Below are 57,671 nucleotides of genomic sequence, written 5' to 3' on the forward strand. Positions count from 1 at the left end.
GGGTTGGCCGAGGCGACGCTGGGCGCCGGAGCCGGCTACGACCAGGTGCTCTTCATCCCCATCGGCACCGGGATCGCCGCGGCGCACATCGTCGGCGGCAAGGTGCTGGCGGGCGGCCACTGGGGTGCGGGCGAGATCGGGCACATCATCGTCCGGCCGGGCGGCCCGGTCTGCGGCTGCGGTCAGCGGGGCTGCCTCGAAGCCATCGCGTCCGCCTCGGCAGTCGGGCGGCGGTACTCCGAACGCGTCGGTGTGACAGCGTCGGCTCGCGAGGTCGCGTCGCAAGCGGCCGCCGGGGATCCCGTCGCGGCCGAGGTGTGGGCCGAGACGGTGGACGCGCTGGCGGACGCGCTGCTCACCGCGCAAGCCCTGTACGACCCGTCGCAGGTCATCATCGGCGGCGGCCTGGCCGAGGCCGGCGAGCAGCTACTCACCCCGCTCCGGCAGGCGTTGCGCGACCGGATCGCGTTCTTCACCGAGCCCGAGATCGTCCGGGCGCGGCTCGGCGACGAGGCGGGCTGCCTCGGCGCGGCTCTGCTCGCGCTGACCGTCGCCGAGTTCGACCACCCCACCGACCCCGCGGTGCTGACCCCTCTGGAGGCCGAGCTGTGACCCGGTTGAGCGGCAAGATCGTCACCCCGTCCGGCATCGTCACCGGCTCGCTGAGCGTCGAGGACGGCCGCATCGCCGCGATCACGCCCGGCAAGGCGGACACCGAGCAGTGGATCGTCCCGGGTTTCGTGGACATCCACACGCACGGCGGAGGTGGGCACACCTTCACCACCGGTGACGCCGACGCCGCCCGCGAGGTGGCCGCCTTCCACCGTGGGCACGGCACCACCACGGTGCTCGCCAGCCTGGTCAGCAGCCCGTTCGAACTGATGCGGGACGCGACGGTCGCGTACCGGCCGCTGGTCGAGGAGGGCGTCCTCGGCGGCATCCACTTCGAAGGGCCGTACCTGGCCGAGCTGCGGTGCGGGGCGCAGAATCCGGCGTACCTGCGGGATCCGTCGACCGCCGAGATCGCCGAGCTGATCAAGCTGGGCGAGGGCGCGGTCCGGATGATGACGATCGCGCCCGAGCGCGCCGGCGCCCTCGACGCCATCGGACTGCTGGTCGCCGAGGGCGTCGTGGCCGCGATCGGGCACACCGACGCCTCCTACGAGCAGGCGCTCGCCGGGATCTCCGCCGGAGCCACCGTCGCCACGCACCTGTTCAACGGCATGCGGCCCATCCACCACCGCGAACCCGGACCGATCCTGGCCCTGCTCGGCGCGGCGCAGATCGCGGTGGAACTCGTCGCCGACGGCTTCCACCTGCACGACGGGACGCTCGCCTTCGCCGCTCGTTCGGCCGGTCCGGATCGGACCCTGCTGGTCACCGACGCGATGGCCGCGGCGGGCATGCCCGACGGCGAGTACGAACTCGGCGGCCAGGCGGTCGTCGTGGCCGGTCGGCTGGCGCGCCTCGCGCGCGACGGGTCCATCGCCGGTTCCACGCTCACCATGGACGCGGCCTTCCGCCAGGCTGTGGGCGCCGGTCTCACGATCTCCGATGTGGTACGCGCGACGAGCACGACCCCGGCGGCCGTCCTCGGCCTGGACGGCGACCGCGGTTCGCTGGAAGTCGGCAAACGCGCCGACGTCGTCACGCTCTCCCCGTCCTTCGAGGTGACCTCGGTCGTGACCGCATGAGTGTCGTCTCTACCGAGGAGTTGGTGATCGCATGAGCGTCGTCTCTACTGCGGAGTTGGTGGCCGGGGCAGCGGCGAACGGCACCGGGGTGGCCGCGTTCAACGTGATCACTCTGGAGCACGCCGAGGCGATCGTCGCCGGCGCTGAGGCCGCGGGCCGGCCGGTGATCCTCCAGATCAGCGAGAACGCCGTGAAGTTCCACCACGGCAGGCTCGGCCCGATCGCCGCCGCGACGCTCGCGGTCGCCCGGGACGCGACGGTGCCGTGTGCGCTGCATCTCGATCACGTGGAGTCGGTCGAGCTGCTCAAACAGGCCCCGCAGCACGGTTTCAGCAGCGTGATGTTCGACGCGTCGACCATGGCGTACGCCGACAACGTCGCCGCGACACGCTCGGCCGCCGAGTTCGGCCACGCGCACGGGCTCTGGGTGGAGTCGGAGCTGGGCAAGGTCGGTGGCAAGAACGGCGAGGCGCCGCTGTCGGCACATGCGCCGGGAGCGCGGACGTCACCGGCCGACGCGACCGACTACGTGGCGCAGACGGGTGTGGACGGTCTCGCCGTCGCCGTCGGCTCCTCGCACGCGATGACCAGCCGCGACGCGGTCCTCGACCACGACCTGATCGCGGCCCTGCGGACGGCGGTGGAGGTGCCGCTCGTCCTGCACGGGTCGTCCGGCGTCGGCGACGACGAGCTACGCCGGGCGGTCGCGGGCGGCCTGGCGAAGGTCAACATCGGGACGGCGCTGAACATCGCGTTCACCGGTGCGGTCCGGCCGATCCTCGACGGCGACGCCAAACTGGTGGACCCGCGGAAGTACCTCAAGCCCGCCCGGGCCGCGATGGCCGATACCGTCGCCGCCTTCCTCACCCTCCTGGGCTAGTCACCGCGCCGTTTCGTTTCGCGCTGGATCAGGGATCCGGGTCGAATCTTCGCTCAAGATTCGACGTGGATCCCTGATCTGGTGGGAACGGACAGGCCGACTCGCGTCCAGGGGATGCGGGCGTACAGGCGGGCGAGGAAGAGACCCAGGAAGACGCCCGCGATGTCGTCGGTGAACCAGTGGTACGACAGGAAGACCGTCGTCCCGAAGACGATGGTCGGCGGCGCGATCAGCAGGAAACGGCGTACGCCGGTGGGCACCGCGCGGCCGAGCACGATCGCCAGCAGCGTCAGGATCGCCGGCCACCAGACGAACGTGTTCACGAGGTGCCCGGACGGATACGACCGGGAATAGTCGGCGGCGTCGTTGAAGAACTGGACGGCGATGTCCGGCGGAAACTGCGTCGAACTGGGCGCGTCCCGTTCGGACCAGATCTTCAGCGGACCCGCCCCGAGCCCGGCGAGCAGGTACGCCGCCGCCCCCGGCAACACCACCTGCACTTTCCACGTACGCACGAGGGCGGCGAGCGTGAGCCCACCCGTGAGCACCCAGGTGAGCACCCAGCCCTGGCCGAAGTGGTTCAGCGCGATGGCGACGCGTCGCGCCCCGGACGGGTCGTGATCCATGCACCAGGCCCGGATCGCCAGGTCGAGATCGTCGGTGACCCCGGCGGCGGCCAGCCAGGTGGTGACGGCCAGCCCTGCCAGCAGCAGGCCGTCCCACCACCAGGAACGCCACCGGGGGGAGATCATCCGCCCAAACTACAGCAGCCGCCCGATCGCCTGATAGATCTCGTCGATGCGTACGCCCGAGTTGGGGCAGCCGCCGAAGTGGTGCAACGCGATCACCTTGTTCGTGACCCGGGAGATCACCGGTGATCCGGACGAGCCGCCCTCGGTGTCGCAGTAGTACGACGCGTCGGTGTCGGTGTCATACCCGTCGTACGCCGGATCGACGATCTGACAGTTGCCCTGGCGGTCGGAGTCGCTCGACGCGGCGATCGCGGTCGGCTCGCCGGCCGGGTTCTGCGGGATGTAGACCTGCTCACCCTTGTTCGGCGCGCGGACGTCGAACTGGAGATAGCCGTACTGCTGGACCGAGGCGAAGTCGTCCACGGTGAACAGCGTGTAGTCCAGGCGCTTGTCGGTGGACAGGACGTGTGCGGCCCAGACCTTGGTCGGCTTGAACACCTCGTACCCGCCGCAGCGGGCGCAGGAGTAGTTGAACCACACCTCGGTGTCGGCCGCCTCGGCGTCGGTGGTGAAGCAGTGGTGGTTGGTGATCATCCGGTTGTCGGGGCCGACCCGCCAAGCGGTGCACAGCTCGGTGCCCTTGATCAGCAGCCGGGCGACCGCCTTCGAGCGCTGGTACATGACCGGATCGGTGGTCTTGTAGCAGACCGCGTCGGTCTTGTCGTCGCCGCCGCAGACGCTCTCCTCCCGCCCGGTGCGGGCGAGTTCGCGCTTGCGGTCGTCGTCGGCCTTCTTGGCCGCGCGCTCGGTGGCGGTCATGCCCCGGGCCACCTTGTCGACCGTCACGCCGAGCTGCGCGAGGCTGCCACGGAGCCCGAGGACGTCATCGGCCAGGTGCAGGCGGACGACCGCGGTGTCACCGGTGATCGACATCGCCCACTTGCCGCCCGACCCGTCGACAAGATCGTTGACGGTGTCGGTCACGCCTTCCAGCAGCTTTCCGTCGTATCGCTGGATCTCCCCGCCGTCCGGCCGGGAGACCGTCAGATAGTCGCCGGGCAGCAACGCCAACCGGGTGAAGTGGACCTTCACATAGTCGGCCCCGGGATAGCGGAAGGTCGCGTCTTTACGCGTACCCACGTAGCCGAGAGTGGTCCGCGCGGCCTCGACCTTGCCGGTCTCCTCCGCCCCGGTGGACCAGATCTGCTGCTGGGGCTGGTCGTCCGGGCGCAGCACGTGCGCGGCGGTCGCGGTGCCCGCCGCCAGCACGGCCGCGAGGCCCAGAGCGAGAGCCAGGGTACGTCGCATTCATCGCCTCCTGAGGGTGGCCGGCTTCACGGGATGTGCAACGAGCCACGATCTACTCGCGACGCGTGCGCTGATCCAGGAGGATGGTCGAGTGCGGATCACCTCGGCCCTAGTCGACCCGGCCCTGCTCGAGCTGCCCTGGCCCACGCCGCTCGAGGACTGGCCGTCGGACCACCTCGTGGCGCTGCCCCAGGGCATCTCCCGGCATGTCGTGCGTTTCGTGCGCCTCGACGGCACCGTGTACGCGGCCAAGGAGACGCGCGAGCGCATCGCGGAACGGGAGTACGACCTGCTCCGGGCGCTCGAACGGCTGGGCGCCCCGGCGGTGGAGGCGGTCGCCATCGTGGCCGACCGGGTGGCGGCCGACGGTGAGCACCTGGAGCCGGTGCTGGTGACCCGGCATCTCCAGTTCTCCCTGCCGTACCGGGCCGTCTTCTCGCACACGCTGCGCCCGGAGACGATGAACCGGCTGCTCGACGCGCTGGCAGCCCTGCTCGTCCGGCTGCACCTGCTCGGCTTCTTCTGGGGCGACTGCTCGCTGTCGAACACGCTGTTCCGCCGGGACGCCGGGGCGTTCGCGGCGTACCTGGTCGACGCGGAGACCGGCGCGCTGCACCTGCGGCTGTCCAACGGCCAGCGGGACGAGGACCTGGAGATCGCCCGGACGAACATCTTCGGAGAGTCGCTGGACCTTCAGGCGGCCGGGCTGCTGCACGAGGCGATCGACCCCGAGCAGGTCTCCGACGAGGTCGTCCGGCGCTACGAGACGCTGTGGCACGAGCTGACCCACGAGGAGAAGGTCGAGAAGGACACCCGGCGCAACATGGAGCGCCGCATCCGCCGGCTCAACGAGATGGGCTTCGACGTCGAGGAGGTCTCGATGTCGGTGGTCGACAGCCAGGTGCACATCCGGCCGAAGGTGGTCGACGCCGGCCACCACACCCGCCGCCTGCTGCGCCTGACCGGCCTGGACGCCGAGGAGAACCAGGCGCGCCGGCTGCTCAACGACCTCGACGCGTACCGGGCCGAGTCGGATCTCGCCGACGAGTCGCAGGCGGCCCACCGCTGGCTCACCGAGGTCTTCGAGCCGGTGGTCCGGGCGGTGCCCGCCGCGCTGCGGCGCAAGCTGGAGCCGCCGGAGTTGTTCGTCCAGATCATCGAGCACCGCTTCCACCTGTCGGAGAAGGCGGGCCGCGACGTCGGCCTGGCCCCGGCGGTCCAGTCATTCCTCAACGACGTCCTCGTGCACCGCCCCGACGAGCAGGCGATCCTCGGCTACGACGCCGGCGAGGACGACGAGCCCGTCGAGGAGACCGTTTCGCCGGAGTTGTAGGCCGGACTCGTCGGAGTCGCCAGCCCGGTCCGGCCGACCCCGGCCGGGCGACACGATGGGTGACAGATGTCACAGCCTCCCCGGATTCCATAGTCCCGATCGGTAGCCTGGCCTGCGCGTTCATCCCCGGGGCGGGCCCCCTCCCGCGCTGACAGGACGCAGTGGACCGACCCCCGGGGGTTCCCCCCACCGACGATGGCGAGGAACCCTCGTGACGCGACGACGCAAGCTCTGGCTCGCCGCCGCCCTAGGTGCCGTGCTCAGCACCATCCTCATCGTCGCCCCCGCCCCCGCGTCGACCGGCAAGAGCGATCCGGCCGCGGGCGCCGCCGTCACCGCGTTGATGCGTACCGGGCGGGCCGCGGTGCCCGACGGATTCGCCGCGGTCATGGGCTACACCCCGATCACCGCCACGCTGGCCGACGGGGAAGTACGCACGACCAACCCGAACGGCTCCTGCTCGGTTCCCGGCCAGGGCCGCCCGTTCGCGTTCGACATCGCCTGCAAGGCCCATGACTTCGGCTACGACCTGCTCCGGTACGCCGAACGCCGGGGTGAGCCGCTCGGCGTGGACGCGCGTACGGCGATCGACGCCCGGCTGGTCGCCGACCTGCGTACGCAGTGCGAGCAGACCACCGCCGGCTCCGAGTACGCTGCCTGCCAGGCCACCGTCGACGTGTTCGCCGCCGGAGTCGGGTTCAACTCCTGGCGGCAGATGTCCGGGCCGCCCGTCGACACCGCCGGCCTCGTGCGTACGGCCGGATTGGTGCTGCTGGGGCTGCTGCTGATCACCTTCCCCGCGCGTCGCCGCGTCCGTCGCCTCTGGCGGCGTACCCGCAGGCTCTTGATCTATCAGCGAGCCACCGCGACGGCGTGACCGATCGGGTCGTCCGGCGCCGCCGCGAGCCGTAGCAGCCGACTCAGCCCGGCTCGGGTCGCGATCACGGTGAGCCGGTCGAGCGGTTCCAGCCGGCGTTCCGTGGCCGGTGACCAGATCGGCCGGGGTTCGCCCAGCGCGCTGAGGGCGATCACGCGGGCCTCGCCGGCTGAGCCGATCTCGCCGATGGCCCGGCCGTCGAGCCGGGACCCGGGGGCGATCGGCAGCTCGGCGACGAGCAGGACCCGGCGGCCGATCGGGATGGTGGCGAGCACCTCCCGTTCGAGCAGCGAGGCCGCGAACGCCGGGGCCGCCAGCGCGGACACGCTGCGGGAGGTGCCGATGCTGAAGGTCCGTTGCAGGCGCTCGGCGAAGTCGGTGTCGAACAGGCGCACCACGACCTTGAGGCCGGGCCGCAGGGTGCGGCCGCCGAGCGCCGCCTCCAGATTGACCACGTCGTCGGTGGAGACGATGACCAGCGCGGAGCAGGTCGTGATCGAGGCGGTCCGGAGCGTCTCCTCCCGGCTGGCGTCCCCGATGATCAGTGGAATCTCCAGCTCGCGGGCCAGCGCCACGCCCCGCGCGTCGGGGTTCTTGTCGATGGCGACGACCGGTACGCCCAAGTCGTGCAGTGATCGGATGACCCGCGTGCCTACGTTGCCCAGCCCGACCACGACGACGTGGTTCTCCCGGCGGGTCAGCAGCCGCCCGGAGGACACCGCCAGCCGGGTGTTGACCAGGCCCTCGACCACCGTCGCGGTGAGCAGCGGGACGAGGGCCATCCCGGCGACCGTGACGACGAGCTGACTGATCTGGACCGCGATGTCCTCGCTGGCGTCGGCGCCGGAGAACGCCGTGAGCAGCGTTTGATAGATCCCGACCCAGACGCCCTCGCCGCTGCTGATCACCAGGCTCACCCCACCGGCCAGCAGTACGCCGAAGGTCACCGCCAACGCGATCCGCAGCGACCGGCTGACCGACTGCCGCAGGTTCCGCACGAGCGGGCCGAGACTCCACGGCCGGGCCTTGCGCAGCGGCGTACCCCGGGCGTGGCCGTTGGTCTGCCGTTCCCCGTGGGCCACCGCAAGCACCACGTCGGTAGGGCCCGGGCGGTCGACGACGGGCAGTACGTCGGGTGCCCCGTCCGGGCCGGTCTGCGACAGATCGCAGATCACGTCGCTCGGGGCGACGTCCGCCCGGGACGCGGCGTAGAGCGTACGGCCGGAGAGCCGGAAGTAGGTCGGCGCACCGTCGCCGAGCGCCGCCTGGACGAACGCCGGGGCGGCGATGGCGGAGTCGGAGATGATCGCGCAATCCCGGAACAGCTGCCGTACGCGCAGCCCGAGGCTCAGGTTGAACATCCGGATCACGATCCGCAGGCGGCTGTTGATCTCCTCGGCTCGCATCGCGGCGTGGATGTTGCCGACGTCGTCCTGCTCGGTCAGCGCCAAGCCGGCCGCGGTACGGATCCCGGCGCTGACGAAGGCCCGGTCGTCCAACCGCTCCGCGGTCACCACGCGTACGCCCGCGAGGTCGGAGAAGTCGCGGCCGGAGCGCTTCTGCGCCGGCGTCATCATCACCGTGACCTGCGCGCCGTAGCGCTGACTCAGCTCCTCCACGAGCCGATAGGTCAATGCGTTCGCGCCGCACACGACGAAGGTGTCGCCGTCACCGGCACGCCCGGACGGCCGCAACGCGGCCAGCATCTTCGGTACGCCCCGGCTGAACGGGGGCAGGGAGGCTGAGGGGGCCACGCCCGCATCGTAGGGGTTCGCAGCATCCCCCTTCATCGGGTGTTACGTGCCTGTGCAGAACGATTTGCCCGAGTTGGTCGTTGAATTCGTCGGACGACTGCACACGGACGTGCTTCGGTGCACCGGTCAGCAACGAATGGATGGACATGAACAAGTGGCTCTTCCGCGCCGTCGGCACCGTCGGCGTCGCGAGCGGTATCTGGTTGCTCGGCGGCGCCGCTGCGCACGCCCATGAGGCCACGGCAGCGCCCGTGACCGACCCCCAGGCCCTGCGCGGACTCCTGAACAACATCTTCTCGCCGACCAACGGCCTGTCAGATCTCGGAGTCTCCGTGGATCTGCCCGGCAACGGCGTCGACGCCGGCCTGGACGCGAGGGCTCCGCTGCAGCTGCGGACGAACGACGGCCGCGCGGGTGTCACCGCGCACCTTCCGCAGCGGCAGGACGTCTTCCTCGGCGGCCGCCTGCCCAGCCTGGCCGACTCGGTTCCGGCCGTGGCGATGCTCCCCGAGCGCACGGAGGGGCTGCCAGGGCTGTCGAACCTGACCGACGGCCTCACCGGTAGCGGGGGTGCCGGGGGCATCCTCGGCGGGCTCACCGGTTCCAGCGGCCCGCTGAACGTCGTCGACGGGCTCACCCGTGGCGGCCTCACCAGCGGCCTGACCGGTGGCGACGCCGCCGGCGGCGGCAACCTGCTCGGCGGGCTCACCGGCGGCGGTGACTCCGGCGGCATCCTCGGCGGGCTCACCGGCGGCAACCTGCTCGGCGGCCTCACCGGCGGGCTGACCGGCGGCGACGCAGTGGCTCAGCCGGCTCAGCCGGCCCGGCAGGCTCCGGCCGTCGACCCGAACCAGTTCGACGCCGGGCAGTTCGACCCGTCGCAATTCGACCCGAACCAGTTCGACCCGGCGCAGTTCGACCCGGCCGCGCTGGGCGACGACGACCCCGCCGTGCAGACCTCGACCGGCACCCAGGCCGACCTCGACCCGGCGATCGCCGACCAGCTCACCCAGGCCGGCCAGAACCTCGTCCCGATGATGATCGCGCAGGCCGCGAGCAACCTCGGACCGGACGGCGCGCAGGCGCCGAGCCCGTTCGACCTGGACTGGGACCTCGGCGACGACTCGGCGGTCGGCGACGACGCCCTGCTCGGCGACGACCTGAGCGGGCTCGACCCGTCGATGTTCTTCGCCGACAACCCGAACGTCGACGTCAAGATGGTCGCGCCGGAGAGCATCCCGGTCGTGGACGGTCTGCCGCTGGTCGGCCCGATCCTCAGCGACTCGGGGCTTGGCAAGATCATCGTCGTCGGCAACCTGGCCCAGAAGCTGCCCGTCGTCGGCACCGTGCTCAACGGGCAGGGCCTGCCCAGCATCGACAACGTCCCGGTGGTCAACCAGCTCATGAGCCGGGGGCTGCTCAGCGACGGCCGCTCCGCCGGCCTGCCGGTCGTCGGCAGCCTCCCGATGGTGGGCGACCTGCTCGGCGGTGGCACGGGCGGCGTACTCGGCGGGCTCACCGGTGGCGACTCCGGCGGCATCCTGGGTGGGCTCACGGGCGGCCTGGGCGGCGTCACCGGCGGTGACGCGCTGGGCTCTCTGGGGGGCAACCCGCTCGGCGGCGTCACCGGCGGTCTCCTCGGTGGTACGCAGGCAGAGCCGCTGAGCGCCCTCCCGGCGCCCGGCATGACCACGGCCCGGCCGGCGTCGGCCCCGACGGCGGTCACCCGCGTCGCGGCTCCGCAGGCCCACGCGGCGCGCCACGCCGAGACCGACCGCCCGGTCGCCGGTGAGGACGCGGAGTTCCCGTCGCGCGGCGAGTCGGGCCTGCCCGTCGTCAGCTCGCTGCCGGGCCTCTCGCTCGGGCGTACGCTGTCGCAGCTGCCGGTCGTGAGCGACCTGCCCATCGTCGGCTCGCTGCCGGTCGCCTCGGGCATTCTGCGCAGCCTGCCGCTGGTCGGCACGGTGGCGAGCCTGCTGCCGCTCGACTGATCACTGCCAGAAAAGAACGGCCCCGACGCGAGCGCCGGGGCCGTTCTGTGTGCTCTGCGTCAGATGCGCTGCTCGGTGGCGGCGTTGAAGACGTGGTGCTGGCCGACGCGCGGCTTGACGTAGACCGTCTCGCCCATGTCCGGCATGCTGCGCCGGTCGGTCTTCACGACGAAGCGCTCGAGACCGCCGTTGATCTGGGCGTGGCCGTAGACGTTCGCCTCGGCGCCCAGGTCCTCGACCAGCTCGACCTCGACGGGCATGCCGCCGTCGCCGGCGCCGACGAGGTCGCAGTCCTCGGGGCGGAAGCCCACGATGACCTGACCGTCGCCGCCCTCGGCGCGGGCCGCCTCGACCTGCTCGCGGGTCAGCGGCAGCACCAGCGACGCGAAGACCGCGCCCGCGTCGGTGAGCTGGACCTTCTTGATGTTCATCGCCGGCGAGCCGATGAAGCCCGCGACGAAGACGTTGGACGGCCGGTCGTAGAGCTCACGGGGGCTCGCGACCTGCTGCAGCACGCCGTCGAGCATGACCGCGACCCGGTGGCCCATGGTCATGGCCTCGATCTGGTCGTGCGTGACGTAGACCGTGGTGATGCCGAGTTCCTTCTGGAGACCGGCGATCTGCGAACGGGTCTGCACCCGGAGCTTGGCGTCAAGGTTCGACAGCGGCTCGTCCATGAGGAAGACCTGCGGCTCCCGGACGATGGCACGGCCCATCGCGACACGCTGACGCTGACCACCGGAGAGCGCCTTCGGCTTCCGGCTGAGGTAGTCCTCCAGCTGCAGCATCTGCGCGGCCTTCTTGACCCGGACGTCGATCTCCGACTTCGGGGTCTTGCGCAGCTTGAGCGCGAACGCCATGTTCTCGTACACCGTCATGTGCGGGTACAGCGCGTAGTTCTGGAAGACCATCGCGATGTCGCGGGCCTTGGGCGGGAGGTTGGTGACCTCGCGGTCGTCGATGTAGATCGCGCCGGAGTCGACGTCTTCCAGACCGGCCAGCATCCGGAGGCTGGTGGACTTGCCACAGCCGGACGGGCCGACGAGGACGAGGAACTCGCCGTCCTGGATCTCGAGCTCGAGCGAGTCGACGGCGGGCTTCTGGCTGCCCGGGTAGATCCGGGACGCCTTACGGTAAGAGACCGTAGCCATAAGGGGTGCTTCCTTCCACCGGCAGGAACGTGCCGGACGATCCGAGTAAAAGGTCCGGGCACACGAACACCCGGTCTGGCAGCCAAGGTAACCGCATTCGAGCCGCCTGCCAAGTCCTCGATCATCTGCTGGACACCAGGTGGCCGAGGGATCGACAGCCCCCAGGGCGGACCGTGCCCGATTCGCGGTGGACCGGGCGGTTACGCTCACGCCGGACCGGGCGGTTACTCAGGGTGGACCGGCCGGGTACGATGTCCGGCATCGCCGCCTTGGCGCAATTGGTAGCGCACCCGACTTGTAATCGGAAGGTTGGGGGTTCAAGTCCCCCAGGCGGCTCTCCCATCTTCCCTCTCCGCACGAGATCCGACAAATCCCTCTTGCCGGAAATTTCGGCGTGCCACGCTGAGGTCATGGCGACCATGCGCGCGCTCTGGAAGGGGTCGATCTCGCTCGGCCTGGTCGGCGTACCCGTGAAGCTCTACACCGCGACCGAGGAGAAGAATCTCCGCTTTCACCAGGTCCACGCGGCCGACGGCGGCCGGATCCAGATGAAGCGGGTCTGCTCGGCCGACGGCGAGGAGGTCCCGTACGCCGAGATCGGCAAGGGCATCGAGGTCGACGGCGAGATGGTCGTCCTGACCGACCACGATCTCGACGAGGTACCGGTGGCGACGGCCAAAACGGTCAACGTCCTCGAATTCGTGCCGTCCGAGCAGGTCGACCCCATCCTGTTCGACAAGGCGTACTACCTGGCCCCGGACGGTGCGGCCGCGCTCAAGCCATACCTGCTGATCAAGGAGGCGCTCGGCCGGGCCGATCGGGTCGGGATCGCCAAGATCGCCCTGCGTCAGAAGGAACATCTGGCGGCCATCCGCGTACGCGACGACGTGCTCGTGCTGAGCATGATGCTCTGGCCCGACGAGGTACGCGAGCCCGACTTCGACTTCGCCGGCAAGGACGCCAAGATCCGGCCGCAGGAGCGGCAGATGGCCCTGGCGCTGGTCGAGTCCATGGCGGGTGACTTCGATCCCGCCGAGCACACCGACGAGTACCGCGAGGCGGTTCAGGAGCTGGTAGAGGCCAAGCTGAACGGCGAGACCATCGCGGTGCCGGCCGAGAAGCCGACGAAGTCCACCGACCTGCTCTCCGTCCTGACCGCCTCCGTCGAAGCGGCCCGCGACCGTGGCGGCCGACCGGCGAAGAAGGCGGCACCGGCGGCCAAAACCGCCCCTGCCGCCAAGTCCACCGCCAAGAAGGCACCGGCCGCCAAGTCCACCACCAAGAAGTCGGCGACCACCGCCAAAGCGGCCTCATCGAAGAGCGCCTCTCCGAAGGCCAGCGCCTCGAAGTCCACGGGTTCCAAGGCGAAGTCGGCGACGAAGGCCGCCCCCGCGAAGAAGACGACACGGAAGAAAGCCGCCTGACCGCAGCTCCCTGCGGCCGCCGACGGTTCCCCTCCGTCGACGCCTTCGCCACCGCGCCGACAGCTCCACGCTGCCGACGACCCCGCGTCGGACAGCGCCCCGTTGATCATGCCGCCGCGGAGTTGATCAGGGAGCTACGGACACGACACGCCGGTTGATCACGACCGTTAGTTCATGATCGCGCGGAAAGGGGGGCGGGGAAGGGGGCGGAAAGGGGGGCGGGAAAGGGCGGAGGGGGGCGTCAGGGGAGGAGGTCGGTGGGGACGCCTTGGAGGGCCACTGGGCGCTGGAAGCGCTCCACGGCCGCCGTCCCGACCGAGGTCGACCACGCGGCCGAGGTCGCGGGCCAGGGTCCGCCGTGCAGCATCGCGTCCACCACGGCCACCCCGGTGGGTACGCCGTTCCACACCACCCGGCCGGCCTTCTGCACCAGCACGGGCAGCAGGTCCCGGGCGTCTTCGGCGTCCTCCGGAAGCGAGGCGTGGACGGTGGCGGTGAGCTGACCGTCCAGCGTCGCGGCCAGCGCGGGGAAGTCGTCGGCGAGGACGATCACGACGGACGGCCCGAAGTGCTCGGACAGCAGTGATTCGCCCAGCGAGTCGGCGTCCACGATGGTGGCGACCGCGGCGGGCGTCGCCGTCCCGATGGAGACGGCCAGACCCGACGTACGCAGTGTGCCGATCCAGTCCGCGTGCGCGGCCGCCATCCCGTCAGTCAGCATCCGGTGCACCGGGGTGTCCGCGACCGCCTCCGCCAGCGCTTCGGCGAACGGGGTCGCGGTCGACGGGACGACGACCAGGCCGGGCTTGGTGCAGAGCTGTCCCGACGAGCCGGTGACGGCGGCGGCCAGCGCGCCCGCCCGGTCCAGGTCGGCGGCCGCCCCGGGCAGGACGAAGACCGGATTGATCGAGCCCATCTCGGCGTACACGGGGATGGGGTCGGGGCGGGCGGCGGCTTCGTCCATCAGCGCCCGGCCGCCGACCAGCGAGCCGGTGAAGCCCACTGCCTTGATCTCCGGATGGCGTACGACCGCCAGGGAGACATCGGCGCCGCCGTGGACGATCGCGAAGGCGCCCCCGAGGATGGGCGCGGCGATCGAGGCGAGCAGTTCCGACGTACGCGGCTGCGCCGGGTGTGCCTTGACCAGCACGGGGCAGCCCGCCGCCAGGGCCGAGCCGGTGTCGCCCCCCAGTACGCCGAAGGCGAGCGGGAAGTTGGAGGCGGCGAACACGGCGACCGGCCCGACGGGTACGACGATCTGCCGGATGTCGACGCCACCGGGGCCGGCTCCGGGCGAGACGCGGGTGGACTGATGCCGTCCGTCGGCCACGTAGTCGCCGAGCAGCCGCAGTTGGCCGGAGGTCCGGTCGAGTTCCCCGTTCAGCCGGGCGTCGGTCAGCCCGGTCTCCGCCCCGGCGACCTTGACGACCTCGTCGCGGGCCGCTTCCAGGGCGGTGGCCAAGGCGTGCAGGAGTTCCCGGCGCTGGGCCGGCGTACCGGGCGAGGTGGACGGGACGTGGAAGACGAGACTCACGAGCGACCTCCCGAGAGGGCAGCGACGAGCTGCGTGAACAGTGGTTGCCGCCAGGCCGCGGCCAGCCCCAGGTGGTAGAGGCTGATCCGGTCGGCCCCGGCCGCGACCAGGCGTTGCCCGTGCGCGACGACGGCGTCGGCACCTGCCGGCGGGAGGACCGTCAGGTACGCGTCCACACTACCGAACTCGGCGGCGCGCTCGACGAGGTCGTAGCTTCCCGGCCCGACCGGCCAGCACGGCACGAGCACGGCCGCCACGTCGGCCGCTGCCGTCGGGGTGAGCCCCGGCGAGGCCCCGGTCGCCCAGGGATCCGGGTGTCCGTGGAGAGTCACCTCGGCCGTCGGCTGCTTCTCGCGTACAAGCTGGAGAACGGCCGCGCGCAACTGATCGGCCGCCTGCTGCCGCGCGGCCAGGACCAACGCGGAGGTCTCGGGCGTGAGGTCGCCGCCGGACCGGACCGCGGCCCGCAACGCCGCGACCACCTCGATCGCGTCGAGACCCCGCGCGGACCAGGCGGAGCGGCACGCCGCGCAGCAGCAGACCGACAGCAGCCGCTGGGCGAGCGGGGTCCAGGCGTCGTCGGTCTTCTCGTGGTGGCTGAGGTGGACGAGGCCGAGCTGGCCGCAGGCCTCCAGCGAGACCGCGTCCACCTCGACGTCGTGCAGCGCCTCGGCCGCCAGCGTGGCCGCGTAGTCGCGGACCTCCTCCTGGGCCGGGCACAACGCATAGGGGTACCGCTCGCCGAAACAGTTGATCACCGAGACGTCCGGATGTTCGCGGCCCAGCCGGGTGTTGTGGGTGAGCACGATCCACGCGCTCACCTTCAGCCCTTTTCGCCGCAGGCCCCGCGCGGCCTGGCCGAACGGGTCCGGCTCCGGCAGCCAGCTCGCGCCGATCGGCCGCAGCCGCCGCCAGACGTCGCGCACCGGCCGGTACAGCGCCGCGGAATGCGCGTCCACCAGCTGACGGCCGGGATGCAGCGGGGTCGCGGCCCGCGTCGAGTGATAGGCCGCGGCCAAGGTCACCCACTCCAGACCGTGGTCACGCACCCGATCCGCGAAGGCCGGGTCACCGTTGCAATCCCACGGGTACGCGTGACCGCTCAGCCTGATCGCGTGACGCGGGTTCGGCGTCACCATCGTGGGCTGGTGTTCCGGAACTCGGGGTCGAACGTCCGCCGCATATAGGTGGTGTCGTCGCGTTCGGTGACTCCGCAGCGCAGGTAGTCCTCGTGCATCCGCGCGAGCGCGTCCCGGTCGAGCGTGACGCCGAGCCCCGGACCGGTCGGCACCGGCACCGCCCCGTCGACGAACCGCAGCGGCGTCTCCACCACGTCCACCCCCAACTGCCACGGCGTATGCGTGTCGGCCGCGTACGAGAGTTCGGGGACGGCCGCGCCGAGGTGGGTCATCGCGGCCAGGCTGATCCCGAGGTGGCTGTTGGAGTGCATGGACAGCCCGATCCCCCAGGTCTGGCAGATCCCGGCGAGCCGGGCCGACTGCCGCAGGCCGCCCCAGTAGTGATGGTCGGAGAGGATCACCTGGACGCTGCCCAGCTCGATCGCCTCCGGCAGGTGGTCGAAGGCGACCACGCACATGTTGGTCGCCAACGGCATCGACGCCGACTTCGCGACCTCGGCCATCCCGGCGCGGCCCGGCGTGGGGTCCTCCAGGTACTCCAGCAGCCCGTCCGCCTCGGCGGCGATGCGCTGCGAAGTCTCCACACCCCACACCGCGTTCGGATCGATCCGAAGTGGATGATCGGGGAACGCCTCGCGCAGGGCTCTGACGGCCGCGAGCTCCTCGTCCGGCGGGAAGACCCCGCCCTTGAGCTTGATCGAACCGAACCCGTACTGCTGGATCATGCGCCCGGCCTGCGCCACGATCTGCACCGGCGTCAGCGCCTCGCCGAACGGATCCTCGTCCTGACCCGGGTGGGCGGCGTACTTGTAGAAGAGGTAGGCGGAGAAGGGCACCGCGTCACGGACGGCTCCGCCCAGCAGGTCGTGCACCGGCCGGCCGGTCGCCTGACCCTGGAGATCCAGGCAGGCGACCTCGATCGGCGAGAACACGCGGGAGACCGTCTTCTCCGGACTCGACCGGCCCGTCAGCCCGTGCAAGTCCGGGGCGTCCTTCTCCCCCACCAGCGCCTGAACGGCACGCTGGATCTTGGTGGTCGCGAAGACGTCGTGCCCGGCGAGATGCGGCGCGACCGCCCGCATCAGCTTCAGGTGCGGGGCGTCGCCGTAGGTCTCACCCAGGCCGACCAAGCCGTCACCGCAGTCGACCTCGACGATCGTGCGCAGCGCCCACGGCTGGTGTACGCCCGCGGCATTGAGCAGCGGCGGATCGGGAAACGCGATCGGAGTGATCCGAACTTCCCTGATCTTCACTGGAGCGATCCCTTCGCCGTCTCCGCGTCTGTCGAGGTGTCGGGCGCCTTCGCCGAGTCGAGTGTCTTGGCGAGATCCAGTCCGGCGGCGAGGATCGAGACAAGTTCGTCGAGGTGCTCCGGCGTCAGGTCCACCAGCGGCGGCCGCACCGGGCCGACGTCGACCCCCCGCAGCCGCGCACCCGCCTTCACCAGCGCGACGGCATACCCCGGGACCTTGTCGCGCAACGCGACCAGCGGCAGGTAGAACGTCGCCAGGAGGGCGTTCATCGCCTCCTCGTCGTCCGCCTCGACCGCACGCCAGAACCGGGTCGCGATCTCCGGGGCGAAGCACAACACCGCCGAGGAATAGCTGTCCACCCCGATCGCCCGGTACGCCCGGACGCTCAGCTCGGCCGTCGGCAACCCGTTCAGGAAGCCGAACTCGGCCGCCCGGGGATGGCCGCTGGTGCGTACCGCGGTGACCAGGCGCAGCATGGCGTCGACGTCGCCGCGACCGTCCTTGATCCCCACGACGGTCGGAACGTCGAGCAACGCCACCGCCGCGGCCGGATCGAGGACCGCGTTCGCCCGCTGATACACCGCGATCGGCAGGTCGGTCGCGCCCGCGACCAGGCGTACGTGCTCCACGAGACCCCGCGGCGGCGCGGCCACCAGATAGGGCGGCAAGAGCAGCAGCCCGTTCGCGCCATGCTCGGCCGCGACGACCGCGAACTCGCGGGCGAGCTGCGGACCCCCGCCCGCCCCGGCGAACACCGGCACCCGATTCCGGGCCACGCGGACGGCCGTCGCGACCACGTCGCGGTATTCGGCCAGGCTCAGCGCGGTGAACTCGCCGGTTCCGCAGGCCACGAACAGGCCGCTGGGTCCGGCCGCGATCTGCGCCTCGACATGGTCGGCGAAGACGTCGAGCGCGACCTCGGCGCCGTCAGCGGTGAACGGCGTGAGCGGGAAGGAGAGCAGACCCTGAAGTCGCACGGTGCCCCTCTCGGTGGCTCTGCGGTGTTCTGGCGCGTTCACATATGTGGACGGCTTCTTGAGATGTGACGGTGACGCAACGACAAGTTAGCCTCCGGTACAGTGACGGTCAATACCTTCGAGCTGGTTGGTGACCATGGGTACTGAACTCTCCCCGGTGAAGTCGGCCGAGCGCACCGTCCACATCCTCGAGACGCTGGCCGCCTCGCCGACCAAGCTCACGTTGTCGCAGCTCCAGGAGCGAATGGGCTACCCGCGGTCCAGTCTCCACGCGCTCATCCGGACCCTGCGCGAACTGAAGTGGGTCGAGGCCGACGAGTCCGGCGGCGCCTTCGGCGTCGGGCCGCACGCACTGCTGTCCGGGACGGCGTACCTGGATCGCGATCCGGCCCTGCCGTTCGCGTACGCGGCACTCGAAGACCTGCGCGCCGAAGTCGGCTACACCGTCCACTATGCCCGCCGCGACGACGGCAGCGTGCTCTACCTCGCCAGCCGCGACGCCCGGGAGAGCAAGCACGTCGTCTCGCGCGTCGGCCGGAAGCTGCCCGCCCACCTCACCGCACTCGGCCAGGCGCTGCTCGCCCAGCTCACCACGGACGAGATCGACAAGATCCTGCCGCCCCAATTGGAGCGCTACACCGAACGGACCATCACCTCACGCGCCGGCCTGCACGAGGAGCTGGACGGCGTACGCAACCGAGGCTGGGCGCTCGAACAAGAGCAGGGCACCCTGGGCGTCGCCTGCGTAGCGGCCACCGTGGACTATCGCATCCCGGCGACCGACGCGATCAGCTGCTCGATGCCGGCGCCGCTGGCGACCGATGCCGAGGTCGCCCGGGTCGCCGAAGCGGTCACCCGCGCCACCGCCGGCCTAGCCACCCTCCTTCGCCGCCACGGCATCCGCTAACCCCTCCCCCTCCCCCTCACCCCCCGCCCTTTCCGCGCGATCATGAACCAACGGTCGTGATCGACCGGCGTGTCGTGTCCCCTGCGCCCTGATCGTTCCCCGGCGACCCTGATCAACTCCCGGTGCGATCCAGCCGGAAAGGGTGGGTCAGACCGGGCGGGCGCCGGTCATCGCGAGCACGTCGAGCAGCCGGTCGAGGTCGTCCGCGCTGATCTTTCCGGTCGCGACGTGCCCCCGGGCGACGACGACCTCCCGGATCGACCGTCCCGTGGCCAGCGCCTCCTTGGCGATCGAGGCGGCCTCCTCATACCCCAGTACGCGATTGAGCGGAGTCACGATCGCCGGCGACCCTTCGGCGTACGCCCGGCCGACCTCCTCGTTCGCGGTGAGCCCGGCGACGCAGCGCTCGGCGAAGACCCGGGAGACGTTGGCGAGCAGCCGGATCGACTCCAGGATGTTGCGTGCCATCACGGGCAGCATCACGATCAGCTCGAACTCGGCCTGCGTACCGGCGAAGGCCACGGTGGCGTCGTTGCCGATCACCTGCGCGCACACCTGGCGCGCGGCCTCGGCGAGGACCGGGTTCACCTTGCCCGGCATGATCGAGGATCCCGGCTGCAGATCGGGTATGCCCAGCTCACGTAGGCCCGCTCGCGGCCCGGAGCCCATCCACCGGATGTCGTTCGCGATCTTGTAGAGGCTGACGGCGGCCCCACGGAGTTGCGCCGAAACCTCGACGAGCGCGTCCGCGGCGCCTTGCGCGGCGAAGTGGTCGGCGGCCTCCCGGATCGGCAGCCCGGTCAACGCGGCGAGTACCTGTGTCACGTGCGCGGCGAATCCGTCCGGGACGTTGACGCCCGTGCCCACGGCGCTACCGCCGAGCGGCAGTTCACCGAGCCGGGGTGCCACCGCCTCCAGGCGTTCGATCGCGCGGCGCAGTTGGAAGGCGTACCCGCCGAACTCCTGGCCCAGCGTCACCGGCGTCGCGTCCATGAGGTGCGTACGCCCGGCTTTGACGATCGCCGTGAACTCCGTCGACTTCGCCGTCAGTGCGGACGCGAGCTGGTCCAGCGCGGGCACCAGATCGGTGGCGACTCCGCGCAACGCGGCCAGCTGTACGCCCGACGGGAACACGTCGTTGCTGGACTGCGAGGCGTTGACGTGGTCGTTGGGATGCACCGGACGGTCGAGATCGGCGCTCGCGAGCCGGGCGACGACCTCGTTGACGTTCATGTTCGTCGAGGTGCCCGAACCGGTCTGGAACACATCGATCGGGAAGTGCGCGTCATGCGAGCCGGCCGCGACCGCCGAGGCAGCTGCCCCGATCGCCCGCGCCATGTCGTCGTCGAGTACGCCGAGAGCACCGTTCGCGCTCGCCGCGGCGGCTTTGATCTCGGCCAGCGCGTGGATCAGCTCGCTCGGCAGCGGCTGCCCCGAGATCGGGAAGTTCTCCACCGCACGCTGCGTCTGCGCGCCCCACAGCGCGTCCTCGGGGACCTGGACCTCGCCCATGGTGTCGTGTTCCACCCGGTACTTCGTCATTCCCCCATTCTGGCGCGCTCTCCTGCCGCCCGCCCGGCCTTCGACGCGCGGAGTTGATCACGCGCTGGAGGAGTCGATCAGGGTGCTGCGGACACGACACACCGGTCGATCACGCCCAAAAGTTCATGATCAACCGGACAGAGCCGGGGGCGGGGTGGGGGGCGGTTAGGGAGTGGTGGGGCGCGAGCGAGCGGCGAGCAGGGCGGAGACGGCGTGAAGGGCATGGAGCCAGCCGCCGAAGACCAGCGGCAGGGTCACGGGGATCGCCACCGCCAGCAGCACCGCGATCACCCCGATGCCTCCGGCGGCGACCAGTGCGCCCGGTCGCCGCCAGGCCAGCCCGCCGGCCGCGCGTACGGCGGCTAGCCAGCCGGCCCCCGTGCCGACTTCGACCACTGTCAGTCCGGCGTACCCGATGATCAACGCGATCACCGTGACGGTGAGCGCGAGCGCCGGACCACCCCCGGGCACGACGCCCCGCGCCAGGCCGCGCACATCGATGACGATGAGCGCGACCAGCGCGAGGGTCACGACTGTGGCACCCAGGCCGGGCACCAGTCCCCGGACGAAGCGCCCCAGACTTGTCCGCCAAGAGGGGAGACTCCCCAGCGCTTGGCGGTCGTGGACCGCGCGGCTGGCGGCGGACACCGCGGCGCCCGCCGTGACGACGGGCAGTGACGCCACGAACGCGACGATCCCGAGCAGGGCGAGATCGGCGGCGTCGGACACGGTGTCCTGCCAGGCGGGGCGCAGTCCGGCGGTCTTCATCCCTTGAGCCCCGCCGTGTTGATGCCTTCGACCAGGAGCCGCTGGAACGCGAGGAAGAAGAGGAACACCGGCAGCAGCGAGAGCACCGACATCGCGAACATCGGCCCGATCGAGCTCTGCCCGCTGGAGTCGACGAACAGCCGCAGGGCCACCGGGACGGTGTAGTGCGACAGGTCGTTGAGGTAGATCAGCTGCGGCAGGAAGTCGTTCCAGGTCCAGATGAACGAGAAGATCGCCGTGGTGACCAGCGCCGGCCGGGCCAGCGGGAAGATCACGTGCCGGAAGATCCGGTAGGGGTCGGCGCCGTCGATCTTCGCCGCCTCGTCGAGTTCGCGCGGGATGCCCCGCATGAACTGCACCATCAGGAAGACGAAGAACGCCTCGGTCGCCAGCATCTTCGGCACCACCAGCGGCAATGGGGTGTTGATCCAGCCGAAGTTGTTGAACAGCAGGTACTGCGGGATGAGCAGCACGTGGTGCGGCAGCAGCAGCGTCCCGATCATGATCGTGAAGAACAGCGCCCGGCCCCGGAACTGCAACCGGGCGAAGGCGTACGCCGCGAGCAGGCACGAGACGCAGTTGGCCAGCACGGTCGCCAGCGCGATGATCGCGCTGTTGAGGAAGAACCGGCCGAACACGATGTCGAGACTGGTCCAGCCCTTGTCGTAGTTGGACCAGGTGAACTCGCGCGGAATGACCGAGAGATTGTTGCTGATCTCTTCCGGCGACTTCAGCGAGCTGCCGATCATCCAGATCAGCGGATAGAGCACCGCCGCCACCACGACGACGAGGACGGCGATGCGGGCGATGTTCTTGGTCACTTGTCCCCTCCGTCCGAGTAGTGCACCCAGTACCGGCCGGTGGCGAAGAGCCCGGCCGTGATCACGCCGATCACCAGCAGGAACACCCAGGCCATCGCGGAGGCGTACGCCATCTTGAAGTCGGTGAAGCCCGCGACGTAGAGGTACAGCGTGTACATGAGGGTGGAGTCCACCGGACCGCCCTCACCGCCGCTGATCACGTACGCCCCGGTGAAGCCCTGGAAGCCGTGGATGACCTCCATGACGAGGTTGAAGAACAGCACCGGGCTCAGCATCGGCAGCGTGATGTGCCAGAACTGGCGGAGCCGGCTGGCGCCGTCCACCGACGCGGCCTCGTACAGCTCGACCGGGATCTGCTTGAGCCCGGCGAGGAAGATGACCATCGGCGCGCCGAACTGCCACACCGCCAGCACGATCAGCGTCGAGAGCGACCAGTCGGGATCGTTGACCCACGGCTTGCCCTCGATGCCGAAGATGCCCAGGAAGGCGTTGAACGCGCCGTCCCGGCTGAACATGGCCAGCCACACCAGGGCCAGCGCGACGCTGCCGCCGAGCAGCGACGGCAAGTAGAACAGACCGCGGAACAGCCCGTTGCCCTTCCGGTCCCGACGCAGCAGCAACGCGACGCCGAGCGCGGCAGCGAGCTTCAGCGGCACTGCGATCAAGGCGTACCTGAGGGTGACGGCGACCGAGTGCCAGTAGTGCGGATCCTCGGTGAACATGCGCTTGTAGTTCGCCAGCCCGACGAACTGCACCTGCGACCAGTCGTCGAGCAGTTCGTAGTCCGTGAAGCTGAGGACGAGCGAGAAGATCATCGGCAGCGCGGTGATCCCGAGGAGCCCGAGCAGCCAAGGGGAGAGGAAGACGTAGCCGGCCGTCGCTTCGCCGCGGCGGCTGCTGCCGCGGCGCCGGGCCGCTCGCTGAGGGGCGAGCGGCCCGGCGTCGGTGCGAGGGCCGAGCTCAGCCAGCGAGGGCTGCATTGGCTTCCTTCAGGAACGCGTCGGCCGCCGCGGCCGAGGTCGCCTTCCCGTACTGCACGTTCTCGGCGTACGTGATGAGCAGCGAACGGACCTTGACGTGACCCTTCGGCGGCACGGTCGGCGGCTGGCCGAACTTGCTCGCCAGGTCGGTCTCGAACTGGGCCGCGGTGGCCGCCGCGTCCTTGAGGGTGGACGCGACCGCCGTACGCACGTCGGTGTTGGCGTTGAGACCCCGGTCGGTGCCGAGAACCTTGCCCGCCTCCACGTCGTTGACCAGGAAGTTCAGCACGTCCACGGCGACGTCGGCGTGCTTGGATCCCTTGTAGATGGAGAAGTACAGCGCGGCCCGTGCCCACTGGCCACTCGGGTCGCCCGGGTACGCCACCACGCCCAGTTCGCTCTTGGTGGCCTTCTGCAGCTCGGGGAGCTGGTTGGCCCACATGAACGAGGTGGCCGCCTTGCCGGTGACCACGAGCTGGTTGGCGACCGCACCGGCGTTCGCGCCGTGGATGACGTCGGCGGGCGGAGCCGCTTTCGTGTCCCGGGCACCCTTCCAGAGGTCGAACCACTTGGTCAGGTCCTCGGCGGAGGCGCCGACCTTCTTGCCGTCGTAGAGCTGCTTGCCCTGCTGACGCAGCCAGACCCACAGCGCCTTGTAGTCGGCGGACGGGTCCATCGTGCCGAAGACCTTGCCGCCGGACTTCGAGGTGACCTGCGCCGCCCAGGCGATCAGGGCGTCCCACGTCATGCCGGTGGTCGGCTCGGGCAGGCCGAGGGTCTTCAGCAGACCCTTGTCGTAGATCATGCCGGGGGTGTTCTCCCCCATCGGCACGCCGGCCGCCTTGCCCTCGACCACGCCGGCCTGCCACAGACCCGGCAGGATCTTGCTCTTGTCGAGCTTGTTGGAGTCGGCGTACTTCGAGAGGTCCAGCGTCTGGTTGCGCTCGGCGTACTCCGACAGCGCGCCGTCGTCGATCTGGAAGATGTCCGGCGCGTTGCCGCCCGCCGTCAGAGTGGCGAGCTTGTCGTAGTACCCGGCGTTGGCCTGCCAGGTCTTCTTGAAGGTGACGTTCGGGTGCTTGGCGGTGTAGAGCGCCAGCGCGTCCTCGGTCATCTTCGCGCGGGCGTCGCCGCCCCACCAGAAGATCGACAACTCGACCGGCGCGTTCGGGTCGTTGGACGGCTTGTCGTCGCCGCAGGCGGCCAGGACTGCGGCGGCGGGGGCGGCGAGCGCGGCCGCCGCGATGCCCCTCAACAGGGTCCGGCGGCTGGCGCTACCGTTGTGCAGCGGCGAGTGGGCGCCCACCGCGAGGGGTGCTGTGGGTTTCATGGCACTGACTCCTTGACGCGTAGGAGACGACTCCGCGGAGGCGGTGACGGCCGCATTAGCCCGGGTCCGCATTGCCCTGCGGACCCGGGCCCGTGGAGTCGCGGATGACCAGTTCGGTCGCGAGGGTGATCTGCCCGGTGGTACGACGGTCGTCGCCGTGTTGCAGGAGCATGTCGACGGCGGCCCGCCCGGCGGCGGCCGTGGGATTGGCCACCGTGGTCAGACCCGGCCGGGTCAGCCGACTCAGCGCGATGTCGTCGATACCGACCACGCTGACGTCCTGCGGAACGCGTACGCCCAGAGTGGCGAGACCTTCGATGAGGCCGATCGCCATCAGGTCGTTGTAGGCGAGCACGGCGGTGAAGCCCGCCCGGTGCACCTGTTCGGCCGCGATGAGCCCGCCGTCGCCGGTGGGCGCGTTCGGGCCGAGCGCGGTCACCTCGACGGGATCGCCGGGGCCGCCCAAGGTACGGGCGGCGGCGGTCGCGGCCCGGCGGATCTCACGGTTCGTCCAGGATCCGCGCGGTCCGCCGAGGTAGCCGATGGAACGGTGGCCCAACTCGGCGAGGTGTTCGATCGCCGAACGGGCGCCTTGGCTGACGTCCATGACCACCGACGGCAGGCCGGGCACCTGCCGGTTGACCACGACGAGAGCCGCCTCGCGTGACAGGCCCTCGATGATGCTGTTGGCCAGCCGGGGGCTGACCAGCAGAATCCCGTCGACCTGCTTGGCGAGCGCGCGAACGAGTTCCTCCTCGACCGCCGGGTCCTCGTTGCTGTCGGCGACGAAGACGTGGTAGTCGCGGTGGCGCGCTTCGCGCTCCGCCGCCTTGATCAGCGGCGGGAAGAACGGGTTGGCGATGTCGGCGACGATCAGCCCGATGTTGTGGGTACGGCCGGTGATGAGCGCCCGCGCCGCCCGGTTGGGGCGGTATCCCAGCTTCTCGGCGGTCTCGAGCACCTTGCTGCGAGTCTCGGGGTTGACCAACTGCGGCGCGGAGAAGGCACGCGACACGGTGGAGATGTGCACTCCCGACGCTCGCGCGACGTCCCGGATGGTCGCCGGCATAGTCACCCCCCTCACTCTTGGTTGGCCAATTAATGCAAACGCTTGCTGTGTTGTCAACGCCCGAATATTGCCGACCGGTTTCCGGAGACCCCACTTCTTCACCCAAATATCCACATCAAGCGGTGCAATACCGGCGGCCCCGTTATCGAACTGTTGACGCCGCTGGCGACTCATGGTTAGTTCTGCTGCAAACCTTTGCAGTTCCCCTGGGGAGGCGACCGATGACCGGACCCAAGCGTTACGCGCTGGTCGGAACGGGTTCACGGGCGGAGATGTTCGAGCGGGCCGTCGTCCGCGACCACGCGGCAACGGCGTCGCTGGTCGCGCTCTGCGACACCAATCCGGTACGCGTACAGGCGCACCAGCGGTTCCTCGCCGATCTCGGCGCGGGTCCGGTTCCCGCGTACGACGCAGCCGATTTCACCGAGATGCTCGCTAAAGAGCAGGTCGACGCGGTCATCGTGACCACTATGGACAGTACGCACGCGGACTACATCACGCGGGCGCTGCGCGCCGGCTGCGACGTGCTGACGGAGAAGCCGATGACGACCGACCTCGCCGGCTGCGAGGCGATCCTCGGCACCGTCGCCGAGACCGGCCGGAACGTCACGGTCACCTTCAACTACCGGTTCAGTCCGGTGCACGAGCAGGTCAAGCGACTGCTCGACGAGGGCGCCGTCGGCGAGATCGGGTCGGTGCACTTCGAGTGGCTCCTCGACGTACGCCACGGCGCGGACTACTTCCGCCGGTGGCATCGGGAGAAGGAGAACTCGGGCGGCCTGCTCGTGCACAAGTCCGGCCACCACTTCGACCTGGTCAACTGGTGGCTCTCCGCGCGGCCCGTCGACGTCTTCGCGTACGGGCAGTTGTTCTTCTACGGCGAGACCGGCCGCCGCCACGGGTACGCCCGCGATTACGAGCGCGCGCACGGTTCGGCCGCCGCCCAGGACGACCCGTTCGCCCTGCACCTCGCCGATCATCCGCGCCTGCGCGAGCTGTATCTCGACGCCGAGCCGGCCGACGGCTACCAGCGGGACCGCAACGTCTTCGGCGGCGACATCACCATCGAGGACGACCTCGCCGTGATGGTGCGCTACAACACCGGGGCCACGATGAGCTACCACCTCACGGCGTACTCGCCCTGGGAGGGGTATCGCCTGATGGTCAACGGCAGCCGAGGACGCCTGGAACTGGAGGTCGTCGAGAACGACCATGTCAGCCTGGGCGCCGCGGCCGCGCTGAAGGGCGCCGCGCTGCACGGCGAGGAGGCGGCGGCCGAGCAGGGCCGGGTACGCCTGACGCTGCACCGGTTCTGGGAGCCGCCGGTCGAGATCGACGTCCCGGAGAAGTCCCGCGAAGGTCATGGCGGCGCGGACGCGAAGATGGCCGCCATCCTCTTCGGCGGCGCCACCGATCCCCTGCGCCGCAGCGCGACCGAACGCGACGGCGCGCTCGCCCTGCTCACCGGCCTGGCCGCCAACCGTGCCCTGGCCACCGGCGCCCCGGTGCACGTCCCCGATCTGCTGACCCTGTAGTCCCCGGGCCGCCCGCTCTGCGCACTGGATCAGGGTTCCCCGTCGAATCAGGGATCGAGATTCGACCGCGATCCCTGATCCAGCGCCTAGGCCGGCGGCCGCAACGCCCTGAACGGGAGTCGCCTTGCCACACCCAGATCTGCTGTTCCCGGCCGACCCACGGCAGCGGGAGATCACCCGCGAGCTGTACGCCCACGTCAGGGACCTGCCGCTCATCTCGCCGCATGGGCACATCGACCCGCGGCTGCTCGCCGACGACGAGCCGTTCGACGATCCGGCCCACTTGTTCGTGGTGCCCGATCACTACCTGACCCGGATGCTCTACAGCCAGGGCGTGCATCCGGACGCGCTCGGCGTGCCTCGGCGGGACGGTTCGACCGCGGCCGTCGAGCCGCGCGAGATCTGGCGCACCTTCGCCGCCCATTGGCATCTGTTCCGGGGCACACCGTCCAAGCTGTGGCTGGAGCAGACGCTCGACGGCGTCTTCGGGGTCACCGCGCCGTTGAGCGCGGACACCGCCGACGAGATCTACGACGCCGTCGCCGGCTGCCTGGCCCGGCCGGAGTTCCGGCCCCGGGCGCTGTTCGAGCGGTTCAACATCGAGGTGCTCGCCACGACCGAGTCGCCGCTGGATCCGTTGACGCAGCACGCGAAGCTGGCCGCCGACGGCTGGGGCGACCGGGTCGTCAGCACCTTCCGGCCGGACGACGTGGTCGACATGGAATTCGGCGGCCTCACCGGAGCAGCCGGTACGCAGGCCTGGCGGCAGCGCGTCGCCAAGCTCGGCGAGATCACCGGCGAGGACACGCTGACGTTCACCGGTTACCTCGCCGCACTCCGGCAACGACGGGCCGCGTTCCTCGCGATGGGCACCACGTCCAGCGATCACGGCCACCCCACCGCGCGTACGCTCGTCCTCCCCGAGCCGGAGAAGCGGGAGCTCTTCGAACGAGGACTGCGCGACGAGGCGACCCCCGCCGACGCGGAGGCGTTCCGCGCCGTGATGCTGGTCGAGTTCGCCCGGATGTCGATCGACGACGGGATGGTCATGCAGTTGCATCCCGGCTCGGTCCGCAATCACAACACCTGGCTGCACGGGGCGTACGGAACGGACGTCGGCGGGGACATCCCGCAGGCCACCGACTACGTGAACGGGCTGGCCCCGCTGCTGAGCGAGCACGGCAACGATCCAAGCCTGCGCCTGGTTCTCTACACATTGGACGAGACGACGTTCACCCGCGAGCTGGCGCCCCTTGCCGGCGGGTACGCCGCCCTTTATCTCGGCGCGCCGTGGTGGTTCCTGGACTCTCCCGAAGCCATGCGCCGCTTCCGGGAGGCCGTGACCGAGACCGCCGGCTTCGCCAACACCGCCGGGTTCGTCGACGACACCCGCGCCTTCTGCTCCATCCCCGTCCGGCACGACATCGCCCGCCGGGTCGACGCCGGCTTCCTCGCCCGGTTGGTCGCCGAACACCGGCTGACCCTGGACGAAGCCGCCGAGACCGCCGCCGACATCGCGTACCACCAGCCCAAACGAATCTTTAAGGTAGTGAGCGAATGACCAAGATCATTGCCGCCGAGGTGCACGACGTCCGCTTTCCCACCGCCGCCGCCGGCGACGGGTCGGACGCGATCAACCGCGGCGACTACTCCGCCTCCTATGTGGAGCTGAAGACCGACGACGGCCTGGCCGGCGCGGGCTTCACCTTCACGAACGGGCGCGGCAACGAGATCACCTGTGCCGCGATCACCGCCCTCCAGCACCATGTGGTCGGCCGCGACCTGGCCGAGATCGTGGACGAGCCGGTGGCGTTCTGGCGGTCGTTGACCGCCGACGTCCAGCTGCGCTGGCTCGGGCCGGAGAAGGGCGTCATCCACATGGCGGCCGGCGCGCTGGTCAACGCGGTGTGGGATCTGCGGGCCAAGGCGGCCGGCGTGCCGTTGTGGCGACTCCTCGCCGAGCTGCCGAGCGAGGAACTGGTCCGGACGGTCGACTTCCACCACATCACCGACGCCATCACCCCGGCCGAGGCCCTCGACATCCTCGAACGCGGCCGCGACGGCCTGGCCGACCGGCTCGCGTTGCTGGAACGCGACGGCTTCCCGTCGTACACGACGTCGGTGGGCTGGCTCGGCTACCCGGACGACAAGGTGCGCGCCCTGACTCGTACGGCGTACGAGGAGGGCTGGCGCGCGATGAAGATGAAGGTCGGCGGCCCGATCGACGACGACATCCGCCGCGCGCGGATCATCCGGGCGGAGATCGGCCCGGACGCCCTCCTCATGATGGACGCCAACCAGGTCTGGGACGTCGACGAGGCGATCGCCAACATGGCCGTCCTCGCCGAGGTGGACCCGTACTGGATCGAGGAGCCGACGCACGCCGACGACGTGCTCGGGCACGCTCGCATCGCCCGCGCCGTGGACCCGATCCGGGTGGCGACCGGCGAGGTGGCGGCCAACCGGGTCATCTTCAAGCAGCTGCTCCAGGCCGACGCGATCGGCGTCATGCAGATCGACGCCTGCCGGGTGGCCGGGGTCAACGAGGTGCTGGCCGAGCTGCTGATGGCGGCGAAGTTCGGCGTACCCGTGTGCCCGCACGCGGGCGGCGTCGGCCTCTGCGAGTACGTCCAGCACTTGGCGATCTTCGACTACCTGCGGGTCGGCACGTCGCTGGACGGCCGGATGGTGGAATACGTCGACCACCTGCACGAGCACTTCGTCGACCCGGTACGCACCAAGGACGGCCGGTACCTGCTGCCCGAGCAGCCCGGTTACAGCACGACGCTGCGTCCCGAGTCGATCGCGGAGTACGCCTTCCCGGACGGTCCGGTATGGCGCGCCTGACGAAGGACTCGCTCAGCACGATCCCGGCCGAGGCCCGGCCGACGATCGACACGCCGGGCGTCGGGATCGTCCACTTGGGAGTCGGCGCGTTCCACCGGGCGCATCAGGCCGTCTACACCGAGGACGCCATCGCGGCCGGCGGCGGGGACTGGGCGATCGCCGAGGTCGCCCCCAACTCCACCGCCGTCGTGGACGCGATGCGGGCGCAGGACGGGCTCTTCAGCGTCACGAGCCTGTCCGGCGCCGGTGCGCGTACCAGGGTGATCGCCGCTGTCGGCCGGGTGCTGCACGCGCCGAGCGAGCGGTCGGCGGTGACCGGCCTGCTGGCTGATCCCGCGATCCGCGTGGTGACGCTGACCGTGACCGAGAAGGCCTACCAGCCTGGGTCGGCGATGGTGAAGCTGCTCGTCGATGGAATCCGCGCGCGGATCATCGCGGGCGCGCCGCCGTTGGCCGTGGTGAGTTGTGACAACCTGCCGTCGAACGGATCGCAGTTGCGCGCGCTGATCGCGGAAGCGGTCGAGCTGCCCAAGACGGTGACCTTCCCCCGGACGATGGTGGACCGGATCGTTCCCGCGAGCACCGACCAGACCTATGCCCTCGTACGCAACGCGCTCGGCGTCGAGGATCAGGCGGCGGTCGAGGCCGAGCCCTACAAGCAGTGGGTCATCGAGGACGCCTTCCCGGGCGGGCGACCCGCCTGGGACCTGGCCGGAGCGGTGCTCACCGACGACGTCGCCCCCTGGGAGCAGCTGAAACTGCGTACGCTCAACGGCGTCCACTCCACGGTGGCCTATCTTGGGGCGGTCGCCGGCTACGAGACGATCGCCGACGCGCTGCGGATGCCAGGGCTGACCGACGTGCTGCGGCAGTTCATCGCCGACGAGATCGCCCAGAGTTTCACCCCACCGCCCGGCGTCTCCGTCGTCGAGTACGGCGACGAGGTATTGGAGCGGTTCGCCGATCCCGCCGTTCGCTACCGCACCGTTCAAGTGGCGATGGACGGCAGTCAGAAGCTTCCGTATCGCGTCCTGCGTACGGTGCTCGACTCGCGCGCCCGTGGGCTGTCGCCCCGCGTCGGCGCGCTCGTCGTCGCGGCCTGGATGCGGTTCGCCGAAGGCACGGCCGACGACGGGACGGCGTTGCCGCTCAACGATCCGATGGCTCCACAGATCAAGGCCAAGCTCGCCGCGTCCGGTTCCGTCGTCGACCAGTTGCTGTCGCTGAGGGAGATCTTCCCCGCCGAGCTCGCGGCGGACGAGGAGTTCCGTTCCCTCGTCCACGAGTGGTACCGCGCCCTCACCGCCCACGGCGTCCGCGCCACCCTCTCCGCCATCGGGGGCGCGTCGTGACCCAGCAGATCAGGGATGTGGGTCGAATCATGGCCCAAGATTCGACCCACATCCCTGATCCAGCACCCAAGAAGCCCGCGCCAGCGCCCGCAGAAGCGGAGGCGCCAGCGCCCAAGGGGCCGAGCCCCGAAGGAGGGCCGAAGCGGGTAGCGCTGATCGGGGCGAACGGCCACGGCCGGAACCACCGCCGGAAGCTCGTCGAGTTGAGCGCGGCGGGCCGGCTGGAGATCGCGGCGTACTGCGACGTGGCCGAGGTCGACGACGCCGGGGAGGTTCCGGTCTTCCGGGATCACCACGCGATGCTGGCCGAGACCCAGCCGGATGTCGTCGTGATCTGCACTCCGCCGCACACGCATCTGCCGATCGCGCTGGAATGCGTACGTGCCGGCGCGGACATCCTCCTCGAGAAGCCGCCGATGCTCTCGCTCGCCGACCAGGACACGCTCGAAGCCGAACTCCGCGCCACCGGCCGAGTGTGCCAGGTCGGCTTCCAGGCGTTGGGTTCGATCGGCTTGACGCGCGTCCGGGCGGCGATCGAGAGTGGTGAACTCGGCGAGATCACCGGCATCTCCGCCTTCGCGGCGTGGCAGCGCGACGACGGGTACTGGGGCCGGTCGCCGTGGGCGGGCAAGCGTACGGTCGACGGCCGGCCGTCGCTGGACGGGGCACTGGCCAATCCGTTCGCCCACGCCACGATGGACTGTCTCGCCCTGCTGCCGCAGCCGGTCCGGATCGCGTCGATCGAGGTCGAGCGTTATCGGACCCGGCCGATCGAGGTGGACGACACCGCCTGCCTGCGGATCCGGCCGGTCGCCGGGCCGACCGTCGTCGTCGCGGTCACCTTGTGCGCCGAGGGTTTCCTGCCCGGCTCGATCCTGGTGCAGGGCACGGCCGGCGAGGCCGAGCTGGAGTACCCGACCGACCGGCTCCGAATGTCCTCATCGGACTGGGAGGCCACTGGCCGCCACGACCTGCTGCTCAACCTCCTCGACCAGCGCGACGAGCTGATCGCGCCGCTCGCGGCCACGGCCGCGTTCACCGCGGTGCTCGAGCACCTTCAGGCGGCGCCGGCACCTCGGCCCCTCGACCTGGCCCGTCTCGTCGAGCGCAACGAGGGCCCGGCCCGCCAGCTGGTCGTTCCAGGCATAGATCAGCTGGTACGCACAGCGGCGCGTCGCCTCGCGTTGTTCTCGGAACTCGGCGACCTGCCTTCGCAAACCCCACTGCAACAGCGGGAGTGACACGGCCGCGAGGAACGCCGCCAAAGTAGACAAAACTCGGTGATTTCCTCACTGAGGTAATCCTCTTTGTCCCAAATTGACCGCAAAACATCTGCAAATAGATAGTATTGACTGTTATAACCGGGCGGCGCACAGTCGAGCGCATGAGAACTCTTCGATCCTCCGCCGCGGTGGCCATGCTGGCGCTGCTGGCGACCGGCGCGGCCGTCCCCGCCGCCGCCTCGGGCGGGTCACGGGGCGGGCTGACGCCCTGGTCCCTCGCCCTCGGCCGGGCCGCCCTGCCGGCCGGTGACGGCTGGGCCGCCGAGGGGACCGGGACGACCGGCGGCTCGGCGGCCGACGACGATCACGTCTTCGTGGTCGACGACCGGGCCGAGTTGGTCGCCGCCCTCGGCGGGGACAACGCGACCAACCGGACCAACGCCACCCCGAAGCTCATCTTCGTGCGCGGCGCGGTCAACGGTTTCGAGGACGCCGACGGGACTCGGCTCGCCTGTGCCGACCTCGCCGATCCGGCGTACTCGCTCAGCTCGTACCTGACGGCGTACGCCCCGGAGACGTGGGGCCGGACGAAGCCGACCGGTCCGCTGGAGGACGCCCGGGTCCGCTCGGTGGCGAACCAGACCGCGCAGACGCAGATCAACATCGGCCCGAACACGACCATCGTCGGCTTGCGCGGCGCTCGCTTCGACGAGCTGACCCTGATGATCGACACGGCAGACAACGTCATCGTGCGCAACCTGACCTTCGCCGACTCGCACGACTGCTTCCCGGCCTGGTCGCCGACCGACGGCGCGACCGGCAACTGGAACTCGCAGTTCGACAACCTCTCGGTCCGGCGCAGCCAGCACGTCTGGCTCGACCACAACTCGTTCTCCGACGCGGGCAACCCGGACGCCAACCAGCCGATCTACTTCGGACGGCCGTACCAGGTGCACGACGGCGCGATGGACATCACGCACACGTCGAACCTGGTGACGGTCTCCTACAGCGCGGTCACGGGGCACGACAAGGTGATGCTGATCGGCTCGACCGACAACCCGTCCGGCGGCGATCCCGGCCGGCTGAAGGTGACCCTGCACCACAATTACTTCGAGGGCACCTATCAGCGACTGCCGCGCGTCCGGTTCGGGCAGGTCGACCTCTACAACAACGCCTACCGGCTCGGCGGCGACGACTTCCAGTACGCCTGGGGCGTCGGCGTCCAGTCGGCCCTGTACGCCGAGAACAACTACGTCGCCCTCGCCGACGGCGTGGACCCCGCCGAGATCGTCCACGACTGGGGCGGCACGGCCCTCACCGAGCGCGGCACCTGGCTTCGCCTCGGCAACGGTACGCCCAAGCCCGTGAGCCTGCTCGACGCGTACAACTCGGCTCACGACCCGGATCTGGGCACCGACGCGGGCTGGACGCCCGCCCTACGGGCCGGACCGGTGTTGCCCGCGCCGGCCGTGGCCGTACTGGTCCCCCTCTTCGCCGGCGCCCGCCTGTAGCCCACCCCCGGTTCCCCCGCTCCACGGTTCCCCCGCTCCACGGTTCCTCCGCTCCACGGTGTCGCCGTTTCGACTGGATCAGGGATCTGCCGCGGATCTTGACCCAAGATCCGCTGCAGATCCCTGATCTGCCGCTATAGTCGGCGTGGCCCGCCGTCCACATATGTGGATGCTGTTCAAGTACGGCGAACGTGCCCTATGCTGGGCGGCATGTCGCAGACCGTCGTGATCACCGGCGCGGCCGGTAAGGTCGGCCGCCTACTCCGTCAGCGATTGGCCCGCCCCGGGCGAACGCTCCGGCTGGTCGACATCGTCCCGCCCGAGCCCCCCGTGCCCGGCGAGGACGCCGAGGTCTCCACCGGCACGCTCACGGACCTGGCCGGCGTGGAATCCGTGGTCGCCGGGGCCGACGCCGTCATCCACCTGGGCGGCCAGAGCCGGGAGTCCAACATCTCCGACGTTTTGGAGAACAATGCTCTCGGGACGTACAACCTCTTCGAAGCCGTGCGACGGGGCGGCGTACGCCGAGTGATCTTCGCGTCCTCCAACCACGTCGCGGGATTCCTCGACCGCGTCGACGCGCCGCCGGAGGGGTTCCCCGCCGACGCGCCCGGCCGCCCGGACACCCTCTACGGCTGGAGCAAGGTCGCCGGCGAGGCGATGGCCAGCCTGTACGCCGACCGGTACGGGATCGACGTGCTCTGCCCCCGGATCGGGATGTGCATGCCGCAGCCGACCGACGTCCGCTCGCTCGGGCTGTGGCTGTCGCCCGACGACGCGACGAGCATGTTCGAGGTCTGCCTCGCGGTGGAGTCGCCCGGATTCCGCCGCCTCTGGGGAATCAGCCGGAACACCCGGCGCTTCCTCTCGCTGGCCGAGGGTGAAGCGCTGGGCTACATCCCGAAGGACGACTCCGAGGCGTACGCCGACGAGGTCGAGCGCGGCCGGCCGACGCCGGACTACGAGCACGACCTCGTCCTGCGTCGCATCGGCGGGCAGTGGTGCGACGTGCCGTTGGGCGAGTACTACTAGGACTGCTGAGTAGCCGAGTCCTACCCGGACAGTCCGGGCAGCGGAGCCGGCTGCGGTTCCGGAGCCGGCGGCTCAGGTTCCGGCTCCGGCTTCGGCAGCGGGGCCGGGTCCGGTACCGGGAACGGGTCGGGCAGCGGATCGGGCCGCGTCGGGCTCAGCGGGTCGGGGATCACCATCATGAGTTCACCGCCTCACGGTTACGCCAGATCAGGACAGCGCCGACAGCAGCGAGTACGCCGATGCCGATCGCGGTGAGCTGTGTCCAGTGCGCCCGGACCGAGTCCGACGCTCGCTCCCGGGTCTCCTGAACGAAGTCGCCGGCGCGACTCTTCACGTCAGCCTTAGCCGCCAACGCCCGGACGGTCTCGCCCAGGGCCTGCCGGGTCTGCGCGATCTCGCCGCTCAACTCCGCGACGCTCATCGGTTTCGGTTGACCGTTGTGCGTGGGCATGTCGTTGTGGGTGGGCATGTCGTGCGCGGTCATCGGGAGTTCCTCTCGCCGAAGGCCTCGTTCACCTGGTTGAGGTCGGCCCGTACGCTGTCGACCGTCTGGTTCGGGGTCAACGGCGTACCCCGTTTGACCTGGCCCCGGCCGAGGAGTGCCTCCACCCCGGCCACGATCAGCAGCACGACGCCGACGATCAGCGCGGCCAGCCAGCCCGGCATGACCAAGGCGAGCGCAAGTCCGGCCGCGACGAGCAGGGCGCCGACGGCGTAGAACACAGCCACGCCGGAGCCGGCGAACAGCCCGACGCCCAGACCGACGCGTTTGCCCTTCTCGGCCAGCTCGGTCCGGGCCAGCTGCATCTCCTGCCGAACGAGCGTGCTGATTTGCTCGGTCGCCTGGCGTACCAGGTCGGCCGTGGACTCCTCGGTGTGCGGCCGATGCCTGAGATCTGTCACCCGGTGTTGTTACCCCCGGATGAATCGGACTATTCCGCGCGACGCCGAGCGACCTCGGCCAGTGTCACCGCGGCGGCCACCGAAGCGTTCAGGGACTCCACCGTCGACGCCATCGGAATGCTCACCCGCAGGTCACAGGTGGCCCCGACGAGGCGGGACAGCCCGCGCCCCTCCGAGCCGACCACGATCACGAGCGGGCCGACCGCCGCTTCCAGGTTGTAGAGGTCGGTTTCGCCGTCGGCGTCCAGTCCGACGACGGTGAACCCTTCCTGCTGGGCCTGCTTGAGCGACCGGGTCAGGTTGGTGACCTGGGAGACCGGCACTCGGGCCGCCGCGCCCGCGCTGGTGCGCCAGGCGGTCGCGGTGATCCCAGAAGCCCGGCGTTCCGGCACGAACACCCCATGCGCTCCGAAAGCGGCGGCGGATCGGATGACCGCGCCCAGGTTGCGCGGGTCGGTCACCCCGTCCAGCGCCACCAGCAACGGGGCCGTGGGCTGCTCCAGCGCCGCGTTCAGCAGATCTTCGAAGGGTTCGTACGCGAACGGCGGCACCTGGATTCCGATGCCTTGGTGCAGCACGCCACCGGTCAGCCGGTCCAACTCCGCCCGGCTGACCTCGAGCAACGGGATGCCGCGATCGCCCGCTGTGCGTACCGCCTCGGAAACCCGCTCGTCGATGTCGATGCCGAGGGCCACGTAGATCGCGGTGGCCGGTACGTGCGCGCGCAGCGCCTCGACCACCGGATTGCGCCCGACGAGCAGCTCGGGAGCGTCCTTCGGGGTGGCCGACCGGCGGCCGGGCGCGACCTTCGGGCCGCGCGAGACCGGGGTGCGGCTGGCGGTGCGCTTGACCGGGGCGCCCTTGCCGGTGCCGCCCTTGCCCCAGGTGGTGTCCTTCGAGCCGGGCTTGCCGATCTTGGGCGCGCGACCTTCGGCCGCGGCCGCCTTGCGCTCCTTGTCCTGCTTCCATGCGGTCTTCGAGGGCAGCTTCTCGGTCCCCGAGTAGCCCTTGTGCCACGGGCGCTCGTCAGCGGGCAGGGTCTTGCCCCGGCCCTTGAGCGTGTCGCGGCCCTTGCCACCCGACCCGCCCGACGCGCCCTTCTTCGAGGTGGTACGCGCGTTGCGGCGCTGGGAGTTGCCGGGCATTACTTGTCACTTCCGATCGTCCATCGCGGGCCGTGCGGGGTGTCCTCGACCTGGACGCCGGCCTGCTTGAGCTGGTCGCGGACCGCGTCTGCGGCGGCCCAGTCCTTGCGTTCGCGGGCGGCGGCCCGCTGCTGGAGGGCGAGCGCGACGAGTGCGTCCACCGTGGATCGCAGCCCGCCGCTCGCCGAGTCGCCCTGCGCCCAGGCCGGGTCGAGCGGGTCGAGCCCGAGGACGCCGAGCATCGCGCGGACGCTCGCCAGCGCCCCCGCGGCCGCCTTCGTCTCGCCGGCCGCGAGCGCGGTGTTGCCTTCGCGTACCACGTCGTGGATCGCGGCGAACGCGGCCGACGTGTTCAGGTCGTCGTCCATCGCCTCGGCGAACTCGGCGCAGAACACCGACGGCTCGACCTCGCCCACGACCTCGGTCGCGCGCTGGATGAAGCCCTCGATCCGCTGGAAGCCGGTGGCCGCCTCGCGCAGCGACTCCTCGGAGTACTCGATGATCGACCGGTAGTGCGCCGCGCTGAGGTAGTAGCGCAGCTCGATCGGGCGTACGCCGAGCTGCTTGATCGCCTCGACGTCGAGCACGTTGCCGACGGACTTGGCCATCTTGCTGCCGCCCAGGTTGAGCATCGCGTTGTGCACCCAGTAGCGGGCGAAGGGCAGCCCGGCCGAGCGGGACTGGGCGATCTCGTTCTCGTGGTGCGGGAAGGAGATGTCCAGGCCACCGCCGTGGAGGTCGAACTCGGCGCCGAGATAGCGCCAGGTCATCGCCGAGCACTCGATGTGCCAGCCCGGCCGGCCCCGGCCCCAGGGCGACGGCCAGTACGCGTTCGCCGGCTCGCCCGCCTTGACGCCCTTCCAGAGCGCGAAGTCCCGGGGGTCCCGCTTGGACCGGTCGGGGGCGTCCCCGGCGGGCAGCATCTCGTCGACCCGCTGGCCGGAGAGCGCACCGTACTCGGGGTAGGTCTTGACGTCGAAGTAGACGTCGCCGGAACCGTCCTCGGCGGCGTACGCGTGGCCACGCTCGATCAGGATCTGGATGAGCTCGATCATCTCCGGGATGTGCCCGGTCGCCCGCGGCTCATAGGTCGGCGCGGCGACGTTCAACGCCCGGTACTCGGCTTCGAGGCGCACCTCGTTCGCGTACGCGATGGACCAGAACGGCTTGTCCTGCTCGACCGCCTTGGCCAGCACCTTGTCGTCGATGTCGGTGATGTTCCGGACATAGGTGACGGCCAGCCCGTTGTGGATCAGCCAGCGGCGCAGCACGTCGTTGTTGACGCCGGAACGAAGGTGCCCGATGTGTGGCGGCGACTGCACGGTGAGACCACAGACATACATCGAAACCTTGCCGGGTACGCGCGGCACGAAGTCGCGCACGGACCGGGTTGCGGTGTCGAAGAGTCTCAGCGTCACTCGTCAAGGATAGTCAAAGCGCCCAGCGACAGCGGGACCGCCTTACCGTTCACCCCAGATCAGGGATATCCATGCTTCCGGCCGCCAAGATCGCGTGCGTAACCGTGATCCACCGGGAAAGGGCTCAGGCGGCATTCCAGCGAGAAAGCACCGCCGGAAGCTCGTCGAGCGAGTCGATCACGGCGTCCGGCACGACCGAGCCGGGTACGGGATCGCCGGCCCGGTTGAGCCACACCGTCCGCAGCCCGACCGCCGCCGCGCCGACCACGTCGTGGGCGTACGTGTCGCCGACGTAGACGACCTCCGCCGGGCCGGCCTTCGCCGCGGCGAGCACCGCATGGAAGAACGCGGCGGCCGGCTTCTTCGGGACCCCGTTCTGCAGGGCGTAGATCTCGAACGCGAACAACCCGTCGAGACCGACCAGGTCCGCCCGGCTGTTCGCGTTCGTGGCGTACCCGAGCTGGAAGTCGCTGCGCAGCTTGGCAAGCAGCTCGACGACACCTGGGTAGGGGCGGCTCTGGGCGTACCGGATCTCGAAGAACAGCGCCGCCATCTCGTCCAGCCGCGCCTCCTGGCCGTGGCGGGCCAGCGACTGCCGCATCGCGGCGATCCGGATGTCACGCGCCGGCAGCTCTGGCGTGGCCGCCCAGTGCGCGGAGGCGTCGGCCCGCAACACCTCCACCGGCACCCCGGTCTCCGCCGTGACGGCGGCCAGTCCGGCCAGCACGGCGGGCAGCAGGTCGACGAGGGTGTAATCGGCGTCGAACGCCACGGTCGTGATCACCGGACCAACGTACTCTGTGCGCCATGGACACCGCTCAGACGCTCGATCGCGGGCTGCGCCTGCTCACCCTGGTCGCGGACAGCCCGGCCGGGGTCACCGTGACCGAGGCGGCCAACCGGCTGAACGTCGGGCGCGCGGTCGTCTATCGGCTCGCCGCCACCCTCGGCGAGCACAGCATGGTACGCCGGGACTCGGCCGGCCGCCTCTTGCCGGGGATCGGCCTGATCCACCTGGCCCGGCGAGCACAACCGCTGCTGGCCGACGCCGCTCTGCCCGCTCTGCGTACGCTCGCCGAGCAGGTCGGCGCGACGGCGCATCTCACCCTGGCCGACGGGGCAGAAGCGGTGGCCGTCGCCGTGGTGGAACCCAGTTCGACGATGTTCCATGTGGCGTACCGGGTCGGCTCCCGGCATCCCCTCGATCGGGGCGCGGCCGGGAAGGCCATCGTCACGGGCGAGCTGAGCCGGTCGGCGGGCGAGTTGCAGCCGGGCGCGTTCGGGCTGGCCGCCCCGGTGCTCGGCGTCGAAGGCATCTCGGCCAGCGTCGGTGTCGTGTCGCTGGGTGAGTTGGACCCCGCCGCCGTACGCGAACCCCTGCTCACCGCCGCCGCCGCGGTCGCCCAAGCGCTCCAGTAGCCCCCTGAACAGGCAGGCGCCGCTGGCGCTACCGGTCTACCCTCCACGGCAGATCACTCGATCTGTCGAGAAAGGAGACCAGTGTTCTCGTTACACGGGGAGGATTCCGGCCGCCGTCTACGGTCGGTCTATCGTGGCATCGCGCGCCTGACCGCCGCAGCCGTCGCCGGGACCGCGTTGACCGCGGCCATGGCACAGCCCGCCGCAGCCGCTTCCATCCAGGCGCTGCATCCGGTCGCGTGGGCGTACACCGATTCACGTGAGCCCACCGTCGCCCATTTCAAGGCGGCCGAGCCGGTGCCGATCGGCTCCTGGCGGGACGACGCGGGCAAGCATCACAAGTCCCGCGGCTACTTCACGTTCGACCTCAGCGGGCTGTCGGGGCAGACCATCCTCGAGGCGAACGCCTTCGCCAAGGACGTCGTGGTCGAGGACTGCTCCAAGCCCCGAACCTGGGAACTGTGGACGACCACGCCGATCACCTCGGCGACGACCTGGACGCACGCTCCGACGGAACTGACCCAGATCGCGGTGCCGGGCGGCTACTGGTGCCCGGCCAGCGGGTTCACGATGGCCGTCACGGATGCGGTTCGGCAGGCGGTAGCGGCCGGCGAGACGGCCGTTACTCTCGAGATCCGGGTGCCGGAGGAGCACGAAGGCAACATCCATCTTGGACGCTCGATCGACCCCGACGTCCCCATGTCGGTCATTTCCAACCTTCCCCCCACCGTCCCTACCAACGTGAAGATCGATGGCCAGGCCTGCGGCGCAGAACTCTACGTACGCTGGCAGAGCCCGGTCGTGACAGCCCTAGTCACCGATCCGGACGTCAGCCCGGTCGGGATCGGTTCCTCGGTGGGCGCGGTATTCGCGCTCTGGCCCACGGACGCGGCAGCCGAGCGCCAGGAATGGCGGTTGGAACCGACCGTGTCCTCGCCCTTCACCGCGAGGCTGTCGATCCCGGCCGAGCGATTGACGGACGGCCGGGAGTACGCGATCGCGGTCAAGGGCGTGGACGGCAACGGCGGCGAGTCGGAGTGGACTCAGGAATGCAGGTTCACCGTCGACCGGACGGGACCGGCTACGGCTCCGACGGTCACCTCGACGGATTACCCCGACGACGATCAGTGGACGCACGGGGGACCTGGCATCACCGGCAAGTTCGTCTTCGACGCCGCCGGTGATCCCGACACGACGGGCTTCCTGTGGGGCGAGTCCGGCGCGTACCGGTATGTCGCGGCCGACCATCCCGGCGGGTCCGCCATCGTGGACTACACCCCGACCCGTGACGGTCCGCAGACCCTGGTGGTGGAGGCGGTCGACCGAGCCTTCAACAGCTCGCCCGACACGCGGTACTACTTCCTCGTCAAGCCGACGGCGCCGCTGATCACCGACCTCACGCCGGACGCGTGGGTGGGCGATCCGCATCACCTGTCGCTGCAACCCCGCATGGCCGATGTCGTCAAGTATCGCTACCAGGTCGACGGCGCGGCCGAGCAGGAGATCGCGGCCGCCGCAGACGGAACCGCCGTACTGGACGTGACGCCGGCGCAGGACGGCAGCGTCGTGTACCTCTACAGCGTGACCGCCGACGGCGTGAAGTCCGGCACGAACTGGGCCTTCATCTGGTCGGACAGCACGCCCGTGGTCACCTCGGCCGACTTCCCGAGCAACGGCCCCGGCCCGGTCGTCGGGACCACCGTCAATTTCACCTTCGCCCCGCATTCGCACGGCGTGGTGAGCTACCAATACTCCACCAACGACGGTGAGAGTGGCGAGGTCGTGGCGGACGCGGAGGGGAAGGCCACGGTCTCCCTGGTCCTTCGTTCGGCGGCAATCTGGCTGGAGGTCTACAGCGTCACCGGCGACGGCACGACCTCCATGCCTTTCAACGGCTACTTCGTGGGTACGTCGATCGCGCCGAAGGTCGAGTCGACCGTGTATCCGGCCGGGGCTCGGTCCGGCGGTCCCGGCACGATCGGGAGGTTCGAGCTGACGCCGACGGCGTCCAACGTCGTGGAGTACGTCTACCAGTTCAGCTACGAGGCTGAACGGGTGATCCCGGCCCGGGCGGACGGCTCGGCGGCGATCGACTGGGCGCCCACGGCTGCCGGCTGGTATCACCTGACAGTACGGTCGCGCAGCACTTCGGGGCAGCTCTCGGACGCGACTGAGTACGCGTTCGAGGTCGATCCCCGTGCCCCGGTGATCACTTCGCCGGATTGCGCGTACCCGACGACGGTCAGCCCGGGACAGCTCTGCACCTTCGTCCTCACCAACCAGCTCGACGGCGGTGCTGACTTCGTCTACCAGTTCGAGGGTGCCGACCAGCAGGCGGCTGTCATCGGCCCGGACGGAACCGCGACGATCACCTGGACCGCGACCGACGGCTACTACCACTCGCTCACGGTTCGCAGCCGCACGACGGCCGGTGTTCTCTCCGGCTACACCTACACGACGATCCTCGTCGGCTGAGCAGAGCCGGGGCCGTCCACGCGGGCGGCCCCGGCTCCGGCAAGGCTCAGCGACGGCCGATGGTGAGCACCGGCTGCGACGTCGCGGCGTAGAAGTCGTTGCCCTTGTCGTCGACGACGATGAACGCGGGGAAGTCCTCGACCTCGATCTTCCACACCGCTTCCATGCCGAGTTCGGCGTACTCCAGGACCTCGACGTGCTTGATGCAGTCGGCGGCCAGGCGCGCGGCCGGTCCGCCGATCGAGCCGAGGTAGAAGCCGCCGAACTTGGCGCACGCGTCGGTGACCTGCTGCGACCGGTTGCCCTTGGCCAGCATCACGTAGGAGCCGCCGGCCTCCTGGAACTTGGCCACATAGGAGTCCATCCGGCCGGCCGTGGTCGGGCCGAACGAGCCGGAGGCGTACCCCTCGGGCGTCTTCGCCGGGCCGGCGTAGTAGACGGCGTGGTCGCGCAGGTATTGCGGGAGCGGCTCACCGGCGTCGAGGCGCTCGGCGATCTTCGCGTGGGCGATGTCGCGGGCGACGACGAGCGGACCGTTCAGCGAGAGCCGGGTCTTCACCGGGTACTGCGCCAGGGTCTTGCGGATCTCCGACATCGGCTGGTTGAGGTCGACGTGGACGACCTCTTCGCTGACGTCTTCCGCCGTGGTGTGCGGCAGGAACCGGGCCGGGTCCGTCTCCAGACGCTCCAGCCAGACGCCCGACGGCGTGATCTTCGCGACCGCCTGACGGTCGGCCGAGCAGGACACGGCGATCGCGACCGGGCACGAGGCGCCGTGGCGGGGCAGCCGGACGACGCGGACGTCGTGGCAGAAGTAGCGGCCGCCGAACTGCGCACCGATCCCGAAGTTCCGGGTCAGCTCCAGCACTTCGGCTTCGAGTTCGACGTCACGGAACCCGTGCGCCAGCATCGATCCCGAGGTGGGCAGCCCGTCGAGGTACTTCGCCGAGGCCAGCTTGGCGGTCTTGAGGGCGTGCTCGCCGCTGGTGCCGCCGATGACGACGGCCAGATGGTAGGGCGGGCAGGCGCTGGTCCCGATGGCGCGCAGCTTCTCCTCGAGGAACTGCATCATCCGGGTCGGGTTGAGCAGGGCCTTGGTCTCCTGGAACAGGTACGACTTGTTCGCCGAACCGCCGCCCTTGGCCATGAACAGGAACTTGTACGCGTCAGGGTGCCCGTCGGGGTCCTCGGCGAAGATCTCGATCTGCGCGGGCAGGTTGCTGCCGGTGTTGCGTTCCTCCCACATGGACAGTGGGGCGAGCTGCGAGTATCGCAGGTTCAGCTTGGTGTACGCCTCGAAGACGCCGCGCGCGATGGCGGGCTCGTCGGCGCCGTCGGTGAGAACGTGGCGACCGCGCTTGCCCATGACGATCGCGGTGCCGGTGTCCTGGCACATCGGCAGTACGCCGCCGGCCGCGATGTTCGCGTTGCGCAGCAGGTCCAGGGCGACGAACCGGTCGTTCGGCGAAGCCTGCGGGTCGTCGAGGATCGACCGCAGCTGGGTCAGGTGTGCCGGGCGCAGGAAGTGGGCGATGTCGTGCATCGCCTCCGCGGTCAGCTGGGTGAGCACCGCCGGCTCCACGGTGAGGAAGTCGCGCCCGCCCGGACCGCGGACCACGTCCACACCCTCGTCCGTGATCAGCCGATACTCGGTCGCGTCAGGCGCCAGTGGCAGCAGCGGCGCGTACCCAAACTCCCCGGAACTCATGAACATGAGAGTACCTACCCGCCGGTCGCCTCCAGCGGGAGCGGTGCCTCACCTCACGGTTGGACGCTCGGGAACGCCAGCAGGCCGAGATCCCGCCGGTCGCCCAGCAACAGCCCTTGCGGCAGCAGGGTCAACACCTTCGCGTCGCTCGCGGCCTCCACGACCGGCTGTCCGCTGTCCGGCGCCAGCACCCGGATCCGGTCGGGCTTCCGATCGAAGACCACGATATGAGTACGCGTGACGGCCACGCTCGCCTTGGGGTCGGCCTTCCGGCTCCACAACGCGTCGGACTCGCCCAACTGGTACGCCGTGAGCGTCTTGCCGTCCTTCGACCGCACCACTGCGCGTACCCCGTCGCTTGCGATGATCTTCGCGCCCGCCGGGGCGACCAGCAGTTGGCGGCCGTCCGCCGCGTCGAGCATGACCTGGCGCCCGTCGGGCCGGGTGGCGAGCAGCGCGGATCCGGCGCCGCGCGGCTCGGACCGCTGGTCGCAGGCCGCGCCGGAGATGGTGCCGAGGTTGAACCCGTCGAGCCGCCAGACGACCCGGTTGGTGTTCGGATCGCGGGCGACGAGGTGTTGTTCGCAGCCGCCCGAGATCGGTTTGGCCTCGCTGTGCAGCACCCGGCCGCCGGCGAGGTAGACGCGCTCGTTCTTCGCGTTCTTGAGCACGTTGACCACCTCCCCGGTACGCGTGTCGACGAGGTGGATCTCGTCGTCGATCGGGAAGCCGAGGTAGCGGGGCATGCGGCTGGGCCCGGCGATCGAGCCGTCGGCCTGGTCGACCTCGAACGGGCGCAGGCCGGGCAGGTCCGGGTTGTCGGCGAAGAGCACGAAGCCGACGCCGGGCAGGTCGGCCCGCCATTTCTCGTCACCGCTGGCCGGCTCCCGGGCGGTGAGGACGCAGTCCTGCGAGTTGCGGCAGGTGACGTCGATCATCGCGTCGGAGAAGGTCCAGACCGCCGCGGCCTTGTCGTTCTTGCGCAGCTGGTTTCCGGTACGCGGATCGAGCACGCGGTAGCCCTTGACGAGGAACTTGCCGGTGACCACGACGGTACGCCCGGTCGAGCCGGCCAGCGCCGTCCAGTCGGCCTCCTGCTGCCAGAGGTGCGCACCAGTGGTCAATGACCGGCCTTCGACGGATTCGCGCTGCTCGACGATGACCGTGCCGTCGCCGTTGAGCACGTGGACCGGTACGCCGCCGAGGCGCTCCTGCCATTTCGGCGCGGGGTCGGCGAGCGTGGCCGAGGTGTTGATCCAGTTCCAGATGCCCGGGAAGGGGTTCCACACGCCGGTGCTCACCAGGATGATCAGCACAAGGAGACCGGCGACGAGCCAGCCCGAAGCGGTCGACCTCCCCTTGGCCACGCGGACACGGTATCCGCCACCAGCCCGTTGATCATGAAGTTGACCGTTGACTCGACGGCGTGTCGCCACCGGACAGTCCATGATCAACGTGATATTGGGGCGAATCACCCAGCTACTGCGGCCGCCGCTTCGACGAGCGGCAGGACCCGATAGGGGATCTGCTCGGCGAGCGCGATGATCGTCGAGGCGCGGACGATGGCGTGATAGCCCACGATCCCGTCGATCACCCGCTGCAGATCGGCGTTCGATCGGGCCACGACCCGGCAGACGAGGTCGCCCGATCCGGTGATCGTGTGGACCTCCAGGACCTCCGGGATGGCGACAAGATGTTCAGCCACCGCGTCGTGTCCCCGGCTCTGCCGGATCTCCAGCGTGACGAAGGCGGTGACGGCGTACCCGAGGGCGGCGGGGTCGAGTTGCGGCCCGAATCCGGTGATCACACCCCGCGCCTGCAGGCGGTCGAGGCGTGCCTGCACGGTGCCCCGGGCGACCGCCAGGCGACGAGCGCACTCCAGTACGCCGATCCGCGGCTCCTCGTTCAGCAGCCGGATCAGCCGGGCATCCAGGGCGTCGACCTCGCTAGGCATCTTGTCCACCTAATCACCGATCCCGCGATACAGATTGCACAACTTGACTAGTGATCACCGTACTGGTTGCCCATCCGGTCGGTGTGACGCAGGCTACCCCCATGAGCACGCAGACCATCCCGGCCGCCCACGAGGCCGCCGATGAGCAGGACGTCTTCCCCGTCAAAGCGGTCGACCACGTCGCGTTCCTCGTCGGCAACGCCAAGCAGGCCGCGCATTATTACTCGACCGCCTTCGGGATGACTCTGGTCGCCTACCGCGGCCCCGAGCAGGGCTACCGCGACTACGCCGAGTACGTGCTGGTCAGCGGCTCAGCTCGGTTCGTGCTGCGGGGTGCGGTCCACGCCGCCGCCCCGGGCGCCGACCACCACGCCAAGCACGGCGACGGCGTCGTGGACATCGCGCTGGAGGTGCCGGACGTCGACGCGGCGTACGCCCACGCGACCGCCAGCGGCGCGACCGGCCTCACAGCGCCCACCACCGTCGAGGACGAGCACGGTTCGGTCCGGTACGCCGCCGTCGCGGCCTACGGCGACACCCGTCACACGCTGGTCGACCGGTCGAACTACACCGGCCCGTTCCTGCCCGGGTTCATCGAGCGCGCCCCGATCGTGGCCCCCGGCAAGCGCCGGTTCCAGGCGGTCGACCACGTCGTCGGCAACGTCGAACTGGGCAAGATGGACGAGTGGGTGGAGTTCTACCACAAGGTCATGGGCTTCACGAACATGGCGGAGTTCATCGGCGACGACATCGCGACCGACTACTCGGCGCTCATGTCGAAGGTGGTCGCGAACGGTACGCGCAAGGTCAAGTTCCCGCTCAACGAGCCGGCCGTCGGCAAGCGCAAGTCGCAGATCGACGAGTACCTGGAGTTCTACGGCGGCCCCGGCGCGCAGCACATCGCGCTGGCCACCAACGACATCCTGGCGAGCGTGGACGCCATGGCCGCGGCCGGCGTCGAGTTCCTGGCCACCCCGGACTCCTACTACGACGACCCGGAGCTGCGCGAGCGCATCGGTGTCGTCCGGGTCCCGATCGAGGAGCTGAAGGCGCGCCGCATCCTGGTCGACCGGGACGAGGACGGCTACCTGCTGCAGATCTTCACCAAGCCGGTCCAGGACCGGCCGACCGTGTTCTTCGAGCTGATCGAGCGGCACGGCTCGCTCGGCTTCGGCAAGGGCAACTTCAAGGCCCTGTTCGAGGCGATCGAGCGCGAGCAAGAGGTCCGCGGAAACCTCTGACCGCCCTTGACCGCTTCACCCGAAGCGCTGGATCAGGGATCTCGGTCGAATCGCCGGGGAGCCTCTTGGGCGGGCCGCCAGGAGTGCGGTCAGTGCAAGATTCGACCGAGATCCCTGATCTGCTGCGAAACAGGCGACGGCATCGGTGGTCGCGCCGTGACAGGATGTCTGCCGTGACTGGACCCACATCGTCGCCGCCCGTTGAACCCGCACCTGAACCGGTCGCACCTGAACCGGCCGCGCCGGCTCAGCCGGCCGCCCCGGCGGGGGTGCCGGCGGGCGGGTACGCGGTGCCCCAGCAGGCCCACCCCGGATACCCCCATCCCGGGTACGCGCCCCCGCCCGGCTACCCGAGACCGGTTTATCTGCAGCCTCCGCCGCTGGCGCCCAACGGGCAGCCGCTGGCCGACTTCTTCAGCCGCCTGGGCGCGTACCTGATCGACGGGCTCATCATGGGCGCGATCAGCACGGCCTTCGCGATCCCGCTGCTGATCTGGTGGGTCTACGCCTTCGTCTCCGAGGTCACCACGCTCCAGACCTCCGCCGACGGCACCGTCGAAGTGGACGGCTCGGAGTTCACCAGCCTGATCTGGGGCTACCTGGCGATCTTCGGCGCCCTCCTGATCGTGAACCTGATCATCTCCTACCTCTACCTGGTGGAGTTCACCTGGCGGTCGGGGCAGACGATCGGCAAGAAGGTGGTCAAGCTTAAGATCGTTCCGGTGGACCCGGCCACCGAGCGTACGCGCGGCATGCTCGCCAAGCGCTGGTTGGTCGAACACGGTGCCGCACTCGTCCCGGGCTTCTCCTACGTCGACGGGCTGTGGCAGCTCTGGGACAAGCCGCTTCAGCAATGCCTGCACGACAAGGCCGCCCGCACCGTCGTAGTGAAGATCGGTTGATGAGATGTCCGTAGCTCCCGGGTGGTACCCCGATCCCGCCGATCCCGACACGACCCGTTACTGGGACGGCGAAGGATGGGCCGACCAGCAGACGGAAGACCCGTCGACGCCGGCGGGCACGGCGCAGCCGGTCGAGACGGCGGTCGCGCCGCCGCCCGTCACGTTCCCCGGCCAGCAGCCGCCCGGTAACCCGCCGCCCGGCCCGTACGCGCCCGTGAAGCCGCCATGGTGGCCCGAGGACATCGCGTTCCCGCCGACCGGCCCGGTGACCCCGCACGGTCTCGCGCTCGCCTCGCCTGGCCGCCGGCTCGCCGCCCGCGCCATCGACCTCGGCGCGCTGCTCGTCCTGAACCTGATCTTCAACGGTTACTTCCTCTTCCAGTGGATCATGGAGTCGGCCACGCTGGGCCAGGAGTGGCTGCGCTCGGGCGAACTGGACCCCCAGTCCTGGAGCAAGGTCGGCGAACTCGGCCTGATCATCTCCCTGATCGCGTACGCCCTCTGGTTCGCATATGAGGTGCCGGTGACCCACAGCCGCGGTCAGACGCTCGGCAAGATGGCGCTCGGCCTGCGGGTCATCCCCTGGGAGAGCACCGAGCGGCTGCCGTTCGGCCGCTCCTTCCGGCGCTGGTCGCTGTTCGGCTACCCGTTCCTGCTCTACGTCTGCTGCGGCGTCTTCGGGTTCGTCCTGCCGATCATCGACAACTTCTTCGTCGCGACCGACTCGGTCCTGCGGCTGGCCTGGCACGACCGGCTGGCCCGCACCTTCGTGGTGCGCATCCCCGATCGCAAGGCACCATTGAACTGAAGGAGGAGGCCGCGATGAATCTCACCCGTGCCGACCTGGCCGCGCTGCCGAGCTACGTCCCTGGGCGGACGGTGCCGGGCTCGATCAAGCTCGCCAGTAACGAGGTCCCCTACGGCCCGCTGCCCGGTGTCGTCGAGGCGATCGTCGAGGCCGCCCAGGGCGTACACCGCTATCCGGACCTCGGCGTCGTCGCGCTCCGCGAGAAGCTCTCGGCCCGCCTCGGCGTCGCGGTCGACCGGATCGCCGCCGGCTGCGGCTCCGTCGCCATGACGGAGCACATCATGCGGGCCACCTGTCTGCCCGGCGACGAGGTCGTCTACTCGTGGCGGTCTTTCGAGGCGTACCCGATCATCGCGGCCACGACCGGCGCCACGTCCGTCCGCGTGCCCAACACTGCGACCCACGAGCACGACCTGCCCGCCATGGCGGCCGCGGTCACGTCGCGGACCAAGCTGGTCATCGTCTGCAACCCCAACAATCCGACTGGTACGCCGATCAGGCGGGCCGAGCTCCGCGAGTTCCTGGACGCAGTGGGCCCCGAGGTCGTCGTCGTCCTGGACGAGGCGTACCGGGAGTTCGTGACCGACGCGGACGTGCCGGACGGTTTGGCGGAGTTCGGTGACCGGCCCAACGTGGTCGTGCTGCGTACGCTGTCCAAGGCGTGGGGCCTGGCCGGACTGCGGGCGGGCTACCTGGTGGCGCAGCCGGAGGTCGCCGAGGCGGTCCGCAAGGTCATCACCCCGTTCTCGACCAACATCGCCGCCCAGGCCGCCGCGCTCGCGGCGCTCGACCAGGAGGAGGAGATGGCCCGCCGGGCCGCCCTCGTCGTCGCCGAGCGCTCTCGGGTCCGGGACACGCTGCTCAAGCTGGGTCAGGACATCCCCGAGTCGCAGGCGAACTTCGTCTGGCTGCCGCTGGGCGACGGGTCGACGGCGTTCGCCGAGACGTGCGAGCAAGCCGGCGTGATCGTCCGCCCGTTCGCCGGCGACGGCGTCCGGGTGACCATCGGTACGCCCGAGGAGAACGACACCTTCCTCAACGCCGCCGAGAAGGCCTTCTAGCCGCTCGTCAGCTCGCGGCCAGCAACACCGGCCGGTTCGTGAAGTAGTACTCGTCGTCGGTTTCGGCCTGCGCGGCGGTCATGGTCAGGCGCTCGATCGCCACGTAGACCCCGCTCGCGTAGACCGGGCCGACGGCGTACTGCTGTTTCGGGTCGTGATCCATGATCACCGAGATCCGGGTCAGTTCGTTCCCCGTATTCGGGTCGACGGCGATCAACGTCCGGGCCCGGGTCAGCAACAGAATCCGCTCCGGGGTCGTCGCGATGATCTGGGCGTCGGAGGGGTCCGCCCCGACCGCGCTCCAGGTCCACCGCACCGCACCCGTGACGGGGTCCTTGCCGGTCAGCGCTCTGGTGTCCGCGGTATCGCCGAGCGGGGCGTCGACCGCGGTCGTGCCGGCCAGCCAAACGCTCTCACCCTTGAGGCCCGCGGCCGCCTTGGGCGTACCGTCTGCCCAGATCCAGGCCGCGTCCTGCGTACGCACCCCGCCGCACTCGGAGACGCCGACGCGGCAGCCGAGCGGCGACACCGGCCGCGTGGCCGTCTTCGTCACCGTGATCGGCAGGTCGGTCGGCGTACCGGTGGTGAGGTCATAGCGGCGCAGCACCGTCGGGGTGTCACACCGATCGGGGACCACCACCTCGTTGCGGACAGTGAACGCGAGCGCGGCGCAGCCGGTGTCCGGCGTACTCCACAATCGGGTGCCGGAAGCGGCGTCTGTGGCGGTGAGACCTTCCTTGGCCGTCACCACGACGCCCTTGCCTGCAGTCGTCACCCCGGTGAGCAACCCCGCAGGCGTCCAGACGACCGCGGACCCGGTACGCCGACCGGGATACTCCGTCCCGAGCACTGCGGCATCGGACTCCCAGGCGACCTGGCCGGTCCGGGCGTCGATCGCGATGAGCTTGCCGTCCGACCAGCTCCCCACGACCACCGGTACGCCCGACGTCGACTCCGTCGGCGGATGCACCAACCCGATGAGCTGCTGCGGCCACCGCCGATACGACCAGAACGGGCTCGTCTCATACCGGTACGCCGGCTGGTCGTCGGCCTGGATCTGCCGCTTGGCGGCGTACACCCGGAGCTGTTCGTCGACGATCAGCGGGCTGTTGATGAGCGCACCGAGCGCACCGGCCGACGGAGTGACCGAAGGACTCGGGTACGCCGTCCCCGCCGTCGTGACTACCTCTGCCGGCCCCAGTACGCGCCACACGACGGCACCGGAGGCGGCCAGGGTCACGACGCCCAGCGCCGCCCACAACGCGTACTTCTTCCAGCCCGTGATTCGGCGCATGATCGGCATTCTAAGCGGCGTGGGAAAACGCAAACACAATAAGGCCCTCCACCGAAGTGGAGGGCCTTATCGAAAGTTTGTCCGGCGGTGTCCTACTCTCCCACACCGTCCCCGGTGCAGTACCATCGGCGCTGGAGGGCTTAGCTTCCGGGTTCGGAATGTAACCGGGCGTTTCCCCTCCGCCATGACCGCCGTAACACTATCAACCTGTCAAACCACGAGCCCAAATCCGGCTACGAGTGGTTGCTGGTCGTGATGTGAAAAGTGAACGCGAGCAACAAGACGAATCTATCGTCGAATGTTTTAGTCAAGTCCTCGGCCTATTAGTACCAGTCCACTGAACCCGTTACCGAGCTTACATGTCTGGCCTATCAACCCAGTCGTCTACCTGGGGGCCTTACCCACTCACGTGGTGGGAGACCTCATCTTGAAGCGAGCTTCCCGCTTAGATGCTTTCAGCGGTTATCCCTTCCGAACGTAGCCAACCAGCCATGCACCTGGCGGTACAACTGGCACACCAGAGGTTCGTCCGTCCCGGTCCTCTCGTACTAGGGACAGCCCTTCTCAAGTCTCCTGCGCGCACGGCGGATAGGGACCGAACTGTCTCACGACGTTCTAAACCCAGCTCGCGTACCGCTTTAATGGGCGAACAGCCCAACCCTTGGGACCTGCTACAGCCCCAGGATGCGACGAGCCGACATCGAGGTGCCAAACCATCCCGTCGATATGGACTCTTGGGGAAGATCAGCCTGTTATCCCCGGGGTACCTTTTATCCGTTGAGCGACACCGCTTCCACAAGCCAGTGCCGGATCACTAGTCCCGACTTTCGTCCCTGCTCGACCCGTCAGTCTCACAGTCAAGCTCCCTTGTGCACTTGCACTCAACACCTGATTGCCAACCAGGCTGAGGGAACCTTTGGGCGCCTCCGTTACCCTTTAGGAGGCAACCGCCCCAGTTAAACTACCCACCAGACACTGTCCCTGAACCGGATAACGGTCCGAAGTTAGATACCCAAACACAACAGAGTGGTATTTCAACGTTGCCTCCACCCGAACTGGCGTCCGAGCTTCACAGGCTCCCACCTATCCTACACAATTGAGTCCGAATACCAATGTCAAGCTATAGTAAAGGTCCCGGGGTCTTTCCGTCCTGCCGCGCGTAACGAGCATCTTTACTCGTAGTGCAATTTCGCCGGGCCTGTGGTTGAGACAGTGGGGAAGTCGTTACGCCATTCGTGCAGGTCGGAACTTACCCGACAAGGAATTTCGCTACCTTAGGATGGTTATAGTTACCACCGCCGTTTACTGGCGCTTAAGTTCTCAGCTTCGCCGTGAGGCTAACCGGTCCCCTTAACGTTCCAGCACCGGGCAGGCGTCAGTCCATATACAGCGTCTTACGACTTCGCATGGACCTGTGTTTTTAGTAAACAGTCGCTTCCCCCTGCTCTCTGCGACCCCCACCAGCTCAGACAGCATGTGCCATCACCAGCAGAGGCCCCCCTTCTCCCTAAGTTACGGGGGCAATTTGCCGAGTTCCTTAACCACAGTTCGCCCGTCGCCTCGGTATTCTCTACCTGACCACCTGTGTCGGTTTCGGGTACGGGCCGCTCACAACTCGCTAGAGGCTTTTCTCGGCAGCATAGGATCACTGACTTCACCTGATACGGCTCGGCATCACGTCTCACCCCCATGTGCCACGGATTTACCTATGGCACGGGCTACACGCTTACCCCGGCACAACCACCGGCCGGGCTCAGCTACCTTCCTGCGTCACCCCATCGCTCACCTACTACCCACCAAGATCCCAACCACAAAAGCCTCAGCCCGAAGGCCTCCGCTCCCGCAGGAGGTTAGTACAGTGAGGTTCAGCGTTGACGCTGCTTCGCGGGTACGGGAATATCAACCCGTTGTCCATCGACTACGCCTCTCGGCCTCGCCTTAGGTCCCGACTCACCCAGAGCAGATAAGCTTGACTCTGGAACCCTTGGTCATCCGGCGGCAGGGTTTCTCACCCTGCTTTCGCTACTCATGCCTGCATTCTCACTCGCACGCGCTCCACGGCTAGGTCACCCTGCCGCTTCCCCGCACGCACGACGCTCCCCTACCCACCCACACGCCTAGACCGGAGACCCGCAGGTACATCCGGCCGAGCAAAGTGTGAGTGCCACGGCTTCGGCGGTGTGCTTGAGCCCCGCTACATTGTCGGCGCGGAACCACTTGACCAGTGAGCTATTACGCACTCTTTCAAGGGTGGCTGCTTCTAAGCCAACCTCCTGGTTGTCTGCGCGATCCCACATCCTTTCCCACTTAGCACACGCTTAGGGGCCTTAGCCGGCGATCTGGGCTGTTTCCCTCTCGACTACGAAGCTTATCCCCCGCAGTCTCACTGCCACGCTCTCACTTACCGGCATTCGGAGTTTAGCTGACTTCGGTAAGCTTGTAGGCCCCCTAGGCCATCCAGTAGCTCTACCTCCGGCAAGAAACACGTGACGCTGCACCTAAATGCATTTCGGGGAGAACCAGCTATCACGGAGTTTGATTGGCCTTTCACCCCTAACCACAGGTCATCCCCCAACTTTTCAACGTTGGTGGGTTCGGCCCTCCACGAAGTCTTACCTTCGCTTCAGCCTGCCCATGGCTAGATCACTCCGCTTCGGGTCTAGGACACGCGACTGAACCGCCCTATTCAGACTCGCTTTCGCTACGGCTACCCCACCCGGGTTAACCTCGCCACATGCCACTAACTCGCAGGCTCATTCTTCAAAAGGCACGCCGTCACCTTCAGCTTACGCTGTCAGCTCCGACGGATTGTAGGCGAACGGTTTCAGGTACTATTTCACTCCCCTCCCGGGGTACTTTTCACCATTCCCTCACGGTACTTGTCCGCTATCGGTCACCAGGTAGTATTCAGCCTTACCAGGTGGTCCTGGCAGATTCACGGCAGATTACAGGAGTCCGCCGCTACTCGGGACACGCCACAGGAGATCTGGAACTTTCACCTACCGGACTATCACCGTCTACGGTGCGCCTTCCCATGCGCTTCGACTAACCCCAGATTTTGTAACTCCTCGACCGGTTGTCAGCCCGATCCGTGGCATCCCACAACCCCCCACGTGCAACCCCTGACAGGTATCACACACGCAAAGTTTAGGCTACATCCGCTTTCGCTCGCCACTACTCACGGAATCACTATTGTTTTCTCTTCCTGCCGGTACTGAGATGTTTCACTTCCCGGCGTTCCCCCCTACACCCTATGAATTCAGGTGCAGGTAACACGACATGACTCGTGCTGGGTTCCCCCATTCGGACACCCTGGGATCACAGCTAGGTTGACAGCTCCCCCAGGCCTATCGCGGCCTCCCACGTCCTTCATCGGCTCCTGGTGCCAAGGCATCCACCGTCCGCCCTTAACAACTTGACCAAAGACAGATAGATACTTCTCGGCTTCTACAAACATGTCAAAAACATGCAGAGAAACAAGATGCTCGCGTCCACTATCCACATCTCAACAAACAACCAACCACAACCCACCCGCGAGACACACACCCGAGAAAAACCCGAGCAGTTTGACCGCAAGGAAGTGATCGGACCCAAGAAAACCGCCCCAGAGGCTTGTTCTCTCAGATACCCAACAGGGTGCTCATCATCCGATACCAGCCGCACCAACCCTGTTCCACGCAGAACTTTCGCCCCGCAGTACTAAGAGGTCGGCCGTTGCCGGCCCAGACTAACCAGTGTCTCCGCCAATTGAGCCCCCCGGACAGACATTCGCCATCCGTGAGGTCCTGCCCTGCTTTCACAGGGAGGTGCTCCTTAGAAAGGAGGTGATCCAGCCGCACCTTCCGGTACGGCTACCTTGTTACGACTTCGTCCCAATCGCCAGCCCCACCTTCGACCGCTCCCTCCACAAGGGTTAGGCCACGGGCTTCGGGTGTTGCCGACTTTCGTGACGTGACGGGCGGTGTGTACAAGGCCCGGGAACGTATTCACCGCAGCAATGCTGATCTGCGATTACTAGCGACTCCGACTTCACGGGGTCGAGTTGCAGACCCCGATCCGAACTGAGACCGGCTTTTTGGGATTCGCTCCACCTTACGGCATCGCAGCCCATTGTACCGGCCATTGTAGCATGCGTGAAGCCCTGGACATAAGGGGCATGATGACTTGACGTCATCCCCACCTTCCTCCGAGTTGACCCCGGCAGTCTCCCATGAGTCCCCGGCATAACCCGCTGGCAACATGGAACGAGGGTTGCGCTCGTTGCGGGACTTAACCCAACATCTCACGACACGAGCTGACGACAGCCATGCACCACCTGTCACCGACCCCGAAGGACCCCGCATCTCTGCGAGATTTCCGGTGATGTCAAACCCAGGTAAGGTTCTTCGCGTTGCATCGAATTAATCCGCATGCTCCGCCGCTTGTGCGGGCCCCCGTCAATTCCTTTGAGTTTTAGCCTTGCGGCCGTACTCCCCAGGCGGGGCGCTTAATGCGTTAGCTACGGCACAGGAAACCGGAGAGGCCCCCCACACCTAGCGCCCAACGTTTACAGCGTGGACTACCAGGGTATCTAATCCTGTTCGCTCCCCACGCTTTCGCTCCTCAGCGTCAGTATCGGCCCAGAGACCCGCCTTCGCCACCGGTGTTCCTCCTGATATCTGCGCATTTCACCGCTACACCAGGAATTCCAGTCTCCCCTACCGAACTCCAGCCCGCCCGTATCAACCGCAAGCCCGAAGTTAAGCCCCGGGTTTTCACGGTTGACGCAACGAGCCGCCTACGAGCTCTTTACGCCCAATAAATCCGGACAACGCTCGCGCCCTACGTCTTACCGCGGCTGCTGGCACGTAGTTGGCCGGCGCTTCTTCTGCAGGTACCGTCACTTGCGCTTCGTCCCTGCTGAAAGAGGTTTACAACCCGAAGGCCGTCATCCCTCACGCGGCGTCGCTGCATCAGGCTTTCGCCCATTGTGCAATATTCCCCACTGCTGCCTCCCGTAGGAGTCTGGGCCGTGTCTCAGTCCCAGTGTGGCCGGTCGCCCTCTCAGGCCGGCTACCCGTCAAAGCCTTGGTAGGCCATCACCCCACCAACAAGCTGATAGGCCGCGAGCCCATCCCAAGCCGAAAAACTTTCCACACCCAACCATGCGATCAAATGTGTATATCCGGTATTAGCCATCGTTTCCGACAGTTATCCCAGAGCCCGGGGCAGGTTACTCACGTGTTACTCACCCGTTCGCCGCTCGAGTACCCCGAAGGGCCTTTCCGCTCGACTTGCATGTGTTAAGCACGCCGCCAGCGTTCGTCCTGAGCCAGGATCAAACTCTCCAACAAAGAATTCAAAAATCCTGGCAACACCGCCTCAGCGGTGCAACCAAAGGAATCATCACGAGGATGATATGTGCATACTTTGGCACTGGCTTTACAAGCACCCTGTTGAGTTCTCAAAGAACAAGCACACACCGGACCGTGATCCCACATTGTGGGACCTTGCTCGGGGCAACTCATCTAACTTACTCGGTCGAGTTCGCGGTGTCAACCCGCCTCGCCCGGTTCCCATAGAGACGCACACCACGAGTAGTGATGTTGTGTTTCCAGGGGGATCCAGCAGATGTGGCTCGGAGACGTGCTCCGCCGTTCCTTGCTGGCTTGACTACTTTAGCCGGTCAATTTCGCGAAGTCAACCCCGCACCGCCCGGTTGTAGCCTGCCCCGCTCCGGCCTTCCGATCCGAGTGTTTCCGGCTCGTTTGTCCGTTCCGCGCTGGCAGAGAGAACATTACGCAGACCCCGCAGGGACCGCAAATCAATTATCTCGAATCTTTCCCGCTACCGATCCGAGATCGATCCGGGAACCGTCCGGTCCGGGGGCGTACGCGCTGATCAGGACCTCGTCGCCGGCTTCCAGGAAGGTGCGCTGCTGCCCCGAAATTTCCCTCGGTTCGGTGCCACCCAAGGTGAGTTCGAGGAAAGAACCGACCTGATTCCGTTCGGGACCGGACACCGTTCCGGAGGCGAACAAGTCCCCCGTACGCAGACTGGCCCCGTTGCTCGTGAGGTGGGCCAACTGCTGAGCCGGCGTCCAGTACATCGAGGCGAACGGCGGCCGGCTGACCTCCACCCCGTTCCAGGTGACGGTCATCCGCAAGTCGAGCCCGAGATGCGGTGAGTCCGCGAGATGGTCCGCGACCGGCGGATCCTGTGTCGGCGCGGCGACCCAGGCGTCGGCGAGCGCGGCGAGCGGGGTGATCCAAGCCGACACAGACGTCGCAAAGGATTTGCCGAGGAACGGACCCAAAGGCTGGTTCTCGAACGCCTGGATGTCGCGGGCGGACCAGTCGTTGACCAGCACCACCCCGAAGACGTGCTGGGCGAAGTCCGCCGGCGGCACCGGAGTGCCCAGCTCGGACGGCGTACCCACG

Annotated in this window: 46 protein-coding genes, 1 tRNA gene and 3 rRNA genes (2 of these 50 cut by a window edge); 22 read left to right on the top strand and 28 right to left on the bottom strand. The window is 68.8% G+C overall.

The window, feature by feature from the left end; genetic code table 11:
* The 3 genes in view from HDA40_RS21295 to HDA40_RS21305 are tightly spaced (at most 31 nt apart) and all read left to right on the top strand, a layout consistent with a single transcriptional unit that may run on beyond the window.
* Positions 1-612 carry the 3' portion of an ROK family protein gene (locus HDA40_RS21295; protein WP_253763717.1) on the top strand. 384 nt of this gene lie to the left of the window's left edge, so only the last 612 of its 996 coding nucleotides appear in the window; its start codon lies off the left edge, out of view; its stop codon occupies positions 610-612.
* Positions 609-1,694: an N-acetylglucosamine-6-phosphate deacetylase gene (gene nagA / locus HDA40_RS21300; protein WP_253758574.1), complete on the top strand. Its 1,086-nt coding sequence runs from the start codon at positions 609-611 to the stop codon at positions 1,692-1,694. The genes HDA40_RS21295 and nagA overlap by 4 nt, the downstream gene beginning before the upstream one ends.
* 31 nt (positions 1,695-1,725) lie before the next feature.
* A complete protein-coding gene (locus HDA40_RS21305; protein WP_253758577.1) occupies positions 1,726-2,574 on the top strand; it encodes a class II fructose-bisphosphate aldolase in 849 nt (282 codons plus the stop codon).
* Positions 2,575-2,627: 53 nt separating this feature from the next.
* On the opposite strand, the gene HDA40_RS21310 is transcribed toward HDA40_RS21305, so the two are convergent.
* Both HDA40_RS21310 and HDA40_RS21315 read right to left on the bottom strand, forming a co-directional pair.
* Positions 2,628-3,326 carry a phosphatase PAP2 family protein gene (locus HDA40_RS21310; protein ID WP_253758581.1) on the bottom strand — a complete coding sequence of 233 codons (699 nt, stop codon included), beginning with the start codon at positions 3,324-3,326 and terminating at the stop codon, positions 2,628-2,630.
* 9 nt (positions 3,327-3,335) lie between these two features.
* Positions 3,336-4,574: a trypsin-like serine peptidase gene (locus tag HDA40_RS21315; RefSeq protein ID WP_253758584.1), complete on the bottom strand. Its 1,239-nt coding sequence runs from the start codon at positions 4,572-4,574 to the stop codon at positions 3,336-3,338.
* Positions 4,575-4,665: 91 nt separating this feature from the next.
* Here HDA40_RS21315 and HDA40_RS21320 point away from each other — a divergent pair, with 91 nt between their 5' ends.
* Positions 4,666-5,907, top strand: a complete 1,242-nt coding sequence (locus tag HDA40_RS21320; protein ID WP_253758586.1) for a DUF4032 domain-containing protein — start codon at positions 4,666-4,668, stop codon at positions 5,905-5,907.
* Positions 5,908-6,118: 211 nt separating this feature from the next.
* Positions 6,119-6,784, top strand: a complete 666-nt coding sequence (locus tag HDA40_RS21325) for a phospholipase A2 (RefSeq protein WP_253758589.1) — start codon at positions 6,119-6,121, stop codon at positions 6,782-6,784.
* Here the strand turns inward: HDA40_RS21325 and HDA40_RS21330 are convergent.
* Positions 6,760-8,538, bottom strand: a complete 1,779-nt coding sequence (locus HDA40_RS21330) for an NAD-binding protein (RefSeq protein WP_253758591.1) — start codon at positions 8,536-8,538, stop codon at positions 6,760-6,762. The two genes, HDA40_RS21325 and HDA40_RS21330, sit on opposite strands and share 25 nt — an antisense overlap.
* 146 nt (positions 8,539-8,684) lie before the next feature.
* Here HDA40_RS21330 and HDA40_RS21335 point away from each other — a divergent pair, with 146 nt between their 5' ends.
* Positions 8,685-10,529 carry a hypothetical protein gene (locus HDA40_RS21335; RefSeq protein WP_253758593.1) on the top strand — a complete coding sequence of 615 codons (1,845 nt, stop codon included), beginning with the start codon at positions 8,685-8,687 and terminating at the stop codon, positions 10,527-10,529.
* Between the two features lie 59 nt (positions 10,530-10,588).
* Here HDA40_RS21335 and HDA40_RS21340 read toward each other — a convergent pair whose 3' ends face one another.
* Positions 10,589-11,680, bottom strand: a complete 1,092-nt coding sequence (locus HDA40_RS21340; RefSeq protein WP_253758595.1) for an ABC transporter ATP-binding protein — start codon at positions 11,678-11,680, stop codon at positions 10,589-10,591.
* 263 nt (positions 11,681-11,943) lie between these two features.
* Here HDA40_RS21340 and HDA40_RS21345 point away from each other — a divergent pair.
* Both HDA40_RS21345 and ku read left to right on the top strand, forming a co-directional pair.
* Positions 11,944-12,016: transfer RNA gene (locus tag HDA40_RS21345), tRNA-Thr, on the top strand.
* Positions 12,017-12,090: 74 nt separating this feature from the next.
* Positions 12,091-13,104: a non-homologous end joining protein Ku gene (gene ku, locus HDA40_RS21350; protein ID WP_253758597.1), complete on the top strand. Its 1,014-nt coding sequence runs from the start codon at positions 12,091-12,093 to the stop codon at positions 13,102-13,104.
* A 241-nt stretch (positions 13,105-13,345) separates the two neighbouring features.
* On the opposite strand, the gene HDA40_RS21355 is transcribed toward ku, so the two are convergent.
* The 4 genes from HDA40_RS21355 to HDA40_RS21370 are packed head-to-tail and all read right to left on the bottom strand — an operon-like array spanning position 13,346 to position 18,007.
* A complete protein-coding gene (locus HDA40_RS21355) occupies positions 13,346-14,638 on the bottom strand; it encodes an aldehyde dehydrogenase family protein (protein WP_253758600.1) in 1,293 nt (430 codons plus the stop codon).
* The gene (locus HDA40_RS21360) at positions 14,635-15,777 is read right to left on the bottom strand and encodes an alpha-amylase family protein (RefSeq protein ID WP_253758602.1); all 1,143 of its coding nucleotides are present in this window, start codon (positions 15,775-15,777) and stop codon (positions 14,635-14,637) included. The genes HDA40_RS21355 and HDA40_RS21360 overlap by 4 nt, the downstream gene beginning before the upstream one ends.
* Positions 15,771-17,030: a glucarate dehydratase family protein gene (locus HDA40_RS21365; RefSeq protein ID WP_253758604.1), complete on the bottom strand. Its 1,260-nt coding sequence runs from the start codon at positions 17,028-17,030 to the stop codon at positions 15,771-15,773. The genes HDA40_RS21360 and HDA40_RS21365 overlap by 7 nt, the downstream gene beginning before the upstream one ends.
* A complete protein-coding gene (locus HDA40_RS21370) occupies positions 17,027-18,007 on the bottom strand; it encodes a 5-dehydro-4-deoxyglucarate dehydratase (RefSeq protein WP_253758607.1) in 981 nt (326 codons plus the stop codon). The genes HDA40_RS21365 and HDA40_RS21370 overlap by 4 nt, the downstream gene beginning before the upstream one ends.
* Before the next feature lie 136 nt (positions 18,008-18,143).
* On the opposite strand from HDA40_RS21370, the gene HDA40_RS21375 reads away from it, so the two are divergent.
* Positions 18,144-18,914 (top strand): IclR family transcriptional regulator, encoded by a 771-nt coding sequence (locus tag HDA40_RS21375; protein ID WP_253758610.1) that lies wholly within the window; start codon positions 18,144-18,146, stop codon positions 18,912-18,914.
* A gap of 147 nt (positions 18,915-19,061) precedes the next feature.
* Here the strand turns inward: HDA40_RS21375 and HDA40_RS21380 are convergent, their stop codons facing one another.
* The 6 genes from HDA40_RS21380 to HDA40_RS21405 all read right to left on the bottom strand — a co-directional run bounded on the left by HDA40_RS21380 (position 19,062) and on the right by HDA40_RS21405 (position 25,424).
* Positions 19,062-20,456 (bottom strand): class II fumarate hydratase, encoded by a 1,395-nt coding sequence (locus tag HDA40_RS21380; RefSeq protein WP_253758612.1) that lies wholly within the window; start codon positions 20,454-20,456, stop codon positions 19,062-19,064.
* Positions 20,457-20,621: 165 nt separating this feature from the next.
* Positions 20,622-21,224: a hypothetical protein gene (locus tag HDA40_RS21385; protein ID WP_253758614.1), complete on the bottom strand. Its 603-nt coding sequence runs from the start codon at positions 21,222-21,224 to the stop codon at positions 20,622-20,624.
* Positions 21,221-22,045, bottom strand: coding sequence for a carbohydrate ABC transporter permease (locus HDA40_RS21390; RefSeq protein WP_253758617.1), 825 nt, complete (start codon positions 22,043-22,045; stop codon positions 21,221-21,223). The genes HDA40_RS21385 and HDA40_RS21390 overlap by 4 nt, the downstream gene beginning before the upstream one ends.
* Positions 22,042-23,025: a carbohydrate ABC transporter permease gene (locus tag HDA40_RS21395; protein ID WP_253758620.1), complete on the bottom strand. Its 984-nt coding sequence runs from the start codon at positions 23,023-23,025 to the stop codon at positions 22,042-22,044. Before HDA40_RS21395 ends, HDA40_RS21390 begins: the two co-directional genes overlap by 4 nt.
* The gene (locus HDA40_RS21400) at positions 23,006-24,355 is read right to left on the bottom strand and encodes an ABC transporter substrate-binding protein (protein ID WP_253758623.1); all 1,350 of its coding nucleotides are present in this window, start codon (positions 24,353-24,355) and stop codon (positions 23,006-23,008) included. The genes HDA40_RS21395 and HDA40_RS21400 overlap by 20 nt, the downstream gene beginning before the upstream one ends.
* 55 nt (positions 24,356-24,410) lie before the next feature.
* Positions 24,411-25,424, bottom strand: a complete 1,014-nt coding sequence (locus tag HDA40_RS21405; RefSeq protein WP_253758625.1) for a LacI family DNA-binding transcriptional regulator — start codon at positions 25,422-25,424, stop codon at positions 24,411-24,413.
* A 221-nt stretch (positions 25,425-25,645) separates the two neighbouring features.
* On the opposite strand from HDA40_RS21405, the gene HDA40_RS21410 reads away from it, so the two are divergent.
* From HDA40_RS21410 to HDA40_RS21440, 7 genes are all read left to right on the top strand, one after another.
* On the top strand, positions 25,646-26,959 hold the full coding sequence (locus HDA40_RS21410; protein ID WP_253758628.1) for a Gfo/Idh/MocA family protein: 1,314 nt from the start codon (positions 25,646-25,648) through the stop codon (positions 26,957-26,959).
* 124 nt (positions 26,960-27,083) lie between these two features.
* Positions 27,084-28,520 (top strand): glucuronate isomerase, encoded by a 1,437-nt coding sequence (gene uxaC / locus HDA40_RS21415; RefSeq protein ID WP_253758630.1) that lies wholly within the window; start codon positions 27,084-27,086, stop codon positions 28,518-28,520.
* Complete coding sequence (locus HDA40_RS21420; protein ID WP_253758632.1) at positions 28,517-29,806, top strand: enolase C-terminal domain-like protein; 1,290 nt, start codon at positions 28,517-28,519, stop codon at positions 29,804-29,806. The genes uxaC and HDA40_RS21420 overlap by 4 nt, the downstream gene beginning before the upstream one ends.
* Positions 29,794-31,158: a mannitol dehydrogenase family protein gene (locus HDA40_RS21425; RefSeq protein WP_253758634.1), complete on the top strand. Its 1,365-nt coding sequence runs from the start codon at positions 29,794-29,796 to the stop codon at positions 31,156-31,158. Before HDA40_RS21420 ends, HDA40_RS21425 begins: the two co-directional genes overlap by 13 nt.
* Positions 31,159-31,313: 155 nt before the next feature.
* On the top strand, positions 31,314-32,399 hold the full coding sequence (locus HDA40_RS21430; protein WP_308197833.1) for a Gfo/Idh/MocA family protein: 1,086 nt from the start codon (positions 31,314-31,316) through the stop codon (positions 32,397-32,399).
* A gap of 143 nt (positions 32,400-32,542) precedes the next feature.
* On the top strand, positions 32,543-33,892 hold the full coding sequence (locus HDA40_RS21435) for a pectate lyase family protein (protein ID WP_253758638.1): 1,350 nt from the start codon (positions 32,543-32,545) through the stop codon (positions 33,890-33,892).
* 210 nt (positions 33,893-34,102) lie between these two features.
* Positions 34,103-34,924 (top strand): NAD-dependent epimerase/dehydratase family protein, encoded by an 822-nt coding sequence (locus HDA40_RS21440; RefSeq protein WP_253758640.1) that lies wholly within the window; start codon positions 34,103-34,105, stop codon positions 34,922-34,924.
* Between the two features lie 20 nt (positions 34,925-34,944).
* Here the strand turns inward: HDA40_RS21440 and HDA40_RS21445 are convergent, their stop codons facing one another.
* The 6 genes from HDA40_RS21445 to HDA40_RS21470 form a co-directional block, all read right to left on the bottom strand.
* Complete coding sequence (locus HDA40_RS21445; RefSeq protein WP_253758643.1) at positions 34,945-35,103, bottom strand: hypothetical protein; 159 nt, start codon at positions 35,101-35,103, stop codon at positions 34,945-34,947.
* Positions 35,100-35,408: a DUF3618 domain-containing protein gene (locus HDA40_RS21450; protein ID WP_253758647.1), complete on the bottom strand. Its 309-nt coding sequence runs from the start codon at positions 35,406-35,408 to the stop codon at positions 35,100-35,102. The genes HDA40_RS21445 and HDA40_RS21450 overlap by 4 nt, the downstream gene beginning before the upstream one ends.
* Positions 35,405-35,827, bottom strand: coding sequence for a phage holin family protein (locus HDA40_RS21455; protein WP_253758649.1), 423 nt, complete (start codon positions 35,825-35,827; stop codon positions 35,405-35,407). Before HDA40_RS21455 ends, HDA40_RS21450 begins: the two co-directional genes overlap by 4 nt.
* Before the next feature lie 29 nt (positions 35,828-35,856).
* Positions 35,857-36,972, bottom strand: a complete 1,116-nt coding sequence (rlmB, locus tag HDA40_RS21460; protein ID WP_253758653.1) for a 23S rRNA (guanosine(2251)-2'-O)-methyltransferase RlmB — start codon at positions 36,970-36,972, stop codon at positions 35,857-35,859.
* Positions 36,972-38,390, bottom strand: a complete 1,419-nt coding sequence (gene cysS, locus HDA40_RS21465; protein ID WP_253758656.1) for a cysteine--tRNA ligase — start codon at positions 38,388-38,390, stop codon at positions 36,972-36,974. The genes rlmB and cysS overlap by 1 nt, the downstream gene beginning before the upstream one ends.
* Positions 38,391-38,514: 124 nt before the next feature.
* Positions 38,515-39,174, bottom strand: coding sequence for an HAD family hydrolase (locus HDA40_RS21470; protein ID WP_253758658.1), 660 nt, complete (start codon positions 39,172-39,174; stop codon positions 38,515-38,517).
* Between the two features lie 23 nt (positions 39,175-39,197).
* On the opposite strand from HDA40_RS21470, the gene HDA40_RS21475 reads away from it, so the two are divergent.
* Entirely contained in the window at positions 39,198-39,809 is a 612-nt protein-coding gene (locus HDA40_RS21475; protein ID WP_253758660.1) for a helix-turn-helix domain-containing protein, read from the top strand.
* 81 nt (positions 39,810-39,890) lie between these two features.
* Positions 39,891-42,284 (top strand): hypothetical protein, encoded by a 2,394-nt coding sequence (locus HDA40_RS21480; RefSeq protein WP_253758662.1) that lies wholly within the window; start codon positions 39,891-39,893, stop codon positions 42,282-42,284.
* Positions 42,285-42,330: 46 nt separating this feature from the next.
* On the opposite strand, the gene HDA40_RS21485 is transcribed toward HDA40_RS21480, so the two are convergent.
* From HDA40_RS21485 to HDA40_RS21495, 3 genes are all read right to left on the bottom strand, one after another.
* Positions 42,331-43,992 carry a fumarate hydratase gene (locus HDA40_RS21485; protein ID WP_253758664.1) on the bottom strand — a complete coding sequence of 554 codons (1,662 nt, stop codon included), beginning with the start codon at positions 43,990-43,992 and terminating at the stop codon, positions 42,331-42,333.
* A 53-nt stretch (positions 43,993-44,045) separates the two neighbouring features.
* A complete protein-coding gene (locus tag HDA40_RS42180) occupies positions 44,046-45,359 on the bottom strand; it encodes an outer membrane protein assembly factor BamB family protein (RefSeq protein WP_253758666.1) in 1,314 nt (437 codons plus the stop codon).
* 104 nt (positions 45,360-45,463) lie between these two features.
* The gene (locus tag HDA40_RS21495; protein WP_253758668.1) at positions 45,464-45,946 is read right to left on the bottom strand and encodes an Lrp/AsnC family transcriptional regulator; all 483 of its coding nucleotides are present in this window, start codon (positions 45,944-45,946) and stop codon (positions 45,464-45,466) included.
* A 101-nt stretch (positions 45,947-46,047) separates the two neighbouring features.
* Here HDA40_RS21495 and hppD point away from each other — a divergent pair, with 101 nt between their 5' ends.
* The 4 genes from hppD to hisC all read left to right on the top strand — a co-directional run bounded on the left by hppD (position 46,048) and on the right by hisC (position 49,958).
* The gene (hppD, locus tag HDA40_RS21500; RefSeq protein ID WP_253758670.1) at positions 46,048-47,187 is read left to right on the top strand and encodes a 4-hydroxyphenylpyruvate dioxygenase; all 1,140 of its coding nucleotides are present in this window, start codon (positions 46,048-46,050) and stop codon (positions 47,185-47,187) included.
* Positions 47,188-47,360: 173 nt separating this feature from the next.
* The gene (locus tag HDA40_RS21505; protein ID WP_253758672.1) at positions 47,361-48,089 is read left to right on the top strand and encodes an RDD family protein; all 729 of its coding nucleotides are present in this window, start codon (positions 47,361-47,363) and stop codon (positions 48,087-48,089) included.
* 4 nt (positions 48,090-48,093) lie between these two features.
* Positions 48,094-48,897, top strand: a complete 804-nt coding sequence (locus HDA40_RS21515; RefSeq protein ID WP_275978280.1) for an RDD family protein — start codon at positions 48,094-48,096, stop codon at positions 48,895-48,897.
* A 14-nt stretch (positions 48,898-48,911) separates the two neighbouring features.
* The gene (gene hisC / locus HDA40_RS21520; protein WP_253758674.1) at positions 48,912-49,958 is read left to right on the top strand and encodes a histidinol-phosphate transaminase; all 1,047 of its coding nucleotides are present in this window, start codon (positions 48,912-48,914) and stop codon (positions 49,956-49,958) included.
* 7 nt (positions 49,959-49,965) lie between these two features.
* Here hisC and HDA40_RS21525 read toward each other — a convergent pair whose 3' ends face one another.
* The 5 genes from HDA40_RS21525 to HDA40_RS21545 all read right to left on the bottom strand — a co-directional run.
* Positions 49,966-51,252, bottom strand: coding sequence for an outer membrane protein assembly factor BamB family protein (locus tag HDA40_RS21525; protein WP_253758677.1), 1,287 nt, complete (start codon positions 51,250-51,252; stop codon positions 49,966-49,968).
* Between the two features lie 79 nt (positions 51,253-51,331).
* Positions 51,332-51,448 (bottom strand): 5S ribosomal RNA (gene rrf, locus HDA40_RS21530).
* Positions 51,449-51,555: 107 nt separating this feature from the next.
* Positions 51,556-54,673, bottom strand: a 23S ribosomal RNA gene (locus HDA40_RS21535).
* 396 nt (positions 54,674-55,069) lie between these two features.
* Positions 55,070-56,585 (bottom strand): 16S ribosomal RNA (locus HDA40_RS21540).
* The 16S, 23S and 5S rRNA genes sit together here, the layout of an rRNA operon.
* 470 nt (positions 56,586-57,055) lie before the next feature.
* Positions 57,056-57,671, bottom strand: partial view of a fumarylacetoacetate hydrolase family protein gene (locus tag HDA40_RS21545; protein ID WP_253758691.1) — the 3' portion only. Its footprint extends 518 nt past the window's final position; 616 of the gene's 1,134 nt are visible here — the last part of the coding sequence; the start codon falls outside the window, past its right edge; it ends in the stop codon at positions 57,056-57,058.

Source organism: Hamadaea flava (genome assembly GCF_024172085.1).
GTDB classification, from domain to species: Bacteria; Actinomycetota; Actinomycetes; order Mycobacteriales; family Micromonosporaceae; genus Hamadaea; species Hamadaea flava.

Excerpts from the sequence above, each read along its gene's own strand:
- HDA40_RS21385 (WP_253758614.1), bottom strand. The coding sequence starts at position 21,224 with ATGAAGACCGCCGGACTGCGCCCCGCCTGGCAGGACACCGTGTCCGAC.
- HDA40_RS21405 (WP_253758625.1), bottom strand. The coding sequence starts at position 25,424 with ATGCCGGCGACCATCCGGGACGTCGCGCGAGCGTCGGGAGTGCACATC.
- hppD (WP_253758670.1), top strand. The coding sequence starts at position 46,048 with ATGAGCACGCAGACCATCCCGGCCGCCCACGAGGCCGCCGATGAGCAG.
- HDA40_RS21340 (WP_253758595.1), bottom strand. The coding sequence starts at position 11,680 with ATGGCTACGGTCTCTTACCGTAAGGCGTCCCGGATCTACCCGGGCAGC.
- rlmB (WP_253758653.1), bottom strand. The coding sequence starts at position 36,972 with ATGCCCGGCAACTCCCAGCGCCGCAACGCGCGTACCACCTCGAAGAAG.
- HDA40_RS21305 (WP_253758577.1), top strand. The coding sequence starts at position 1,726 with ATGAGCGTCGTCTCTACTGCGGAGTTGGTGGCCGGGGCAGCGGCGAAC.
- HDA40_RS21360 (WP_253758602.1), bottom strand. The coding sequence starts at position 15,777 with ATGGTGACGCCGAACCCGCGTCACGCGATCAGGCTGAGCGGTCACGCG.
- HDA40_RS21400 (WP_253758623.1), bottom strand. The coding sequence starts at position 24,355 with ATGAAACCCACAGCACCCCTCGCGGTGGGCGCCCACTCGCCGCTGCAC.
- HDA40_RS21315 (WP_253758584.1), bottom strand. The coding sequence starts at position 4,574 with ATGCGACGTACCCTGGCTCTCGCTCTGGGCCTCGCGGCCGTGCTGGCG.
- HDA40_RS21395 (WP_253758620.1), bottom strand. The coding sequence starts at position 23,025 with ATGCAGCCCTCGCTGGCTGAGCTCGGCCCTCGCACCGACGCCGGGCCG.
- hisC (WP_253758674.1), top strand. The coding sequence starts at position 48,912 with ATGAATCTCACCCGTGCCGACCTGGCCGCGCTGCCGAGCTACGTCCCT.
- HDA40_RS21425 (WP_253758634.1), top strand. The coding sequence starts at position 29,794 with ATGGCGCGCCTGACGAAGGACTCGCTCAGCACGATCCCGGCCGAGGCC.
- HDA40_RS21375 (WP_253758610.1), top strand. The coding sequence starts at position 18,144 with ATGGGTACTGAACTCTCCCCGGTGAAGTCGGCCGAGCGCACCGTCCAC.
- HDA40_RS21495 (WP_253758668.1), bottom strand. The coding sequence starts at position 45,946 with ATGCCTAGCGAGGTCGACGCCCTGGATGCCCGGCTGATCCGGCTGCTG.
- HDA40_RS21380 (WP_253758612.1), bottom strand. The coding sequence starts at position 20,456 with ATGACGAAGTACCGGGTGGAACACGACACCATGGGCGAGGTCCAGGTC.
- HDA40_RS21410 (WP_253758628.1), top strand. The coding sequence starts at position 25,646 with ATGACCGGACCCAAGCGTTACGCGCTGGTCGGAACGGGTTCACGGGCG.
- HDA40_RS21515 (WP_275978280.1), top strand. The coding sequence starts at position 48,094 with ATGTCCGTAGCTCCCGGGTGGTACCCCGATCCCGCCGATCCCGACACG.
- ku (WP_253758597.1), top strand. The coding sequence starts at position 12,091 with ATGGCGACCATGCGCGCGCTCTGGAAGGGGTCGATCTCGCTCGGCCTG.
- HDA40_RS21485 (WP_253758664.1), bottom strand. The coding sequence starts at position 43,992 with ATGAGTTCCGGGGAGTTTGGGTACGCGCCGCTGCTGCCACTGGCGCCT.
- HDA40_RS21310 (WP_253758581.1), bottom strand. The coding sequence starts at position 3,326 with ATGATCTCCCCCCGGTGGCGTTCCTGGTGGTGGGACGGCCTGCTGCTG.
- HDA40_RS21420 (WP_253758632.1), top strand. The coding sequence starts at position 28,517 with ATGACCAAGATCATTGCCGCCGAGGTGCACGACGTCCGCTTTCCCACC.
- HDA40_RS21335 (WP_253758593.1), top strand. The coding sequence starts at position 8,685 with ATGAACAAGTGGCTCTTCCGCGCCGTCGGCACCGTCGGCGTCGCGAGC.
- HDA40_RS21445 (WP_253758643.1), bottom strand. The coding sequence starts at position 35,103 with ATGATGGTGATCCCCGACCCGCTGAGCCCGACGCGGCCCGATCCGCTG.
- HDA40_RS21440 (WP_253758640.1), top strand. The coding sequence starts at position 34,103 with ATGTCGCAGACCGTCGTGATCACCGGCGCGGCCGGTAAGGTCGGCCGC.
- HDA40_RS21450 (WP_253758647.1), bottom strand. The coding sequence starts at position 35,408 with ATGACCGCGCACGACATGCCCACCCACAACGACATGCCCACGCACAAC.
- HDA40_RS21435 (WP_253758638.1), top strand. The coding sequence starts at position 32,543 with ATGAGAACTCTTCGATCCTCCGCCGCGGTGGCCATGCTGGCGCTGCTG.
- HDA40_RS21525 (WP_253758677.1), bottom strand. The coding sequence starts at position 51,252 with ATGCGCCGAATCACGGGCTGGAAGAAGTACGCGTTGTGGGCGGCGCTG.
- HDA40_RS21475 (WP_253758660.1), top strand. The coding sequence starts at position 39,198 with ATGGACACCGCTCAGACGCTCGATCGCGGGCTGCGCCTGCTCACCCTG.